This is a genomic window from Yersinia alsatica, assembly GCF_902170305.1.
Taxonomy (GTDB): Bacteria; Pseudomonadota; Gammaproteobacteria; order Enterobacterales; family Enterobacteriaceae; genus Yersinia; species Yersinia alsatica.
In genome coordinates, this window is record NZ_CABHWW010000009.1 from 171,443 (window position 1) to 229,113 (window position 57,671).

Sequence of the window (57,671 nt, forward strand, 5' to 3'; positions counted from 1 at the left end):
GTCCGGTTTGTCAGCAGGCAATGGTGCTAGTAAGTGATCACTTCCATTGCTCTCACTGCCATGGCAACTATCAACAGCAGGCCGATTGCCCGGACTGCGGCAAACCACTGCAAGTTCTGAAGGCTTGTGGTGCGGTTGACTATTTTTGCCAGCATGGTCACGGGCTGATTTCGAAAAGCCGTGTTCACTTTAGTTATTTGCCGACGGTTTGACCGGTCGGCAGAGTTGTTTGCTTAGCTGACAAAAGGTTTAGTGCTACTCAACGGCTTTACGCTGGCGCGGCTTCTTGGCCACATTTTTCTTTGCCACGTTAATCTGGGTGATTTCACTTTCCACCCAACCATCTTGCAGTCTGGTGGTGAGTTTATCGCCGGTATGCACCTGCTGGGTGGTCTTGAGTAACGTGCCTTCAGGAGTCTGCGTGACACTGTAGCCGCGGGCCAGTGTGGCTAACGGGCTGACGGCTTCCAATTGTGAGCAGGCAATACCAAAGCGTTGGCGATAACCGTTTAGCTGGCGCTCTAGGGCCTGGCGTAAACGATATTCTTGCTGTTGTACCCGCTGATTGTAGCGGTGAATCTGCCCTTGCGGTTGAACCTGAACCAAACGCTGCTGGAGCCGCTCGGTGCGCCGGCTTAATCGGCGAATTTGGGTTTGCGCACTCTCTTCCAACCGGCGTTGCAATTTTAGTAATAGCGTTTGTTGGCGAGCGAGACGCAAATGAGGATGTTGCTGCTGGAGCCGATGTTCAAGGCGGGTGAATTGCTGGCTACGTTGCGCCAGATAGTAATCCATCGCCATTTCCATTCGTTGCTGTTGCCCCTGAATCTGCCTGACCAACTCAATTTGGTTGCGGCTGACTAACTCTGCGGCGGCTGAAGGGGTTGGCGCACGTAAATCAGCGACAAAATCGGCAATAGTGACATCGGTTTCATGGCCGACGGCACTGACGATAGGAATGTGGCTGTTAAAGATGGCGCGGGCCACCCGCTCATCATTAAAGCTCCATAAGTCCTCTAACGAACCACCACCGCGGCCAACGATCAACACATCACATTCAGCGCGCAAATTAGCCAATTGGATAGCACGAACTATCTGCAAAGGAGCATCAGCGCCCTGTACGGCTGTTGGGTAGATAATAACCGGCAGTGATGGATCCCGGCGTTGTAAAACTTGCAAAACATCGTGGAGCGCTGCGCCGCTGGATGAGGTAATCACCCCGACCTGTTGGGCTGGGCTGGGTAGCGGTTGTTTATGACTCTGGTCAAAAAGCCCTTCTGCGGCTAGCTGTTGCTTAAGTTGTTCAAACTGCTGTTGCAGCAATCCGTCGCCAGCAGGTTGCATACTTTCTGCAATTAACTGGTAATCACCGCGTGGTTCATACAAGGTGATCGAGGCCCTGACCAACACTTGCTGGCCATTTTGCGGGCGAAACGTTGTCCGACGATTAGTGTTGCGAAACATCGCGCAGCGCACCTGAGCCCGGTCATCTTTTAAGGTGAAATACCAGTGACCAGAAGAGGGCTGAGAGAAATTAGAAATCTCGGCGGTGAGCCAAATTTGGCCCATTTCCATTTCCAACAGCTGTCGAACCGTCTGATTAAGGCGGCTAACAGTAAAAATTGATGACGCAGAAGTTTGTGACATGTGACCTGGATCAAGTTTTTAAACAAGCACTTAATTGACCGATATTACCTGCCTCAAACTGCTTGGCAAGAAAAATAATGAGAAAGTGCTGGAGGCAACCGATTACGCTCTGTATAATGCCACGGCAATATTTTATCTTTTTACATTCACCTTGGTGAGATATTGCCCATGCTACGTATCGCGAAAGAAGCTCTAACATTTGACGACGTTCTCCTGGTTCCAGCCCACTCCACAGTCTTGCCTAATACGGCAGAACTTGGTACCCAACTGACTGCAACTATCCGCCTGAATATCCCTATGCTGTCCGCAGCAATGGATACCGTAACCGAGTCTCGTCTGGCCATTGCGCTGGCACAAGAGGGCGGTTTAGGGTTCATCCACAAAAATATGTCCATCGAACGCCAGGCTGAAGAAGTCAGTCGGGTGAAAAAACACGAAAGTGGTGTTGTTACCGAGCCACAGACTGTGACGCCAACAACAACTCTTCGTCAGGTTAAAGAACTGACTGCTCGTAACGGTTTCGCCGGTTACCCGGTAGTGACCGAAGATTACGAACTGGTTGGGATCATTACTGGCCGTGATGTTCGCTTTGTTACTGATTTGGACCAACCCGTGACTGCGGTTATGACACCGAAAGAGCGCTTGGTAACCGTCAAGGAAGGCGAAGCCCGCGAAGTTGTCCTGCAAAAAATGCATGAAAAACGTGTCGAAAAAGCGTTGGTTGTTGATGACAGCTTCCATCTGCGCGGCATGATCACTGTAAAAGACTTCCAAAAAGCAGAACGTAAGCCTAATGCTTGTAAAGACGAGCATGGCCGCCTACGTGTTGGTGCTGCTGTTGGTGCCGGTGCTGGCAATGAAGAGCGTATTGACGCTCTGGTCGCTGCTGGCGTCGATGTTTTGTTGATCGACTCATCTCATGGTCACTCCGAAGGCGTTCTGCAACGCATCCGCGAAACTCGTGCTAAATATCCTAATCTGCAAATCGTTGGCGGTAACGTCGCTACCGGTGCTGGGGCTAAAGCCTTGGCTGATGCAGGGGTAAGCGCGGTTAAAGTGGGTATCGGCCCTGGTTCAATCTGTACCACTCGCATCGTGACTGGTGTGGGTGTTCCACAGATTACTGCCATTGCTGATGCGGTTGAAGCACTGGAAGGTACTGGGATTCCGGTTATTGCCGATGGCGGTATTCGTTTCTCTGGCGATATTGCTAAAGCCATTGCCGCGGGTGCTTCCTGTGTGATGGTCGGCTCTATGCTGGCGGGGACGGAAGAGTCTCCGGGTGAAATCGAGCTCTATCAAGGCCGTTCATTTAAATCTTATCGCGGTATGGGTTCTCTGGGGGCGATGTCCAAAGGTTCTTCAGATCGCTATTTCCAGACCGATAATGCTGCCGACAAATTGGTACCAGAAGGTATCGAAGGGCGTGTGGCATACAAAGGTCTGTTGAAAGAGATTGTGCATCAGCAAATGGGTGGCCTGCGTTCATGCATGGGCCTGACCGGTTGTGGCACCATTAATGAATTGCGCACCAAAGCTGAGTTTGTTCGCATCAGCGGTGCAGGTATTCAAGAAAGCCATGTGCATGATGTGACTATTACCAAAGAGTCACCAAACTATCGCATGGGCTAATTCCAGGGGCTTAAACCGGCGAATCTGGCTATCGTCCGCGGCTCGTATTGCTCATTGACTTGGTGTCAACTGCGCATACTGTGCTGCGGGCGCTAACCCGCTTCTTGGTTGCGCCGACTGGAATGCTTTCAATTATTTTATTAAAAACTTGTGGAACATGCCGCACATGACAAAAAATATTCATAAACATCGCATTCTTATTCTTGATTTCGGTTCGCAATACACCCAGTTAATCGCGCGCCGTGTTCGTGAAATCGGTGTCTATTGTGAGCTATGGGCGTGGGACGTGACCGAAGCCCAAATCCGTGAGTTTAATCCAAGCGGTATCATTCTTTCTGGTAGTCCTGAAAGCACCACCGAACAGGATAGCCCGCGCGCACCTGATTATGTCTTCACTGCAGGTGTGCCTGTGCTGGGTGTCTGTTACGGCATGCAGACTATGGCAGCCCAACTGGGTGGCAAGGTCGAAGGCTCAAATCATCGTGAATTCGGCTATGCGCAGGTTGAAATTAAAACAGATTGCGCACTGATTCGTGATATCAAAGATGCGATTAATCCAGCCGGTGAAGCCGTCTTGGATGTCTGGATGAGCCATGGTGACAAAGTCACCGCAATTCCATCTGGTTTTGTGACTGTAGCTAGCACCGATACTTGCCCGTTTGCCATTATGGCCAACGAAGAGCAGCATTTTTACGGTGTGCAGTTCCACCCAGAAGTGACCCATACCAAGCAAGGCCAACGTCTGCTGGAACGTTTTGTTCTGGATATCTGTGCTTGTGAAGCATTGTGGACGCCAGCGACCATTATTGAAGATGCCATTGTTCGTCTGCGTGAACAAATCGGTGACGACCATGTAATTCTTGGCCTGTCCGGTGGTGTTGACTCATCCGTGACGGCAATGTTGCTGCACCGCGCCATTGGCAAACGCCTGACTTGCGTGTTTGTTGATAACGGCCTGCTGCGTCTGAATGAAGCCGATCAAGTGCTGGAAATGTTCGGCGATAAATTCGGCCTGAATATTGTCCATGTTGCGGCAGAAGACCGTTTCCTTGCAGCGCTGGCGGGGGTTGATGAGCCAGAAGCAAAACGTAAAATCATTGGCCGTGTGTTTGTCGAGCTGTTCGACGAAGAAGCATGCAAGCAAGAGCAAGTGAAATGGTTGGCGCAAGGCACCATCTATCCAGACGTGATTGAATCTGCTGCATCTGCTACCGGCAAAGCTCATGTTATCAAATCTCACCACAATGTGGGCGGCTTGCCGAAAGAGATGAAACTTGGGCTGGTAGAGCCGTTGAAAGAGTTGTTTAAAGATGAAGTCCGTAAAATTGGTCTGGAACTGGGCTTGCCGTACGACATGTTGTACCGTCACCCATTCCCGGGCCCAGGTCTAGGTGTTCGTGTTCTGGGCGAAGTGAAGAAAGAGTATTGTGACTTGCTGCGCCGCGCTGATGCCATCTTTATTGAAGAGCTGCATAAAGCCGATTTGTACAACAAAGTCAGTCAAGCCTTTACTGTTTTCCTGCCAGTTCGTTCAGTTGGCGTAATGGGCGATGGTCGTAAATATGACTGGGTTGTGTCACTGCGTGCGGTTGAAACTATCGATTTTATGACCGCACATTGGGCGCATCTGCCATACGACTTCCTTGGCCGCGTTTCAAACCGCATCATCAATGAAGTGAATGGTATTTCTCGTGTCGTTTACGATATCAGTGGTAAGCCACCCGCGACCATTGAGTGGGAATAAATATCTTCTCTATTTGTTAAAATAGAGTCCGATAAATTTAGTGAAGCCTCCGATATTTCGGGGGCTTTTTTGTTTTATATCTTCATCAGAATAAAAAATGAATTGATTTTTAGTAAATTATTCTATTAACGAGATTGCCTGTGTGTGAATATGACAATGCAATTCATCACGTATCGGCCCATGCAAAAATAGCATGATTCTGCTTACTTCTTATTTAAAGGTGAAGCATGAATGTTAATAATAAGGTGAATAAGATATTTTATCTGCTAATTTTTATCTCATCCAATGCAATATCTGACAATTTTCACGATAATAATGTCTGTTTTTACTCTGGTGATAATTACCTTGAAAAAGCGGGGGCCAAGAAGTTTTGTGTACCCTATTATACAGAGGATGAGTGGTTATTTAGTCAGTGGAATAATAATATAGCCTCTATTAAAATTCCTTTTAATATGCAGGTTGATATCTTTAGTGATTTTTCATTTACAGGAAAATCGGCATCGCTTTATAACAGTGCCAACACTGCCGATTTGAAAGCGTTGGGCTTGATAGCAGATATCAGTTCTTATCGTGTATTACCCAAAAAACTCTACCCGGACAGTAAACGGCTAGTATTCAATTACAACTCTAATTTATTTCCAGAAAAATATTTCGGCTATAATTATTATCGTAGCCGTGGGCACAGTATTGTCCTGTCCCGAGAAAGCCAACCTACAGGTGCTGATGCTCAGAGTTCTTCTATATTTTATAGTCATACTGGGCAGATTATGACGGCATTTATCGGACAAGGATTTGATAGAAATATCTATTGCTTACACCCCGCAGATCTAAGGCAAGATATTGTAAGTGCGGATGTCGCCTTTACCTATTGTGATTTTGGCAATCCGGGGCAACGCTGGCTTCCCAAGAAGATAGACGGGAAAATTGTCTTGATTAATCAAGGGACAAATACGGCATTATCACTAAATGAGGAAGGGTTTTATGTTAATTTAAATATCAAGCCTGGGGCCGTAAATCACTTGCCGAGTCGAAGAAGGCAACCGTCTCAGCCTACTGTTGCAGTTAATCGAGATACAATATGGTTTGATGAAGAATTCATTGAAAAACTAAAGTTATATGCTGTGCGACCTTTTCTTCAATATAAAGAAACCCTAGAGTCCATAGATGAGTCTGGCTCTCGTGATATTATTGTTCATCATTTAGGTGAGTTAGATGATGTTAATATCTATTTGGGCGGAAATAAAAGAGGACAGAACATTTACTATAATGCTGAGACTCAGTATTTGATTGCTTATAACAAATCAAATGAGGAGATAAAACTTACCGAAGCATCCTGTCTTTCATTGCTAAATCAGGGGTTAGATCAGGATTCACCGATCGCCTTTACCTATAATCGCAGTAGTTACAGTGATAACTCAATTGAGTATCGCTGTGATAATGGTGTTGCCTATAATATGTCTACTCAACGATGGTATTTTATGGCTGATCAAGATTTTCACTACTTAGTTAATGGCGATGAAAATAAGGTTTTACATTTTTATATTAATGAAAAGCCGCAAAGGATGAATTTCCGTGGTGCCTTGACCGGGCCAAAACTAGGCGACCATATTGGTCAGGCTATTAACTTTGATGAGCGAAAAACACAAGGTGCCATATTTGTTAATAATCAAGCGTTGGGATATATCCTTGATATGGAAAAGGGAGTTTGTGAACTGAGCACCGCAGCCACTAACAGCGGCACTCACTGTGGGGGGAAGAATACCTCTTGGTCCTCAACTGATTATAACTTTTTAAATACCACTCTTCGGCGTTTCTATCTCCCTTGGTTATTGCCACAAATAGCCAATCAATTACAGAGAAAGGGTGAATCGGCATCTTTCCTGCAAAAAATCGAGACCCTGAAAGGCCTTTTTGCCGACAATACAAACCCACTTGCCGACAAAGCCGCATTACAGCAATCCAAAGATTTGTTAGTGGAATTTTTGCTCACGTATAACTCACGCGAATACAGCAAGCTCTGGCACCAAGCTGCATATCTCCTTAATCGTGTTGATGTATTAATCGAGTGGGGGAATAACTAGACGTTATAGTTACAAAATGTGACGCAAATCACGTTTTGGCTTTACCCTCCTATTGATGAGGTATAACCTTGACGAATCTTTACAACTCAACTAAATGTTTAACATCTTCATTTTATAATTCACATCGCCAATAAGGCGGGAAGTTCACTCATTTTTAGTCAAGATTGCCACTGCTGCGGCATTAGTCGCCCGGTAGTTTAGCGCGCAGTAACCCGCATCTGTTAACGCCATGCCTCTTAGCAGCATGTTCCTATAGGTAACGGATGAATACTACGCGCGTGCTCTTTTGTGGAGAAAAAACATGTCGGTCACACACTCTCCGATACCTCAGGTGCGCGGTATTTCACGCCGTCGTCTGCTGGGGTATGTCGGTGTCGGGCTAGTCACGAGCCTGATGAATCCTCTCTCTCTGGATGCTTTCGCAGCATCAACCCAAACCTCGCCACAGAATTTGGAAAAATTCATGTTGGTCTCCCGAGCACTGACCGGAAAACGTCAGCTCAATGCGCAAGTGGGTCAGCGTATCTATCAGGTTTTGCTCGGAAAAATCGGTGGTTTTGATCAGAAGCTGGCGCTATTGCAACCTTTGCCGGCCGGTGAACCTCACCAGTGGTCACCTCTGGAGCAGCAAATTGCCCGTCAGATCTTGCAAGGTTGGTATGTTGGTGTGATTGGTGACGGAACTGACGCCGCAGTAATCAGTTATGAAAATGCGTTGATGTTTGATGCGGTATCCGATGTGTTGGTTATTCGCTCTTATTGCCCGAATAAACCCGGATACTGGGCTGCAAAGCCTGATGTCGCCTTATAATTTTGGAGAATACATTTATGGCTGACACACTAAAGGCGGATATCGTCGTCATTGGCTCGGGCGTTGCAGGTGGCTTAGTCGCCCACCAATTAGCGATGGCAGGGAAGTCTGTTTTGATTTTAGAAGCGGGCCCGCGCCTTTCTCGCTGGGAAATTGTAGAAAATTTCCGCAATCAGCCTGATAAATCAGACAATATGGCTCCTTACCCTTCAACATCCTATGCCCCTCACCCAGAATCTAATCCTAATAATAACTATCTGATTCAAAAGGGCGAACATCCGTACGATGTGCAGTATATCCGTGCGGTTGGTGGCACCACCTGGCATTGGGCCGCATCGGCATGGCGTTTTTTGCCGAACGATTTCAAGCTAAAAACCGTGTATGGCGTGGGTCGCGACTGGCCGATTGAATATGCCGCACTGGAAAAGTGGTATTTCCGCGCCGAACAAGAGCTCGGTGTCTGGGGGCCGAGTGATGAAGACTTAGGCTCACCGCGCAGCGAACCTTATCCGATGGCCCCGTTGCCACTATCGTGGAATGAGCAGCGCATCAAAACCGTATTAAACAGCCACAGTTTTAATGGCAGTGATTTTAATGTGGTAACCGAACCGGTTGCTCGTAACAGCCGTCCTTACGATGGCCGCCCGACCTGTTGTGGCAATAATAATTGCATGCCAATTTGCCCGATCGGTGCCATGTACAACGGCATCACCCATGTAGAAAAGGCCGAGCGTGCCGGGGCTATCGTCCGTCCACAAGCAGTGGTCTATAAACTGGAAGTGAATGATCAGCAGCAAATTACCGCTGCACTGTTTAAGGATGCGCAAGGTAATGAACATCGCGCCGAAGGTCAGTATTTTGTGCTGGCGGCCAATGGCATTGAGATTCCAAAACTGATGCTGATGTCCACCAGTGATAAAAACCCACGCGGCGTGGGGAATAGCTCGGATATGGTGGGTCGTAATCTGATGGACCATCCGGGTACCGGTGTCACCTTTATGGCCAGTGAGCCGCTATGGCCGGGGCGTGGCCCGCAGGAAATGACCTCGTTGATTGGCTTTCGTGATGGGGCGTTTCGATCTGAATATGCGGCGAAAAAAATTCATCTGTCTAACTTGTCGCGCACTGATCAAGTCACTATCGAGTTACTTTCTCAAGGGGATTTGCAGCTCGGGCCGCAACTGGACGCTAAAATTCGGGATCGTGCGGCGCGGTTTGTGCAGTTCGATAGCTTCCACGAGATTTTGCCGCATGTAGAAAATCGTATTATCCCCAGTGCGACAGAGAAAGATGCTATCGGTATTCCCAAACCTGAATTTTACTATGCAATGGATGATTACGTTCGCAAAAGTGCGGTGCATACCCAGCAAGTTTATGCTGAGGCGGCAAGGTTAATGGGCGGCACTGAAGTTCAGTTCCACAATAATTTCGCCAACAATAATCATATTACCGGCACCACCATCATGGGTAATGATCCGAAAGATTCAGTGGTAGACAGTGATTGCCGCACCCATGACCATAAAAATTTATTTATCGCCAGCAGCAGTGTGATGCCAACTGTGGGGTCAGTGAACTGTACCTTGACGATTGCCGCGCTCTCTTTGCGCATCGCTGAAACATTAAAGGCCGAGGTGTAAGATGAAAAAACTAACCCTGGGTCACTCAGTGAAATTGCTGCTTCTTGCATTGGGATGTGCCGCCAGCGGGTATGCCAGCGCTGACGCTAACTTGATTGCGCGTGGTGAGTATCTGACCAAAGCCGCTGACTGCGTGGCCTGCCACACCACCAAAGACGGCAAACCTTTTGCCGGTGGATTGGCATTTAAAACCCCGATGGGAACACTGTATTCACCCAACATTACCCCGGATAAAGCAACCGGGATTGGTAGTTGGACCGATGAAGAGTTTTTGCGCGCATTGCATGAAGGGAAAGGGAAAAATGGTGAAAATCTCTATCCGGCATTTCCTTATACCTCCTACACCTTGCTAAAGGATGATGACGTCAAAGCGATCAAAGCTTATCTGTTTAGCTTGCCAGCAGTGCATCAGCCAAATCGTGAAAATGATATGCCGTTCCCATTCAATCAGCGCTGGGGATTATGGTTCTGGAATCTGGTGAACTTCGACGGGCAGCGCTTCGAACCTGATAGCAGCAAAGATGCACAATGGAATCAGGGCGCTTACTTTGTTGAGGCGCTAGGGCACTGCGGTGAATGTCATACGCCACGAAATATCACCATGGGCATGAAAGACAGCAAAGCCTATGCGGGTACTGAGATTGATGGTTGGACGGCATTCAATATTACCTCAGACCCTCATGCCGGGATTGGTGGCTGGAGCCAGGAGCAGATTGTGCAATATCTGCGTAGCGGCCATGTTGACGGCAAAGCTCAGGCTGCGGGGCCAATGGCGGAAGTGATTGAAAATAGTACTCGCCACTTAACCGATAGCGATCTGAATGCGATGGCAGTTTATCTGCGCACCTTGAAACCATTGAATCCAGATGATGAAACTAAGAGTCGTTCAGATTGGGGGCAGCCCGCAACCAGTGTTAATACTTTACGCGGCATGCCGTTCACAGCAGATAACAACACCGAGGGTGCGCGTTTGTATTTAGGGAATTGCGCTTCTTGCCATGGTTTTACCGGTGAGGGTGTACAGGATGGTTACTATCCTTCACTGATGAAGAATTCGGTGGTCGGGGCGTCGGCACCTAATAATCTGATTAATGTGATTCTCCACGGTGTATCGCGTAAAACGAATGATGGCGCAGTATTTATGCCTGGTTTTGCAAACACATTGACGGATGAACAGGTGGTGAGTTTGAGTAATTATTTGCTGCAGCAGTTTGGGCAACCGGCACTGAATATCAAAGCTGATGATGTCAAAACATTGCGCGGAGAGTAATTTCGCTCATTATTTATAAAAACATAAGGGAGCCTCAGCTCCCTTATGAGTTTTCGTTAATTACTCTTTTCAAGTTCGTTCGCCAGTTTATGAGCATTTATCTGCAAATTTGGTGTTACATTCTTCATACTATCAAAAAAATTAGGGAATTCTTTGCTAATTTTCACTGCCTGTTCATTATTGCAATGTAAGCTGTTGGATACGCAGTTTCGTAATTGCATGATCAGGTTTGACTTGTTTTCTGAGTTTAATATTATGTTGTTTAGTGAATGTGCTTTTTTATTTATTATGTCAGAGCTAAGTCTTTCTTCATTTAAATTAAAACGTACTCCTCCACCACAGGATATATAATGTATTTCATTTTCAACTCGTGTGTCATAGGTGAAAAGTCTCTTGTTCGATGGGATGGTGTCATAAGAAACATTAGAGTCAAAAATAAAGACCACCTTATCTATTTGACTATTGTCTGTATCTAACTGACTGAATCTAAATGATGTTGCATCGTTACTCATGAAGTTGGAAATTTGTGTTTTTTCCATATTTGCCTTGACGTAATATTGTTCCTCACCACTTTCTAATTTAACCGAGTTAAGCTGGATTACTTTTCTATCACCTAACCTCCCAACTGTGTCTTCTGGTTCGAATTGAGGAGTCAAAGAGTGACTGATTGAACTTATAATATGGTCTATTGCATGTTTTCTGCTTTCTAATATTTCACTGTGGTTGTTTTTTTCTGATGATACACTATTCAATTGAGTGATATGCGTTGTTGTAAGGTTCGGTATGTTTGATATAGGGCCCATAAATAGTCCTTTTAAAATTGACTGAATCACAAATCTATTGTATTGAATAAATTCAAATTTACTATTCAGGCTTTTATCTGGGTTTTATCCTATACAGATGTAAAATTATTTAATCTTTTCATTATGCCAATGCATTAAAATATAGTCACCGTCATTGCTTCTACCGGTGGCAATCGGTACCCAGCCGTTTTTTTGATAAAAAGCCAGTGCCTGCTGGTTTTTTGCTAAACATTTTAATGAACCATGAGTGGTAAATAGCTCTTGTGCCGCCTGCAATAATGCTTTTCCCGCCCCGCGATGCTGCATTTTCGGATCAACGAACAGATTATGCAGGAAACTCTCTTCCATAAATATGGAGGCAAAACCGAGGTGCTCATCACCGTCGATAGCGACCAAAATGGTCTCCCCAAGAGTGGTGCGGTCAAAATCTTCCAGACGAAAACGCTCCCCATCCAACCAGCTAAAAGTTGCCCGACGTGCTGCCAAATACAAGGTGCGTAAAAATGGGCGGTCACTCTCTTGATACGGTCGAATCTTGATACTCATGCTGTGGTTTGCCTACGTCTGTGAAATTGATCATTGGGATAACTAATACAGGATTGATCTTCTACCATCTGCCCGTGATAATAACAATTCTGACTCGGGGTGCCTGCCACAAACAGTGGCATGGCTGAGATATTACCCGTATTACCTGATCTGGATTATGCCAGCGTAGGGAAGTCGCGGTATCGCAGGGTACCGTCTTCTTGACCGCCGGTTAGGAGGAATATGTACGTTCAACCTGCCGTTTTTTCTTCAGTTGTTGCCACTCACACCGCACCATTGGCCATCTTGCCTGCTGATATATCTGCGGGGACGCATTCATGACGCGCATAAATGCACTCACCATTGCTGGAACTGACCCGAGTGGTGGCGCAGGTATTCAGGCGGATCTAAAAACCTTTTCAGCATTACAAGCTTACGGCACCACAGTGATCACCGCATTGGTGGCGCAAAATACCCGTGGCGTACAGTCGGTCTATCCCATCGAACCCGCGTTTGTTGCGGCTCAATTAGATTCGGTCCTCAGTGATGTGCGCATTGATAGCGCCAAAATAGGCATGCTGGCTAATGCGGATATTGTGGATATTGTTGCCACGCAACTGCGTCGCTACCCGATTCCATTTGTGGTGCTGGATACCGTGATGGTCGCCAAAAGCGGTGATCCACTGCTGGCACCAGAGGCAGTTGATGCCGTGCGTCGGCTGCTGCTACCTCAGGTTGCCTTGATTACCCCTAATTTGCCAGAAGCTGCGGCATTACTGGGTTGCCAGCCAGCACATGATGAGCAAGAGATGTGTGAACAAGGGCGAGCGCTGTTGGCTTTAGGTTGTCAGGGAGTGCTGATGAAAGGGGGCCATTTGAGTGGTGAAGATAGCCCAGACTGGCTGTTTACCCCCCACAGTGAACAGCGTTTTGTGACTCGTCGGGTTGCAACCCGGCATACCCACGGCACGGGCTGTACCTTATCGGCAGCACTGGCAGCATTACGGCCACGACACGCAGATTGGGCCGATACCGTGAATGCCGCCAAACATTACTTACAAGGGGCACTGGAGCAAGCCGATACCCTTGAGGTGGGGCAGGGGATTGGGCCGGTGCATCATTTTCATCAATGGTGGTAATATCCTTCATCCTTGACATTGCTGCGGTGTTAGCGGCGCTCATGCGCCCGAATCACTTACTCAAGTAAGCTCATCGGGACTTTTTCGCTTGCTGCCTTGCCGCAATGCCAATGATTTTGGATATATCCTGCGCCCTTGACACTGCTGCGGTGTTAGCGGCGCTCATGCGCCCGAATCACTGACTTGGTATTGGATGAGTGCTATTCCGCTTTCTGTGCCAGCAAATAGCGCTGTGTCATTGTAAACATGGCGATGGCACGTTGCAGATGATGAGCATCAAACCGGTTAAGCAGATAACTGTCAGCACCTTTACGTGGGCGAATGCGCAGTGACAGTTTTGGCTCGCCAGCTTCGTCCTTTATGAGGTCGAACTGATAGCTGCCAATATCTTTTTCATCTTCCCGCCAGGAAATTTGTACTGCGGGTAGGGGATTTTCTGCTGTTGGCTGCCTAATGGCAAAAAAGTAATCTCCCGCCCAAAAACCGGCGTAATCCCCGTCAGCTTGTAAATGTTTAGTCTTGAAAATGGGGGCGGCGACGAGCTGGTTAATAACATCGCCGGTGATTTCTTGATGTGCTTGCTGCCACAGTGGGGCATTATTTTCTAACTGCCAGCAGGCGGCCCCCAGATAGTCATTCAATGCGCGCCAATCATTATCCAACTGATGCCGCAATTCCTCCTCGAGAATATTGCGATATTGCTGCATACCACTGGGTTGATCGCCCAGAGTTTCGTAAGTGATTAACTCCATAGTGCGCGGTTTGCGGCGAAAACTCATCCACAGCACCATTTTGGGGATACGAAATTCAATCGATTGAATGCTCAGCCGATAGCGATCCCCCATGTTGACCACAAAACCATTAGCCGTTCCGCGTTTATTCTGATAATTCCGCACCACGACCACACTATTTAGCCCCATCCAACCAGTGACATAGTGTTCACTGTCAGAGTTGGCGACATCCAGGTCAATCACCATTTGGACGATTTTATCGCTCTCAAGTTTGTCCAGCGGATGGGCATCCTCGGCGGAGTAATACAGCTTCTCGGGGGCTTCGGGTAACTCAAGGGTTAACATGGTATGGCCTTTATCGGGAGTTTATAGCCGAGATATTCCTCGGCTCATTGATATCTGGTTTATAGCTTACCTTAAGCTGTCATACAGATTGCGCTATAACGAGAATTAGGATGAAAATTCGTGCTATGGATCAACTTTTTCGCCAGTTAGCGGTCCTAGACATGCAAACTAATATCACGCCTGCAAATTCATTGCACAGAGGCTAGTTCAAGGCCCGGCGAGTAGACTAATCAGATAATAAGGATTTTCGATAATGAAAGGTCATCACACCCTCCATTGTCTTGTTGCTGCAGCAATACTCAGTGCCAGCTCCTGGACTATGGCACAGCCGGCTACCTCAGTGGCATCAGCACCTGTTCAGACCGCACCAGCTAAACCTCTTCCGACCACCGCCGACCTTCTGCAACAGCCTGTTTATAAAAATAGTTGGCAAAAAATGGTGAAAAGCCAGAAAAATCTACCCGCATGGGCGCGTAAAGGGGTAGGGACGTCCGGGCCTTATGAGGTCATCAACTGGGAAGGGCAGCAATATAAAGTGGGGCGTATCTGTAAACCCCATGATTGCAGCAATAACTTTATGTGGGTGGCATTTAGTCGGGATAAAAAACAAAGCTGGCAGGCGTGGGGGATGCGAGTCTCTGTGGATGACAAGCCGCAAGCTCTCGATAACCCGAGCCAGTTTGCCACCCATCAGTGGCTGGGCCGCCCTGATGAGAAGGTGCAGGCCATGTTGAAACAGCAGCTACAACAAGATCCTAACTGGCACTAGTTAATCGTCGGAGCATGATAATTAACTGCCACTATCATGCTCCAATGATTGGAAGGAGGAGTCAGCCGACTCCGGCCTGATGCAAGTCATGCAGGTTGATCGCACCGACTAACTTCCCATCCAGATTCACCACTGGGGCCGCACTAATATGATGTTGGTGCAGGGCTTCCAGTGCTTCACCCGCGCGCCACTGTTCTGGCAACCGGTAGCCCGGTCGGGTAATTGCCCCGGTAAGAGGTTGCTGTAAAGTCCCCCCCTTGACTAACCAGCGGCGCAAGTCACCATCGGTGAATACTCCCACCACCCGTTGATTTGGATCGCATACAGCGACCAGCCCTAACCCGGTGCGGCTTAACTCCAGCATGGCTTCCATCACGCTGTCAGACTCATTGACCACCGGCAAACGATCACCGGTTCTCATTAAATGATGAACTCGGTTAAGCAACCGCGCACCCAAACTGCCACCGGGATGTGAACGGGCAAAATCTTCTGCATTGAAACCGCGATGGCGCATGAGTGCCATCGCCAGCGCATCCCCCATCATCAGGGTATTGACTGCACTGGATGTTGGCGCTAACCCCATTGGGCAGGCTTCGTGTTCAACACTGATATCCAACACACAGGCGGCACCGAGCGCTAATGGCGACTCTTTGCCCCCGGTAATTGCAATCACCGGAATGTGACTGTCGGCCAGCAAGGGCAGAATCAAATCCAGCTCTTTGGCGCGGCCTGAATAAGAGATAAAAATCAACACGTCCTGCGGGCCAATCATGCCCAAATCACCGTGCAATGCTTCGGCAGGATGAACGAAAAAGGCTGGGGTGCCGGTACTGGCCAGTGAGGCAGCGATTTTTTTGCCAATATGGCCGGATTTGCCGATACCGGAAACAACCGCTTTGCCAGTGCAGGCCAATAATAATTCACAGGCTCGGACAAAATTATCATCTAAACGGGATAACAAGCGCTGAGCTTCGGTTAGCTCAATTTCCAGGGTTTCACGGGCATAGGTAAGCAGTGGATTAGTCATCTTTATCAACCAGAATGATGTTAATGCCCATTTTCTGCAGTTCCTGCAAATATTCGTCGCTAATACCTTTATCGGTAATCAGGGTATCAACCATATTCAGCGCACAAACTACATTCGGGCTTTTACGGCCAAATTTGGAAGAGTCAACGAGCAGGATGATGCGACTGGCGGCGTGACACATTGCGGTACTGACATGATAAACTTCGTTAAACGTGGTGACACCAGCATTAAGATCAACACCATCCGCGCCGATAAACAGCTTATCAAAACTAAACTTATCAAAAGCAGACTCAGCCAGACTACCATGAAAAGAGGCTGAGCCTTTACGGTAAGTACCGCCTGGCATCAAAATGGTCTGATCGTTATCCAACTCGACCAATTCATTAACGATATGCAGGCTATTGGTCATCACCGTAATATTGTTGAATTTTGTCAGGTGCGGCACCATTTGCAGCACCGTACTGCCCGCATCAAAAACCAAACTATCACCGTCTTTAATCAATTTGCTGGCAGCTTTGGCGATCTGTTTTTTCTTTTCAGTATTAATATGCGTTTTACGATCAATGGGTTGCTCAACATCATCGCGATTTAATACGACCCCTCCGTAGGTGCGAATGACCGCCCCTTCATTTTCAAGGCTGGTTAAATCTTTGCGGATAGTGGTACCCGTAGTCGAAAAATGGGCGGCGAGTTGATCGACGGCCGTTTTACCGTGTTGCTGGAGATATTCCAGGATAGCGACTTGTCGCTGCTTTGGTTTCATAACGATTCCTGCTCAAGTATTTCCATTGCCTCTTTTTCAGGCATAACTTTCACATGAAAAAGAATAACTTTCATTGTGAAAATATCATGATTTCGGTTTAATCGCTAATGATAGTGCAGTTTGACATGCTGTATCCGTAGGGAAGATCACATCCGGGATTAAATCCTGCTGATGCAAACCGTGAAGGTGCGTTAATGTACGTGGACGAGCAAAAACACTGATTCCCCGCATGATCATGCTGTCACTGACGCGCATATTTTCATCAAAAGCCAGTGCCATCACCACTCTGGGTTTAAATCGACCACCAGAACGGCCAACGCCAACTGATTTACTGTGCTGGCATAACCGGTCAAAAGCGCGGTTAAACCGATTGATTTGCCACCAGCCGAGCAAAATTTGCAGTACCCAGGCAATAATAACAACGGTGATTAGTGCGGATGTTGGTGTCATATTTTGCCCCTTTTACTCTTCGCCCTTGGTGTTACAGTGGTGCTCGCTGTAACACCAAAAACCTTGAGTCAATATTTAAAACATCACTTGCCCACCAGTGATATTGATTGATTGGCCAGTACAGTAGGCCGCTTTATCACTGGCATAGAACAGCAGGGTGTTTAATACATCTTGGTAATCACAACCCCGTTTTAGTGGCACTTTATCGGTATAATACTTTTCAACTTCTTCTGGCATAATGCCCAATTTAGCTGCGTATTGCGGTAAAAGTGACTGGAACATCGGCGATTTTAACAGATTGCCTAACATCAGTGAATGCACGGTGATACCGTAATCTGCCAAATCCAGTGCCAATGACTGTGTCAGACCCACACCACCGAATTTCGCTGCACTGTAACCGGAGTTGTGTTTGCTGCCCACTTTACCTGATTTAGAATTGATTTGGATGATGCGACCGGCAATACCATCACGAATCATTAAACGGGAGAATTCACGAGCACATAAGAAATAGCCCACCAGATTTACTTGGAGTGAACGGTCGAAATCATCCAGAGGGAAGTCAGTGATCGGGGCCGCTTTGGCAATACCCGCGCTATAAACCAATAAATTGGTTTGGTGGAAGCTTTGATCGACGGCTTTTGCCAGCATCTGCACACTGTTTTCGTTGGTGGCATCCACCTGAAAACCTTGCGCGCTGCCAGCACCATACTTGGCATTAATCTGGTCGGCAACTAACTGCGCGTTATCTGAATTTAAGTCAGCAACCGCCACTTTATAACCTGATTCGGCCAGACCGTGGCACAAGAATGCGCCCAGAGTTTGCCCACCACCGATAACTACTGCTACTTGTGTCATATACACCTCCAATACCCTTGGTCATTGAAGCTGCAGCTGTGTAAGCCCCGAATCACTGGTGCGAGTCAGTGATCCAGAACTATTGCTATGCTGCGACTTCAATAACTTTGGGGATAAATTAATAAATAAATTAGCGAATAAATTTCAATGCACTGCCGACTGGAATATCACTGGGTGTCGGGCCAATAACATGAATGGAGCCGGGAAACTCAGGCTGCTCGTCACCATTGAAACGAATAGTGACGTGGCCCAGTTCTCGTAGGTTCTGGGTGGCAACTTCACCTACCGCGGTGATGACATAACGCTGTTGTGCCAGTTCCATAATGTTGCCTGCCTGTAATTCCCCATCGGTGGTGCTGTGCTGGTGGATAAAACAGAACTCTTCAATATCTTTAGGTGCCCCTTCGCGGAAGGTGATGAGCATGTCATCCAACAGCGCCTCGCGGGCGCTATCACCGATATTGATAATGGTTGTCTGATAAATAGTATTCATACGTACATCCTTAACCGTTGAATGTATTACCGAAAATCCTTGTTATGCTCTTGCCGATTGCCTAAGTCTTACTGATAAATAAAGGCTGATGCGGCCCAGGCAATCAATACTGTTGGAGCCCCTGTCAGGAAGCGGCCGACCAGTACGGATGGAACCCCAACCCGCACGGTATCTTGCTTCGCTTCGGCCAGAGACAGGCCCACCGGGATAAAGTCACATGCCGCCTGAGCATTAATCGCAAATAACGCTGGCAGGGCCAATTGTGGTGGGATATTCCCCAAACCAATTTGTACCCCAACCAATACGCCGATAACTTGCGCAATAACGGCCCCTGGGCCTAAGAACGGTGACAACAGCGGGAAGGAACAGATCAATGCCAAGAGCACTAACCCTATTGGGCTGCTAGCCAGCGGTGTTAAGCCGTGAGCAATAAAATCACCTAAACCGGAGGCCATGATGATGCCGATTAATGCTGACACGAAGGCCATAAACGGCAGGATAGTTTTCAGCACCGTATCAATAGTGTCGCGGCCTGACTGGAAGAAGACGGCAACCACAGAGCCCATGCCCATCCCAACTTTTGCCAGCAAACCATCACTTTGCTCAGTGATTTTCTTGCTGGTGTCGTAATCACGCCCCCCTTTAGCCGAGGTTGTCTCCGCCGCTTTTGGCTGGGTTTCAACCGGTTCTACTGCTGAAACGGCGGCTGTGGCATTGTCGGTTCCACTGATTTTCTGAATATTTTTTTCACGCACACCAGAGACATAAATATCTTCCAGTATGTATTGCGCCATTGGCCCAGATTGACCGGTTGAATGGATATTGACTGTCGGAATGCGGCGCTTTGGATAAAGACCACAACGTAAGGTTCCGCCGCAGTCGATGATAGCAACCGCTATCTCTGCTGCTGGTGGTTCACCTTCTTTAAATCCATCTACCGCTTCCCAGCCAGTCAGTTCACTGATGCGGTCAATAATGGCCGGGCGGGTACCGGCAGTGATGTAAACAATTTTTTTACCGGGGACGATTGGCAATACCAGTGGGCCACCCCAGCCGCCTTCGCCTTTTTCAATCCGGATAAATTCACTCATGATCTGCTCCACACAGTCTGCCGTTAACTGACATTAAAAGTTAACTGACCTATTAAAGTTGTACGGTACGATCCAGACGGATACCCATCTTGCGTTCGAAGATAGAGGTCGTCAGGTCAGTAACCCAGCCGCGGAAGAAGTTGGTGACCAACCCAACCAAGAAGTAGCTCACCGCCAGCGGACCTAATGGCAGGCCCAGAGTGGTTAAACCACTGGCTATACCGAGGAAGACGAACAACTCACCCGGGTTTATGTGTGGGAACAAACCATTCATTGAGTGACAGCTGTAAGAGGCGGCTGCGTAATAACTTGGTTTGTATTTTTCTGGCATAAAGCGTCCGAGACTTAGTGTCATCGGGTTACAGAATACAAAGGTACCGATCAGTGGCAGTAACAGATAACGAGAAACAGGGTTACCTGCGCAACGTTGAGCCAATCGTTCAATTCTGTCCTGACCGACAAACTTGATCAGGGCATTCATGATGACCAACAAACTAATTAATAAAGGTAAAATCCCGGTGACCATTCCAACAAAAACTTCTCCCCCTTTTTGGAAGAGTCCGATAAACCACTCGGCTCCATGGGTTATAAGTTCAATCATTCTTCTTCTCCTGTAATCGAGGTTATGGCTGTTTTTATGAATCCACTTATAACTATCTGTTATGAATGGAAATTTAAGATACCGCTTATTAAAGCGGTTGCAAAATGCTGAGGTATCAGAATGAACTCCATCATCTTGTCTGTCGCCATGTGCACTACCATAATCATTTTTTAGATCTATTTATCGCATATGGATCACACTTTGAAAGGTAAACCTTTCAAAGTGAAGTTTATAAATGAAAGAAAATTGAATTGAAATGAAAGTTTTTGGTGTGAAAGGGATACTAGCCCAAGACAGTATGGGAATAGAACGGGCGGCGGATGTAAGAAAATAGGTTAATAAAATCGAGAATAATCATGGGCTAACCACTGCTAGCCCATGTAGGGGATTAACCTAATAACTCGCAATTGGGGGGAAGACGGCACTGAATGGCATTAGGGATGACTGCAATGCGGAAATGTTTTCCTGAAAGCGGTTCACCATCCAGATTGAAGGTTATTTCATGTGGCGCAGTGATTTCGAGCCAAGGTAGCATTGTCTCAACCACATTTTTGTTTTTTTCACCACTAAACACGCTGGTGAGAAAGGCGGGCAGTAACTCTTCAGCAATCAGCAAACGTAATTGCAGCAGACCATCATTAATCAGCGCGTCGGGGCAGAGAGGTTGCCCGCCACCGGCTTGCCGACCATTACCAATCCCTATCACCAAAGCATCACCGGACCACTCGAAGCTAGGGCCACGGATTTCACAGCTATCGGCTTTAATCGTATCCATGCGCATCAGGCCATGAATAAAGTAAGAAGCACCGCCGAGCACCGCTTTGAGCTTGTCGGGAGTCTCGGTAGTGATGCGGGTACCAAAGCCACCGGTGGCCATATTGATGAAATAGTGTTCACCATTTACTTGCGCTAAATCGATGTCAACGGCCCGGCCTTTGACCGCCAATTGCAATGCATTCTCTATTTGCAGTGGGATATTACAACTGGTGGCAAAATCGTTGGCAGTGCCTAGTGGCAAAATACCCAAACTGGGGCGGTTAGCATCGGGCAATGCCATCAGCGCAGTCACCACTTCATTGATGGTGCCATCTCCGCCACCGGCAATAATAGTATCAACCTTCAAGGTGGTAGCTTCTTGCACATAACGTTTTGCATCACCCTGTTCCCAAGTGACACGAACATGAAGAGTTAAGCCTTCCTCACGCAAGTTTTTGACTGCATCGCGAACATCAAGATTACCGGACCCCTTACCGTTCAGAATGAGAAGGGTATGTGGCATTGACGTCATAACTTGCTCCAGATCATTTCTGCAATAAGGATAACAATAACCCATACCTGTTTAATTTACCTATCAGATTATTCAAGGAATAATGGGGAATATCATCGATAGTTAGGCTTAATAAAAATAGGTTTAATTTTTACTGGAATGTTTATTTGATTGGGATAATTATTATCTTCTGTAGGATAATTCGTGGTATCAGTTTTTTCTTATTATTAGTTAATGTCTTAATAAGAATCATTAATAACAACCAATTAATAAAAGTTAAGTATTATCAATGTATTAGAGGTAAAAAAGAAAAGGCCAGCCCAAGGGAGATTGGGCTAGCCAAGGAGGTGGTTCCTAGTCTTGCTTTAAAACTTTTTTAGTTCTTGATTGTACTCGAGCTATACTACCCCAGTGTAATTATAATTGATGTGATCCATTTCTAATATTTGCTAAAAATGCCATCTTGTCGATGGCATTATTTTTTATTGCTTTACGTTACGCTTTTTCATGGGGATTTCGGCTATTTGTCCCGTTGAGATTACGTATCAGTAAGCCATATTCTACATTAATGTCCGCTGGGATCGGCAAATACATGATATGCCCATTACCCGGTGCTATATCTGCTGGCTGACCTTTTTTATCCTGCATACTTTCGAGTGTAAACTGGATATTACCGCCTGGCGTCATCAATTCAACACTGTCACCGACTGAGAATTTATTTTTGACCACCACTTCAGCCAGGCCATCACGACGGACACCCGTGAACTCCCCAACAAATTGCTGGCGCTCTGACACCGAATAGCCATATTCGTAAGTTTGGTGTTCTTCATGCACATGGCGGCGTAGAAAGCCCTCGGTATAGCCACGGTGGGCTAGACCTTCCAGTGTGGTCAGTAAAGTTGGGTCGAAAGGTTTACCGGCGACAGCATCGTCGATAGCGCGGCGATATACTTGCGCAGTGCGGGCGCAGTAATAAAACGATTTAGTCCGGCCCTCAATTTTCAGCGAATGCACACCTAATTGGGTCAGTCGTTCCACATGCTGGATGGCGCGCAGATCCTTGGAGTTCATGATGTATGTGCCATGCTCATCTTCAGAAGCCGTCATATACTCACCGGGGCGCTGTGCTTCTTCAATCATAAATACTTTATCAGTGGGCGCGCCGATACCCAGTGTCGGTTCGACAGTTTTCACTGGAATAGGCTGGTGGATATGCACGATATTGCCAATATCGTCTTCTTTTCCTTCCTGAACGTTATATTCCCAGCGGCAGGCATTGGTGCATGTGCCCTGATTAGGATCACGTTTATTGATATAGCCGGAGAGCAGGCAACGGCCCGAGTAAGCCATGCACAATGCGCCGTGGACAAAGATTTCCAGCTCCATGTCAGGGACTTGAACTCGGATTTCAGCTATTTCTTCCAGTGATAATTCACGGGATAGAATCACTCGAGTTAAGCCCATCTGCTGCCAGAATTTTACGGTAGCCCAGTTGACGGCGTTGGCTTGCACTGACAGGTGGATATCCATCTGTGGAAAAGCCTCACGCACCATCATGATTAAGCCAGGATCGGACATAATGAGCGCATCCGGGCCCATATCAATCACCGGTTTTAAATCACGCAGAAAGGTTTTCAGCTTAGAGTTATGGGGCGCAATATTGACCACCACATAGAAGCGCTTGCCTAAAGCATGTGCTTCCTGAATCCCTAAGGCCAAATTCTCGTGATTGAATTCATTATTTCGCACTCGCAGGCTATAGCGCGGTTGACCGGCATAGACGGCATCTGCCCCATAGGCAAAGGCATAGCGCATGTTTTTCAGGGTACCGGCAGGTGATAATAATTCCGGTGTAAAAGGTGTATTTGATGCTGGTGTAGATGACGACATATAGTGGCTCTCAGTCTGAGTTCAAGTCAGAACCACGCCCGCAGGGGGTGGCTTTACCCCAAATAATTGCCGTTGCAGGTAGGCTGCTCGCCAGTAATCCTGCGACTTCAAGTATGAAGGGGATAAAAGCCGGGGATTGTAACCTCGTGCTTCTCGAAAATCAGCCATCGCACAATCTTTGTAAGGTTTAAATGATCTGGATCAATTTAAGCGATTTTTAGTGGTTTTTGCTGCGAGGAAGTTATCTGTTTATTGCATGAAAAGTGGTCGTAAAATGCGCGGTCACTTGCCCCGCGCATCAATTCTTAGGTAAAGAATATCGGTAAAAAATAGCTCTATCGAATCATTAAAAATTACAGCGTCAGATCTTTAATTGTCGTGGTCGGGCCATTTTTTGTCACAGAGGCAATACCATTTTTGGCGGCAGCTTCAGAACTGTAGGATTCGCTGATACCAATAACTTGATGATTTTTTGCTTTCAAGACGAAATAAGGTTCATTTTTCGTATTGTGCTTCAGTTCATACTGGCTTTCATGTGGGGAGTTACTTTGCACTGAGGTGATGCCATTCTCAGCCGAAGCTTTACTGGCATACATCTCACTGGAGAGAATAATTTCGCCATTGCTGGCTTTCAGATTGAAATGGTACTGCCCATTCTTTGCCTTTTTAATCTCATAGTGACCCATGGCCATAGTTTTGCTCCTATTGGTGGTGGTACCTCTAATGAGTGTAGTCAACGACCTATACTCCACCAACATAATGCAAATTTGGCGCAGATTAAATTACAGTAAACGGCAGATCTCTGCTTCCCAGCGATACCCCATACCATAAACCGCACGAATAAACGGTTTCTCGCCATCAAGAGCCTCCAACTTACGCCGCAGATTCTTGATATGGCTGTCGATAGTGCGGTCGGTCACCACGCGGTAATCGTCATACAGATTATTTAATAGCTGCTCACGGCTAAACACATGTCCTGGTTGGGTGGCCAGTATTTTCAGTAGACGAAACTCCGCCGGAGTCAGTTCCAGCAAATGGCCCTGATAGCTGGCTTGAAAGCGCGACTCATCAATCAATAGCGGTGCGCTATCACTTGGCTGCTCGCGTTGTTGCTGGCAGCGGCGCAGAATGGTTTTGACCCGCGCCACCACTTCCCGTGGGCTATAAGGTTTACAGATATAGTCATCAGCACCAATCTCCAGCCCCAATAAGCGGTCAATTTCTTCCGTTTTGGCCGTGACCATCATGATCGGCACATCAGAAAAACGACGAATCTCACGGCAAATGCTGATGCCGTCGGTACCGGGTAACATTAAATCCAGCAAAATGATCGATGGTGGTGCTTGGCGCACCGCGCCGACCACCTCGCTACCATGGGTCAACCATTGGGTGCGATAACCCGCAGCTTGCAGGTAATCAACCAATAACTGGCCGAGCTTAGGTTCATCTTCAACAATCAATACGTAACCAGACTGGCTGGCAGACTGAAGCGGCTCGTGCATTGCAATGAATTACCCTATGGGATTGAGTAGAGGAAATACTACCGTAATCCGCAGGCCACCCAAAGGTGAATGTTCAGCACTGATTTTACCGCCATGGGCCTCGACGATATTGTGGCAAATCGCCAAGCCCAGCCCAGAGCCACCACTGGCACGGTTACGCGAGCTTTCAGTGCGATAAAAACGTTCAAAAATACGCTGCAGTTGCTCGTCACTCAGGCCGGGTTTACTGTCTTGCCACACGAGCGTTAATGTCTCTTCTTGCTGCGCTGAAAGATGAAGCTTGGCAAAAATTTCTAGCTGCCCACCCTCATTGGTGTAGCGCAGGCTATTTTCCAGCAAATTGTGAAATAGCTGATTCAGCCGGTCAGGATCACCAAACATGATTGCGTGTTCAGGCATATGGGTGGTGATCAGCATATTTTTACTTTGGAAACGGCCACGAAAACTGGCAATCGCGATTTGCAGTAGCCGCACGGCATCCAACTGGGTTTTGCGGTAGGCGAGTGCGCCGCGGTCAGACATCGATAACTGGTGCAGGTCATTGACCAGCTTGGTCAGAATCCCAACCTCTGCTTGTAGCGAAATCAACGACTCAGGTGTTGGCTGGCGCACACCATCTTGCAGTGCTTCCAGCTCACCGCGCAATACCGCCAGTGGGGTGCGCAATTCATGGGAGACATCCGCCATAAAGTCACGTCGCATTTGCTCGTTTTTTTCCAGCGAGCTGGCAAGCTGGTTAAAATCCTGAGCCAGACGGCCCAGTTCATCACGGCTGCTAACGGCCACTCGAGCACTGAAATCACCGGCCGCCAGCCGATGGGTGCCTTCCACCAGGCGCTTGACTGGGGCTAACATTCCTCGCGATAAAATCCAGGTGACAGCTGCGGCCAATAAGGTCGATAGGCCGACAATTATCCAGCTGGTGCGGCGCTGTTGTTGATCAAAGTTAATGTCGGCATTGCGCGTCAGTTTTTCCGGTGGCGTGGACATCACCCAGCCAACTACCTGTTTATTCACGGTTATCGCCCGGCGGCTAGCTTCTTTCGGCAATTGACCGGTGTGCCCGACCAGAAGATTGTGGCGATTATCCACCACCCAGAATTGGGAGCGCCAACCGCGCGGCGGCATGCTGCGGCTATTATCATTACTTTGGTCTAACGAGCGCATTATCTGATAAACCACTTGATCATTGTTGCGCAGAAAATCCCAATTACCATAGTGCTGATACTGCACTTCGAGGGCATCCCCCAGCATATTGATCCGCTGCTCATTACTTTGCTTTATATAATCGATAAAACCGCGCTCGAAGCTGGCTCTGATGCCCCAATGCATAGTGATCAACACCAGCATGCAAGTGGCAAATATGGCCATAAACAGTTTTCCGGTGATGCCGATTCTCATTCTTTTTCCACCTGTTTATCGGTTGGCCGGTTGGCGCGTCAAATTGCGGTTAGTGCCAGTGTCAGGTGGCACTCGGTTAAAAATTAACGCTGGCAGGGCAATAATGATCGCCATACACAAGTAGCTGTAGAGGAACGCACTGTGCGTCGCTGGGGTATTTGTTACCACCTGATTGTGAGCAAATATGCCAAGCAGAATCCCGGCGGTGCTGACCCCCAGGCTCATGGACAGTTGCATAACCATTGATAGCAGACTGTTGCCGCTGCTGGCCAAGCGGTTCGGCAAATCTTTCAGGGTTAAGGTATTCATAGTGGAGAAGCGCAAGGCATTCAGCATTCCCTGGAAAAATAGCACTACCGGCAGCAGTAATGTCCAGCCCATCAAGGCCACCATCGGGAAGCTTAAACTGACCAGCGCGAGTAATAATGTGGCGCTGACCAGCACCCGCCGGTAACCGAATCGATTGACGACGCGCACGATAATTCGCTTCATACCCATACTGCCGATAATCATCGGGATCATCATTAGCCCGGCATGGAAAGGGGTAAATCCTAGCCCGATTTGCAGGAAGACCGGAGTCATAAACGGCAACATGCCACTGCCGATACGCGCGGTCATACTGGCTGTCAGGCCAAGAGCATAAGATTTATTTTTGAATAACCGCAGTGAAAACAGTGCCGAGCTGTTGCCTCTGGCATGCCACCAATAACCCACCAGCGCCGCAATACCACACAGCACCAAACCGACAATCGCCAGCGGTGGCAGCCCCAATCCCTTGTGACCATCTAATGCCAGTGTCAGGGTCGCCATGCCAATGGCCAGCATAATAAAGCCGCTGATATCAAAACGCCGGGTGCGCATGGTGTAATTTGGCATCAGAATTAGGGTTGCCAGTGCGCCAATCACGCCGACGGGTAAGTTAATCAGGAAAATCCAGTGCCAACTGGCATACTGCACCAGAAACCCGCCCAATGCCGGGCCGACCAGTGGCCCAATTTGACCGGGCAGTGTGACGAAGGCCATCGCCGACATATATTGCTCGCGTGGGACGATTTTCATGACGGTTAGGCGACCTACCGGCACCATCATTGCACCGCCGACTCCTTGGATCACGCGAGAAGAGATCAATTCATTCAAGGTTTCGGATTGCGCGCACATCAGTGAGCCGAGGGTAAATAAGATAATCGCCGAGAAGAAAATCCATTTCACGCCGATGCGATCAGCCAGCCAACCACTGGCGGGCAGCATCACTGCCACCGTCAATACATAAGAGACAATCACCGACTGCATGCGCAACGGATTCTCGCCCAGACTGGCTGCCATTGAGGGCAGGGCGGTGTTGACGATGGTGGTATCCAGCGTCTGCATGAAGAAGCCGAAGGCAACTATCCACAGTTGCCATCGTATACCCGTCATCTTTCAACCCGCCGATGCGTTGGCTGCATTGGTTCACCCGAATTACTTACCGGTGTAAGCTCATCGGGCTTCACTTTCTTGCCGCCTTCCTGCACGTTGAAATCTATTGGGTATACCATATTTATCATTCCAGTCTCATCAACGGCTGCTTACTAAAGCGGCTGCGGAGTCGGTCAAAATAGAGGTAAACCACCGGCGTGGTATACAAGGTGAGCAACTGGCTCATCACTAACCCGCCGACAATGGTTATCCCCAACGGTTGGCGTAATTCCGTGCCGTCGCCACTACCCAATACCAGCGGTAAAGCTCCGAATAATGCCGCCAGTGTGGTCATCATAATCGGCCTGAAACGCAATAGACTGGCTTGAAAAATAGCCTCGCGGGCACTGAGATTGCCATTGCGTTGTGCATTAAGGGCAAAATCCACCATCATAATGGCGTTCTTTTTCACAATACCAATCAATAACATAATGCCGATAAGGGCGATTAGACTAAAGGGCGCATTGAACAACTCCAGCGCCAGCAATGCCCCAACACCCGCAGAGGGCAGTGTTGATAGAATGGTCAGAGGATGAACATAACTTTCATACAAAATCCCCAGCACGATATACACCGTGGCAATCGCCGCCATAATCAGCCACAGCTGAGATTTCAAGGTTTCCTGGAACACCTGCGCGGTGCCGCTAAATGTGCCGCGCACACTGGCAGGAACCCCCAGTTCAGTCATGGCCCGCTCGACAGCATCGGTCGCCGCAGAAAGGCTGCCCCCTTCCGGTAAGTTAAATGAGATAGTCGACGAGGCAGATAAACCTTGGTGATTCACTGCCAATGGAGCATTGGCTGGCCGCCACTTGGCAAAATAGGACAGTGGAATTGATTGGCCTTCACTATTAATCACAAACATTTTGTCCAGCGAACTGACATCCTGCGTGTATTGAGGCGCGACTTCCATTACCACCTTGTATTGGTTTAGCGGCTGGTAAATGGTCGAGATCTGCCGTTGACCAAAGGCATTATTAAGCAGGGCGTTGGCGTCGGAGACATCAATACCCAGCCGTGCCATGGTTTCGCGATCATAAGTCAGGGCAACTTCGGAGCCTTTATCTTGTTGATCGGAGTTAACATCAGCCAGCTCGGGTAATTTTGCTAATGCAATCCGGACTTTGGGCTCCCATTCCCGCAGCGCTGCCAGATCGTCAGCCAACAACGTAAATTGATAACTGGCATTGGCTTGGCGGCCGCCGACTCGAATATCTTGTACCGGTGCCAAAAACAGACTGGCGCCCGGCTCTTTGGCTAATTTGGCGCGCAAGCGAGTGATTATTTGCTGGGCACTTTCGCGGCGTTCACTCAGTGGTTTGAGGGAGATAAACATTGAGCCGCTGTTGGTGCGAGAACCGCCAGTAAAACCGGTCACATTATCGACAGCGGGATCATCATGAACTATCTTCATGAAATCTTTCAGTTTCTGCTGCATCGCCTGGAACGAAATACTTTGGTCAGCTTGAATAAACCCCATCATGCGGCCGGTATCTTGTTCAGGGAAAAAGGTTTTCGGGATGCTGATATAGAGCCAGACATTCAGTGCAATAGTGGAAAGCAGCACGACCATTACCCAGCGTGCATGGCCCAACACCCAATTCAGTGAGCGACCATAACCTTGCTGAATACTGAGCAGCACTTTACCAAAGCCACGAATCCGCTGCTGCTGACCAACTGGCTGCGCGCGCAGTAAATGGGCGCACATCATCGGGGTTAGTGTCAGAGAAATGACCAGCGAAATACCAATCGCCACCGACAGGGTAACAGCAAACTCGCGGAATAAGCGGCCCGGTAACCCTTCCATCAACAGCAACGGAATAAACACCGCCACCAGAGAAATACTCATCGATAGCACGGTAAAACCGACTTCACGCACCCCCTGTAGCGCGGCAACCATCGGCTTCACTCCCGCCTCCAGATGGCGGGAAATATTCTCCAATACCACGATGGCATCGTCGACCACAAAACCAGTGGCGATGGTCAGCGCCATCAGCGACAGGTTATTGAGACTGAAGCCGCACAGGTACATGGCGGCAAAGGTACCGATCAGTGAAACCGGCACGGCAACCGCAGGGATCAGTGTGGCTCGGCCTGATCGCAGGAACAGGAACACCACCAGGATCACCAAGGCGACAGCAATGATCAGCGATTGCTCCACTTCATCCAGTGAGGCACGAATAGTGGGGGATCGATCTTGAGCAATACTCAATTGAATGGAGGCCGGGATCGAGGCCCGCAGCGCAGGGAGTTCCGCCCGAATCCTATCGACCGTGGCGATAATATTTGCCCCCGGCTCACGGCTAATCACCAGCAACACGGCGGGTTTGCCATCAGACATCCCGGCATTGCGGACATCCTGTACCGAGTCGATGACATTGGCGACATCCTGCAATCGTACCGCCGCGCCATTGTTGTAGTTAATCACCAGTGGGCGATAACCCTCGGCGGTTTTGATCTCATCATTGGCCTGAACTTGCCAGTGCTGTTGGCTGTCGTCAATTGAACCTTGTGGGCGACGAACGTTGGCAGCACTGATGGCTTGGCGGACGGCATCCAGTGACACGCCCTGATTGAACAGCGCACTAGGGTTTAACTCGACACGCACCGCTGGCAAGGAACTCCCGCCGACGGTGACATCACTGACCCCCTCGGTTTGGGCAATTTTCTGTGCCAGTTTGGTGGAGGCAAAGTCATACAATTGCCCCTGAGTGAAGGTATCTGAGGTCAGTGTCATTATCATGATCGGTGCATCAGACGGGTTCATCTTGCGATAGGTCGGGCGATTTGGCATCCCAGACGGCAGCAAGCTTTGGGCGGCATTAAGAGCGGCCTGCACGTCACGGGCTGCGCCGTTAATATCACGATTAAGATCAAATTGCAGAATGATCCGCGTACTGCCCAGTGAACTGGTCGAGGTCATTTCATTGACCCCGGCTATTCTTCCCAAGGCGCGTTCCAGTGGAGTTGCAATGGATGACGCCATGGTTTCTGGATCCGCACCGGGCATCGAGGCACTCACCGCAATCACTGGGTAATCCACCTGTGGCAGCGGCGATACCGGCAATAGACTAAAACCGATAATACCGCTGAGGGTGATGGCCAGTGTGAGCAGAATAGTGGCTACCGGGCGCTGGATGAACAGAGCAAAGAATTTCACTGTGGTTCCCTTCCATGTGGCAATTCAGGCAGGGGATCCGATGAATCAATGTCCTCATTATGGTGGCGACCTTTACCGTGAGTGTTGCGTGCCAGCTTATCGAATAACAGATAGATAACCGGCGTGGTAAACAGCGTCAGTACCTGACTGACGATCAGCCCGCCGACCATACAGACCCCCAGTGGCTGGCGTAGCTCGGCCCCGGTTCCGGTACTGAGCATCAAGGGCAGGGCACCAAACAGTGCTGCCAAGGTGGTCATCAGAATTGGACGGAAACGCAGCAAACAGGCTTGATAGATAGCATCATATGGCGTCATGCCCTGATCTCGCTCGGCGGCCAGCGCAAAGTCGATCATCATGATGGCATTCTTTTTCACGATACCAATCAACAAGATAATCCCGATGATGGCGATTACATCAAGCTCATTACCCGTCAGCATCAGTGCCAGCAAAGCTCCGACACCGGCAGTTGGCAGCGTTGACAAGATAGTGACCGGATGAATAAAGCTTTCATACAACACACCGAGCACGATATACATTGCCACGATAGCGGCGATAATCAGCCATAGCGTCCCGCCCAATGCCGCCTGAAACGCCAGTGTAGAGCCTTGGAAGCGCGTCATAATATCGGCGGGCAACTGGATGGCTTTCTCAGCTTGCGTCACCGCAGTGACGGCTTCACCCAGAGAATAGCCGTGCGCCAGGTTAAATGAGATGGTGGCTGACGGGAACTGATTCAAATGGTTGATAGATAGCGGCCCGAAACGCTCTTCAATGGTGGCGATGCTGCTTAATGGCACCCCTTTGCCATCACTGCCAGTCAGGCGGATATCATTGAATGCAGCCAGACCTGGTGTGGCTTTCACGTCATGTTCCAGCACCACCCGATATTGATTAGCTTGGGTGTAAATGGTGGAGATAAGCCGCTGACCAAAAGCGTTATATAGCGCGCTGTCGATAGCCGACATGGTGATCCCCAAGCGGCTGGCACTGTCACGATCGACATTAACAAACGCCACTAGTCCTTGATCCTGCCAGTCGCTGGTAACATCTTGGAAAGGTGCTTGCTGTTGCAACTCATTGATAAGCTTCGGAACCCAAGTGCTCAGTTCCTCCAGCGACGTCGCTTGCAGGGTAAATTGATATTGCGTACGGCTCAGTTGGGTATCAATGGTCAAATCTTGTACCGGCTGCAAATAGAGTTTGATCCCCGGAATACCGGCAACACTCTGCTGAAGGCGAGGAATAATTTCGGAGACACGATCCTCGCGGCTGCTTAACGGCTTAAGGTTAATCTGCAACCGGCCATTGTTAAGTGTGGCATTAGTGCCATCGACGCCAACAAATGAGGTCAGACTTTCGACCGCCGGATCTTTCAGAATAATGGCCGCGACCTGTTGCTGGCGTTCAGCCATATTACTGAAGGAAACTGATTGTGGTGCCTCCAGAGTGCCCTGAATCAGGCCATTGTCTTGCAATGGGAAAAAGCCTTTGGGGATCAGCAAGTAAAGGATCACCGTCAGCACCAAAGTACTGAGCGCCACACTCAATGTTAGCCATTGATGATTCAGCACTTTTTTCAGTGCTACCGCATAGTGGGCAATGACCCAATCAAAGAATTTCTCACTGGCACGGGACAGGCGGTTCTGTTTGCGCAGTGATTCATAGCTCAGCATGCGCGCGCACATCATCGGCGTTAGTGTTAAGGAAACCACGGCAGAAATCAGAATGGCTACCGCCAATGTGACCGCAAATTCACGGAACAGCCGGCCCACGATATCCCCCATAAATAGCAGCGGAATCAATACTGCAATTAATGAGAAAGTCAGTGAAATAATAGTAAATCCAATCTCACCGGCCCCTTTCAGCGCGGCATCCAGGGGTTTTTCACCTTTCTCGATATAGCGGGAGATATTCTCAATCACCACGATGGCATCATCGACCACAAAACCGGTAGCAATGGTCAATGCCATTAGCGTCAGGTTGTTGATTGAGAAGCCGAGAAAATACATGGCGGCAAAGGTTCCGACCAGTGATAGCGGCACCGCGATACTGGGGATAATCGTGGCTGCGGCGTTACGCAGGAACAGATAAATCACCATCACCACTAATGCAATCGCCAGCAGCAACTCAAACTGCACATCACTGACTGAGGCGCGGATGGTGGTGGTGCGGTCAGTCAGGACTTTGACATCAACCGATTTAGGCAGACTTTTGATCAGTTCTGGCAGCATCTCGCGGATACTGTCAGCGGTCTCTATCACGTTCACCCCTGGCTGGCGCTGGATATTCAGCACGATGGCCTGCTGAGTGTTGGCCCAGGCGGCCAGTTTGTTGTTTTCGGCACCTTGTTCAATGGTGGCGACATCCTGCAACCGGACTGGTGCCCCATTTTGGTAAGCCACGATCAGGTCGCGATAATCCTCAGCGGATTTCATCTGGTCATTGGCAGACAGTGTGACCGAGCGGGTCGGCCCATCCAGACTACCTTTGGCTGAGTTGACGTTGGCATTGCTGATGGCGGTGCGGATGGTTTCACTGTCCAGCCCTAATGCCGCGACTGCTGGGGCATTGAGTTTCACTCGCACCGCAGGGCGCTGGCCGCCAGAAATGGTGACCAGCCCGACCCCGGTGACTTGCGAGATTTTCTGCGCAATGCGGGTTTCAACCATATCTTCCACTTGCGTCATCGGAATTGCAGTGGAAGTGACTGCCAATGTCAGAATTGGCGGATCAGCCGGGTTAACTTTGCTGTAAATCGGCGGATAAGGCAGGTCAGTCGGCAACAGATTGGTGGCCGAGTTAATCGCCGCCTGCACCTCTTGCTCCGCCACATCTAATGGCAGAGTCAGTTGGAATTGCAGCGTAATAACCGACGCGCCGCCTGAGCTTTGCGACGCCATCTGTTTGAGGCCAGACATCTGGCCAAACTGACGTTCCAATGGCGCAGTAATGGACGATGTCACCACATCCGGGCTAGCGCCGGGATAGAGTGTCACTACCTGAATAGTCGGATAATCAACTTCCGGCAGGGCTGAAACCGGCAAAGCACGGTAACCAATAATCCCAGCCAATAGAATGGCGACCATAAATAATGTTGTGGCAACCGGGCGCAGAATAAATAGCCGTGATGGCCCGCCACCGGGGGTTGGAGGCATCACTTGCATTAGGATTTCTCCGCAGCACGGTTAGCGCCAGCCGCTGCATCCGTTGCGGGTTTCTTGCCGCCCCGATGGTGAGTGGCTTTCTCTGTCGTGGCCGATTGGTCTGCCGCATCAGTTGGGGCGGCATTTGCTGAACGCGGCGTGACGACCTCAACCTGTAAACCTTCCGTCAGACGATCAATACCGTCGGTAACCACACGCTGACCGGCATTCAGACCGGCGCTGATAACCACTTGTTTACTGTCCTGAATCCCGGTAGTCACCAGATGTTTGCTGACTTTATTCTCGTCATTTAAGGTCCAGACAAAGCTCCCTTCATTGCCCATCTGTACCGCAGCGGTAGGCACCACGACGGCATTTTGCAGTAAATCCACTTTGATACGGGCATTAACAAACTGATTCGGGAACAGCACATCATCTTCATTGGCGAAGCGGGCTTTCAGCTTAATGGTGCCGGTCGTGGTATCAATTTGGTTATCAATACTGAGCAGGTGACCTTGGGCTAGCATCTGTTTATTGGTGCGATCCCAAGCTTCAACTGGCACTGTTGTCTGGTTTTTTTCTGCATTTCTTTGAGCTTGCATGATATCCGGGATATCACTTTCCGGCAGGGTAAAGACCACATCAACCGGATGTGTTTGGGTGATCACCACAATCGGCGCAGTCGTACCGCTGGTAATATAATTACCAACATCGACTTGTTTTAGACCGACTTTACCGGAGATTGGCGCAGTTATGCGGCTATAAGTCAGTTGCAGCTTGGCACTATCAATCGCGCCTTGATCCGCTTTCACACTGCCTTCGCTCTGGCGTACTAATGAGGCCTGAGTATCAAGATCTTGTTGCGAAATCAGGCCGGTTTTAGCCAGTTTTTGATAGCGAGCCAGATCACGGCGAGCATTGTCGAGGGTGGCTTGGTCTTTGGCCAGTTGTCCTTGAGCTTGAGTCAGCAGGACTTCGTAAGGGCGCGGATCGATTTCCACCAGTAAGTCACCAGCATTGACCTGCTGGCCTTCGGTAAAGTGAATCGCCATCAGCTGACCATCAACCCGGCTGGTTACGGTGACCGTGTTGGCGGCAATCACCGTACCCAAACCGGTGAGATAACGCGGTACGGTTTGCTCGGTTGCTGTTGCTGCTTGTACCGGGGACATCGGCATATTACGGCGGCCACCTGCCCGTCCAGAGCCGCTGCCTCCAGCCGCTTGTTGCGCCCCGGGAGCGTTGGTTTCAGGGGTAGCATTGAAGTGACGCCAGACAAACACAGCAACAATAATAACCAGCACTATTCCCGCCAAGGTGAGTAACCGGGAAGTGCGTTTGGATTGAGCTTTCATTATGTCGAAGAGTCCCTTTTGATGTTCTGATTATTTGCACACGGGCGCAATAAGTAAGTTTTTGGATATGTTACTAGTTTAGCGGGGATTTACTGGAACAAAATGGAGGAAATATGAAAATAGTGTCAGGGTATGTGGGGAAAGTTTTTTAATTTTAGGGGATAAGAGGGGGATGGATCTGGTTTGGTTGATATTGGTTCAGGTGATCGGGTTTGGTTGTCGGGTATGGAGCTTAGTTTCGGTTGATATTGGTTTAGTGATCTGATTCGGTTGACATAAGATTAGCGACAACCTTACCTCCGATGCCTCAACCGCCAAAGGGGTCACAAGCGCGTGACCCCTTGTGGAATCCCCGCGCTTGCGCACGTATCGCTAGCCCACTGCGTGGGTGGCCCTCGACTCATCATTTCGCTGACGGTACGGTGTGATTCGCATCCCTGCTCAAGCACACCTCAACCCGCCGTCCATGGCGGGTTGCCCTGGCTACACTCTTCACTCGGCTGCTCAAATGTGCTTTAAAAAATTAAAGTCAAAACCATGGTTTTGATTTTGAATTTCTCTTTTGACGTTGAGCGCAATCGGGAATATTGCCGACAAGGATGGAGGGTAGAGTGAGCCGCCATGGACGGCGGCGAAAAGCGCGCTCGGGCAAGGATGCCCGTCGCGCTGGCTCGTGAAGCCCGAAAGACGCAGGAGGTTTACCCGTAGGGCAATATTTCGCGCAAGGCGCGGGTGTTGGGCCGCCGCCTTGCGGCCCGACTCGGTTGAGGCTACGGAGAACAGGTATTCACTAAATGAATATCAACCGAAACCAGATCCATTTTTATATAAACAAAACCGGATCACCGGAATCAATATCAACCGAAACCAGATCCATTTTTATATAAACAAAACCAGCTCACCTGAACCAATATCAACTTTTAACGAAAAAGCGTCTGCGCCCACCGCGCTAACCCTGCCGTCACGGAACCAAAATCATTACCGCCGACTAATGGAATCCCCGGCAACTGCTGCTGCAAGGCTGCTCGCAATAATGGGGAACGCGCGCTGCCGCCAGTCAGATAAATCACATCTGGCGTGATATGGCTGGTTGCCAGTGCCAGACTGACTTGCTCCTGAATCCGTTGCAGTGGCTGGGAAATCGATTCGGCCAGTTGCTGTTGGCTGATGGTTTGCCCCAACTCTGGCTGAACAAAATCCAGTACCGTGGCGACTTGCGCTTGCTCAGACAGCGCAATTTTGCTCTCTTCTGCGGCGCGCACCAGACGGTAGCTCAGGCGCTGCTGATACACTTTTAACAGGCGCTCAACTTGCTGCGGATTTGCGGCGTCGCGAATCAAATCACGCAGGAAACGCCCATTGACGGTGCTATAGAAGTCGCTCTGCGCCGGAACATCGTTGGTGGCAACCGCATTCCAGTAAGGCAATGACGGCATGGCAATGCCTTTTTCGGTCTCGCTGCCCAGTCCAAACAGTGGCATCAGTTGCTTAAAGGCTAACATAATATCCAGATCATTACCCCCGACGCGGCAGCCACTGTGACCCAACAGACTTTGTTGACGATCGGCCATACCTTGCCATTTTGGCCCCATCAGCAGCACTGAGCAGTCGGTAGTCCCCCCGCCGATATCCACCACCAGCACGGTTTTCTCTGTCGTTAATGTGGCTTCAAAGTCTAGCCCCGCAGCGACCGGCTCAAACTGGAAGGCGATATCACGAAAACCGGCACGTTGCGCGGCACGCAGTAAGATACCTTCAGCTTGTCGGTTGGCCTCTTCACCACCGGAACCCTGAAAGTTAACTGGGCGGCCAATGACAGTTTGGCTGATTTCTGCTGCCAACACGGATTCTGCCTGACGTTTAATATGGAACATCATGGCACAGACCAAGTCTTCAAACAGCGCCAACTGCTGAGGTTTCAAGCCATTAGCACCCAAAAAAGATTTAGGAGATTTAACAAAGTAAACTTCTTCGGGGTCTTCGATATATTGGGCTAATGCCGATAAGCCGAACATCAGGCTATCGGCAGACACCGGAATATCTTCTTCGCGATTGAACGCCATGGCCCGGCGTAATAGTTGCTGGTTTTCGTCACTGCCTGTTGGCACTTGCCAATAGCGGTGCAGGCACTCACTTACGGCTTCACGAGTGGGCGCACACAGCATGGATGGCAAATAGACGTCATTATTTTCCAGCGTCAGCAATTCGGGAGCATTATCCCGCATCACGGCAACCGAGCAGTTTGCTGTGCCGTAGTCAAATCCAATGAACATAATTGCTCCCCAGGCCAAATAAAAGGGGCCGACTTTACCCTAGAGTGAGCAGCGGAGCAATCGTCTCGGATTACTTGATAGCGAAATAGCCACTATTGAGTACTTCGGACAACGGTTGAGTACGACCAATAGTTTCGCCATCGGCTAAATCAACACCAATCGCAATCAACTTATTGAGGGTGGGAGGTAATTCTGCCGGGCCCGCCAGTGTGGCAATATTGGCCCGCTGTGCTGTGCCATTGATGATGGATACCAGCACTTCATCCATTTGATTGATATGAATATGAGCAATTAACTCACTGTTAAATTTGAGGTAATTAATAGTGTGCTCCGCCAGTAACTCAAAATCATTGAGATTATGACCAAACTCTTTAACTATTAATTTGCAGCCCAATTGTTGCAGTTTGGCGAGAAAATTCCCAATTGCAAACGGATATTGCAGCAAGGTGGACTCATCGACCATCCAATATAAACTTTGCGCTGGCAGCACAGTATTTTGGACTAAGGCAAGAAGTGACTGGCGGAAATCTTCTTTAAGCAGAGCCACTTCGGACAGCGGAATAGCCAGTGCCAGCCCTTTGTGATTAATCGCCTCGGCTTGTTCCACTAGCAGTTGCTCGCATACCCAATTGTCGACTTTGGCCCGCAAATTATACAGCAATGCGGCTTCCTCAAATGCAGACTGACTGACAATGATGCTCTGCGGCTGGTTAACCTCATAGCTGACCTGATAGAAGCATACCGACAGCGGCGTTTTAGGGGGCGCGGTTGGCGTGAGCTGTAGCGACAATTGGTTCTTGCTAAGAATATCTTCGATATCTTCTCTACTGAGCAGCTCGTGTTGCCGGGCCAGTAGCTGCTTTTGCCGTGGCTGATAGAGATAAACCTGCCCACGGCCACTGTGTTTGGCGGTGTAGCAGGCAATATCAGCCTGCGCCATAATTTCACTGCGCTGGCTGTTGCTGCTGCTAATTTGAGTCACTCCGGCACTGGCGCCTATACGATACAGCTTATTTTCCCAGTAGAAATGATAGCCATTGATCATGGATACCAGACTTTGAGTAATAGCTTTGGCGTGGGGGAGGGTGCAATTAAGCATTAGTAAGCCGAATTCATCACCACCCAGACGTGCAACACAATCACTGTTACGTAAATTCTGGCGCATTAACTGGCTGAGCTCTTTCAGCAAAGCATCCCCTGCTGGGTGCCCAGCCGAGTCATTAACTGCTTTAAAATAGTCCAAATCCAGGAAAGCCAGCGCATGCTGCTGGTTTTGGTCGACACTTTTCTGGATCGCCATTTTCAATTTATTTTCAAAATTGGCCCGGTTTGGCAAACCGGTCAGATTGTCATGTGACGCGCTATGGCTGAGTTTGCGCATCATGGCACGCGACTCGCCGACATCCTGGAAGACTAAAACGGCACCGACAATGCCCCCTTCCAGCGTTTTCAGCGGCGCTACCGACTCTTGAATGTCATAATACTGCCCATCACGATGATGCAATACCATCGACTCATTCAGTGAAGAGTAAGGGCGGTGGGTCAGACAATGCTCTATCGGATTGTCAATTTCTGGCCCATCCACGCCATTGGTCAGCTTGATAATCTGGTTGATGGGCTGGCCTAGCGCGATGGTATTGGCCCAACCGGTCATTTTCTCCGCGACCGGATTCATAAAGGTAATTTTCATTTCCTGATCGGTACACACCACGGCCTCACCGATGGAATCGAGCGTAATATGCAGCCGCTCCTTCTCTTCGTGCAGGGCTTCCGTCAGGTTTCTGATTTCAGTCATATCCAAGGTGGTGCCAATCACGCGCTGAATATTGCCATTTTTATCGCACACGATATTGGCCTGATTACGCAGGTGGACAATATCGCCGTTCGGCAAAAGTAGGCGAAACTCCAGCCGGTAGGGCTGGCGTTGATTGAGTGCGGCATTGTATTCATTGACGACATAATTGAAATCTTCTGGATGAATATATTGCTGCCAGATAGCCTCAGTCACCGGAGTATTCAGCGGAACATGGTAGAGTTCATACATCCGCTTATCCCAGCTGATCTGCTGTTTTTTCATATCTAATTCCCAGATACCAATGCCGCCCGCTTCATTGGCCAGGGTGATACGTTCCATCAAGCGCCGGTTGATGATTTCAGTCTTTTTCAGGTCATTGATATCTTCGACCTGAGAGATGTAATAGAGCGGCTGCTGCTCGTGATCCCGCACCACACTCACTACTAACAGCGCCCAGACTATCTCGCCATCACTGCGGATATAGCGCTTCTCCATCGAGTAGCTGGGGATACGGTCGTGATACAAATCATCCAGCAATTTCAGGTCGGCGGAGAGATCTTCCGGATGGGTAATCTGTTGGAAATTCAGAGTCAGTAAGGTTTCCTGACTGTAATCCAACAGTTTGCACAGCGCCTTATTTACCTGCATCCACTTGCCTTCCGGCGAGACCAGCGCCATGCCAATCGCCGAGTATTCCATGGCATTACGAAAGCGGTTTTCACTTTCAACGATATGCTCTTTTTCCATCCGGAACGAGTGCATCACCATGGCCATGGCATGTGGCGGAATAAGCACCATCAATAGCGGAATAAAAGAGAATGCCTGTACCGACATTTTGGGATCAGCCGGCAATGTAAATAGGTTGAAATTGATCATCATCGCAATCAGCAATGTGGCCAGAAAACAGACAGTAAAGGTTTCAAAACGGGGCAGTCGAATAGAGGTCCAGATCAAGGCCATAATCACGAAAGTGAAGGGGAATGGGAGATAAATCAAACCGATATAACAAGCGGTTAAGGATAATATCATCATCCACATCATATCGAATAGCGCTTTGGTTTTAGTCGCGATATTGAAGTAACCGCGGCGGTAAAGCAGGCCGACCGGCCCTAACGCCAGCATGCCGATGGCTTCGGACATAAACCATACTGTCAGTACTTGGGTGAAGTTCCCATTATGGGGCGACAAGTACCAGGCTGCCGCCAAACCACTCAATAGAGGGACAATAATGACGGTGCAAACCGAGAACTTGAGCCAACTGAACAGATTATTAAGCGGGTCTTTGGGTTGTAGAAGTTTGCGCAGTAACCATGCCCCCACCGCCGATTCTGCAAGATTGATAAATGTGAGTGGCAGCGGGAACCAACTGACGCCATATAAGATAAAATTAGCAGCAACAATGCAGATTCCTGCGGCCAATAATTGTAGCGACCAGTAGCGTATAGGATGGTGGAATAAAGCCACCATCAATACGGCGGTCGGGAACCATAAAGGGGCTAGATTTTCTGATTGTTCAGAGAGTCGGATACAAAAAATTGCGAGCAAAAACACTACTATACTAGTGATAGTAATGTGCAGAAGGGGCTTATTATCAGGTGTCGGTTTTTCAGCTGCGCTGAGATCCATATAACGCCTTATTTTGCTCGCAAGTATTTTGATTGTGATAGAAAAATCCACCACATAGCAATATACCGTTTTTAAAATACGGTCATATTCAATAGTTTAGTATAGATGAGCATTGACGAGTGATATTCGGCTGCTCAATGCTTAATTAATTATTTTCTATTATCATCATTATTAGACTAAGAATATGGTGGCGAGTCCCAGAAAGATGAAAAAGCCGCCAGTATCAGTGATTGCTGTGATCATGACACTGGAACCGATAGCCGGGTCTCGGCCTAGACGTGCCATTGTCATCGGGATAATGACCCCCATCAGCGCCGCCATTAGCAAATTAAGAATCATTGCCAATGTCATAACGCCCCCCATAGCAGGGTCGCCATAGAGCAGATAAGTGACCACGCCCATAATGCCGCCCCAAACCAAACCATTAATCAGCGCCACACCTAATTCTCTGAACATCAAGAATGTGATGTTACCTTGCTGGATATGATGCAAGGCCAAGGCACGCACAATCATGGTGATGGTCTGATTCCCGGTGTTACCGCCAATGCCGGCTACAATGGGCATTAAGGCGGCCAGAGCCACTAATTGCGAGATGGTATCCTCAAATAAACCAATAACCCTGGAGGCGACAAAAGCGGTACAAAGATTGATGGCCAGCCATGACCAACGGGTCCGCACGGCACGACCTACCGGGGAGAACACATCCTCTTCCGGGCTTAAGCCCCCCATCCGTCTTAAGGTGGTATCGCTCTCTTCATTGACCACGTCAACAATTTCTTCGATGGTCAAACGGCCCATCAGTTTGCCTTTGGCATCAATGACTGCCGCACTGATTAAGTCATAACGTTCAAAAGCCCCAGCGGCATCTTCTGCTTTCTGTTCCGGCTGGAATGTTATTGGGTTGCTCTCCATCACCTGAAATACTTTAGTATCCAGTGAGTTGAGGAGAATAGCCGTCAATGGAAGTTCGCCGAGTAAGGTATTTTTACGGTCAACGACGAAGATTTTATCTGTGGCATCGGGAATATTTTTTCGATAGCGTAAATAGCGGTGTACCGTTCCCAGCGAGACATCAGCACGAACTGTCACTAATTCGAAATCCATCATCTGACCGACGGTATCCCGGCCATACTGGATAACTTCCCGTACGCGAGCCCGCTGATCCGGATCCAATGAAGTGAGCAAACGGCCCATCAAGTTACGCGGCAAGTATTCAGCCAGATAAGCCTGTTCATCGACATGCAAGGTGCGCATGGCCTTTAACAGGTCTTTATCGCTCATCTCTTTGATCAGCGTGTCCCACACCGTCTCAGAGACTTCGACCAGCGTTTGACCGCGTTTTTCGTTTTTGACTAACCGCCACAATGCCAGACGTTCATCATTGGGCAAGGCTTCCAGCAAGTCGGCAAGGTCAGCTGCGTGCAAGTCATCAAGCAGACTCTTGATTTCAATTTTTTTTTCTAGCAGATCCTCATCACTGATGGTTTCCTTTTCACCCTGACGGCCAAGAATACCGTCAACTAAGGCTTTATCATTCAGTAATAGGGTAAGTATTCGGTTGCGTATTTCAGCCAGTTTTTTAGCGTTGTTTTTAGCTTTACTTTTTACCATGGCGGAAAGTGGCACAGGAGTTATTGGCACTGGCATAGTGTGTCCTTGATTCGAAATATACCCTTCATCTTTCAAGTCGCAGGTGTGTGGCTACAGTCAATGACTCGGCCCTTCTCTAAGTCTCACCTCGGCAAACCGCAAAATATGCTGAGTATTTGCGTTGGAGGTGGCTAAGGGCGCTGAACACGACTTTTATGGGCTGAGATCAGTCTCATGCGGGCCCGCAGGCTCGCCTTCTACAGTCTGCTCAAGCTGCTGTGATTGCCGACGCTCCTGATGGTGGGACATAGACGCAATCCCCGCATACAATAAACGGCCAAATAGAATGAGAAAACTCACCAGCAAGATGATTTTTGTTAGCTGTGTTGATGGCCTTCTTTTCATAATCTCCTTGCCCTTCGTCCTTGGTGCTGCAGCGGTGTTAGCTGCTCTCACTCACCCGAATCACTGACTGGAGTCAGCTCATCGGGATTTGTTCGCTTGCTGCCTTGCTGCAATCCCAATGACTTTGGGCAAGCCCTTCGTCTTTGGCGCAGTGGCGGTGTTGGCTGCTTTCACTTACTCGAATCACTGACTGGAGTCAGCTCATCGGGATTTGCTCGCTTGCTGCCTTGCTGCAACCTCAATGACTTTGGGCAAGCCCTTCGTCTTTGGCGCAGTGGCGGTGCTAGCTGCTTTCACTCACCCGAATCACTGACTGGAGTCAGCTTATCGGGATTTGTTCTCATTATGCTTTCGGCGCGTCGGCTTCAGTATCTTCCGCTGCTTCTTCTTCAATAATCAGTTTCCAGCCAACCACATCGTCCCAATATGCCTGCTCGCGCTCAAAATCCAGTTGCACCAGATTATTTTGCGCCAGATAACCGGCAGGGAAACGCAGTGTCCAGTGACCATCATCAGTTATCAGTCGCAGACTTTCTGGCGTAGTCGTCGATTGGCGCTGATTGTTCAGTAAAGTACTCAAACGTAATAGCTGAATTAACGGCAAATAGTACTTTTTCTTGAATAAATTCAGACGCGGCAACTCATCGAGCTTAATCCCTTTACGGTGCATTCTCACCAAGGTTGCCAGCAATAATTGCTGCTCTTGATTAAAGCCCGGCAAGTTAGTGTTTTGCAGAATATAAGCCGAATGACGGTGCATCCCGCTGTGATTAATGCTCAGGCCAACTTCATGCAGCATCGCCGCCCATCTTAACAATGCTTCCAACTGCGGTTGTACCAGCTTGGAGTTCTGCGCCAACCATTGAGTGTAAAGCTGCTCGGTGGTTTCCAACACTCGGCGTGCCTGTTCCCGGTCAATGTTATAGTGCTCGGCCAGACTTTTGGCTGTGCGCTGACGGATATCCTGGTGGCGGAAACGGCCTTCCATTTCATACAGAACGCCCTCACGCAGCGCACCATCGGATAAACGTAACTCTTTGACAGCTAAGGCATCGAATACACCACACAAGATAGCCAGCCCCGGCACAAATACCGACTGACGATCTTCTGATAACCCCGGCAGACTCAGTGCGGAGAAATGTTTGAATTGCAGCACTTGATCAACCAGCATCTCAAGGCGTTCTGGCGTGATCAAACCATCTTTCTCGCCCATCTCCACCAACACTTCATAGGTGGCCTTGATAGTGCCGGATGCGCCAAGCGCATATTGCCAACCTTGAATCCGATATTGCCACGCCAGATTTTCCAGCTTTTGGGCCGCAGCCAAGCGCGCGCGCTTGAAATTCACTTTACTGATTTCGCCATGCGGGAAGAACTGTTGAGCAAAGCTGACACAGCCCATGCGGCGGCTTTCTACCAGCAATGGCTCAAAATCCTCGCCAATAACCAACTCGGTTGAACCGCCACCGATATCAATCACCAGCTTGCGGCCTTTCTCCGGCTGAGTATGTTCGACGCCCATAAAAATCAGACGTGCCTCTTCCTGACCGGAAATGATTTCAATCGGGTAGGGAATCACTTCGGCTGCGCGCTTGAGGAAGGTTTCCGCGTTAGCGGCTTGTCGCAATGAATGAGTACCGACGATGCAGACGTTATCGGGTGAGAAACCCTGCAAACGCTCAGCAAACAGTGCCAGACAAGCCAGCCCCCGCTCAATAGCTTCTTCGCTGAGCATATTATTGCTATCCAGACCATCAGCCAGATGCACGCGCTGCTTCAGGCGCCCCAAAACCTGCAAAGCACCGTTGACGACGCGGGCAATTACCATATGGAAACTGTTTGAACCCAAGTCGATAGCTGCAATTTCTTGCGGTTTTGTGGTAGTCGAATTGTTGGTTAGCGGCATAGTTTTAGCCTTACTGCTCTGGTTGTTCCAGCGCTTTTAAATAATCATAGATGGCAATCTGTGCACGTACTTTGCGCCTGTTTCCACGCGGTACATAACGATTACTCAGTTCTTTATCAATATAACGGGCTTTTACCGTGTCGTTGAACAGCAGCTCTAAAATATCCAGCACCCGCTGTTTTAGTCTCGGGTCCAGCAATGAGACGGCGACCTCAATACGATAATCAATGTTACGTGTCATCCAGTCAGCGGAAGAGAGATACACCAGCTTGTCACCTTTATTCTCAAAGACGTAAACCCGGTCATGCTCGAGGAAGCGGTCTACAATACTGGTGACTTGTATATTATCGCTGATCCCCGGCATATTTGGGATTAACGAACACATCCCTCTGACTAAAAGGCGTATTTTCACCCCTGCACTGGAGGCGCTATATAACCTATCTACCAGACCTTTATCCACTAAATTATTTATCTTCAGGGTAATCCCGGCACTTTCACCGGCCTGAGCATGAATAATTTCCTGATCAATCAATTGATACAGCATTAAGCGTGAGTTCTGTGGTGACACCATCAGATTATCGAACTTGACCGGGCGGTAAGGATTCTCAATAAAGTTAAACACCCGACGCACTTCATTCGTAATACGCGCATCTGCGGTTAATAAAGAATAGTCGGTATAAAGACGCGCCGTTTTTTCGTTAAAGTTACCGGTGCCGATATGGGCATAGCGCACAATCTCTTCGCCCTCAAGACGGGAGATTAGGAATAACTTGGCGTGAATTTTCAAACCCGGAGCAGAGAAAATAACGTGTACGCCAGCAGCGGTCAGACTTTTCGCCCAATGAATATTGGCCTCTTCATCAAAGCGCGCTTGTAATTCCACCACCACCGTCACTTTCTTGCCATTATGGGCGGCATGGATCATCGATTCGATAATGCGCGAATCTTTTGCGACGCGATAAATATTGATTTTAATCGCCAATACGCTCGGATCGAATGATGCCTGGCGCAGTAATTCTAATACGTGCTCGAAGGTGTGATACGGATAATAGAGCAGCACATCTTGTTCCCGAATGGCATCAAAGCCATTGCGGAACTTATCAAACCAAATATGGCGCAGACGCGGCATGGGCCGATTAACCAGATTACTTTTGCCGACGTTCGGGAAGTTAATAAAGTCTTTAAAATTGTGATACCGACCACCGGCAATGACTGAGTCATCATTAGAAATACCCAGCTTGCCGCGCAGCAATTCCACCATCTCATCGGGCATATCACGTTGATAAACAAAGCGCACCGGTTCTGCCGTCAGGCGCTGTTTCAAGCTCGATGACATCAATTCCAGCAAGCTGGATTCCATTTCAGTGACCAAATCATATTCGGCATCACGGGTCATCTTCATGGAATAAGCATTCAGCGCATCATAATCAAAGAAGCCTTTGAATATCTCATCCAGGCAATATCTCAATATATTATCAAGTAATATCATTGGTTTGCGGCGACGAGGAGCTTCTGGTGGCAAATTAACGAAACGCGGAACTTTATCGGAAGGAATTTCTAGCAGTGCATAGGCGATTTCCTGACCACGGATAATCTCCACCGCCAGATAGGTATAATCGTCTTTAAGGAATTGCACCAAATTGGTGTCGTGGTTAATCAGAATCGGCGTGATGTGTTGGCGCAGATGCTGCTTAAAATATTGTTTTAGCCAGATTTGCTGATTTTCGGAAATTTGCCGCTCATTAATCAGGAAGATTTGATTACGCGCCATTTCCAGTAATAAATCATTATATAGCCCGTCAAATTCTTGATCAGCTTTCACCACTTTGCTTTGAATTTTCTTCAGCAAGTGACGGGAAGTTACGGCGGAGCCTTGCTCTTCACTAATCAGAATGCGCCGTTTTAGATCAGCAAAACGGACTTTATAGAACTCATCAAGATTATTGGAGTAAATACCAAGGAACCGCATCCGCTCAATGAGTGGATTGCTCTTATCCGCAGCTTCCTGCAATACCCGCTCATTAAAAGATAACCAACTGAGTTCTTTTTCGGTGTAGAGCTTTTCCTGACCCATTGCAACTCCAGTAAGATTATTGTGGGAGTATTTAGTGTCCACAATCATTATTGCGAAAGATTGACAAGAAAGTCCAACAGATATCATTAGTTAACTTTATTCGCCACCGTGGCAAACATCGTCAGGCCGCCATCAGCAACATTGTCATGCAAACGCCACAAAACTGACATAAGATACTCGGTCATCTTAGGGTATAGATGGGCGATTAGATTAATAACATAGACTGGATATAGCGTAAGGGCATGGGGCAATCGAAGATTATGCAGCAAGCGGGCGTAGTGAGACCATCAGGGAGAGATAAGCGCCGGGCTGTCATTGAACGTCTGGTGCGCATGATAGTAACAAGCAGCGGCTTGTTGGTTTTGCTGACCTTAATGCTGATTTTCGTTTATTTATTGTACGCCGTTCTGCCTCTGTTTAAGCCCGCCGCCATCAATTTATCCCCATCCTTTGCTGTAGATCGTAGCGCGCCCACCATTGCTCTGGGGATTGATGCCTCGGGGCAGATGGGGTATCGCCTGGATGCACAAGGCAAAGGCTATTTTATTCGCCTCGAAGCTCAGGGGGAATCTCCTGCCGGGAGCTTAATTAGTGCGCAACAGTTAGCGCCTGCGCCAGTGTCAATCAGCCGCGCGGTGGGTGGGCAGCCTTTGTATGGTGTTGGCCTGAGTAATGGCCGTTTTCTTCTGCTGCAACCCGATTTTTCCGCCACACCGCCAGTTTGGCAATTTCCGCTAGGTGAACAACCGCGCTTTATGGATTTGAAAGGCCAGCGTCTGAATCAATTGGCGGTGGCTGAGCCGCAACCACGGCAATTTGCCATCGCGGCGGTTACTGATGATGGCCGCTTGATGACCGGGACGTTTAGCGCGCAAGGCCAGCAAGTCAGCGAACAGATGGATGTGCCCAAGGCCATCAATCAACTGTTATTAACGCCAGACGGGCGTTTGCTTTATCTCCTCTCCGGTCAGCAACTGTATATCTATCAATTCGGCCCTGGGCTGACACTGCGTGAAGTCGTCCCTTTGCTTGATGACAAATCTCGCGCCACCGGGCCACTGAGCCTCTCTTTATTGGCGGGTGGGAAATCGCTACTGGTGCAATCCTCTGATGGGCAATTAACCCAATGGTTTGATGTGCCAAAAGAGCCAGACAATCAATACCATTTGACGCGTATTCGCAACTTTACCCCCCAAGGTAAGGGCTTACTAACGACTGAAAACGCACGTCGGGTATTTGCTTCAGTATCACCCCCAGGTGAATTGTCACTGTTCTCCAGTATTCAGTCAGCACCACTGCTGCAACATAAACTGGCGCAGGGAGTAACCCATGCAGCGTTCTCTCCTTGGGGGGATCACTTGCTGGTGGAGAATGCCGCCGGTTGGTCAGCTTATCCCATCGATAATCGCTACCCTGACATCAGCAGGCGCAGTCTATGGCAGCGGGTATGGTACGAAAATTATCCCGAACCGGCCTATGTCTGGCAGTCAAGCTCAGCAGAAGAGAGTTATCAAGCCAAATTCAGCCTGATACCGATTATCTTCGGTACCTTAAAAGCAGCAGGTTACGCCATGTTATTCGCCGTGCCACTGGCACTGGCAGGGGCAATTTATACGGCTTATTTCATGTCGGCGGGCTTGCGTCGCGTGGTTAAACCGGCCATTGAGATGATGGGCGCATTCCCGACGGTGGTTATCGGTTTGATTGCCGGTATTTGGCTGGCTCCGGTAATTGAACATTATCTGACTGGCATTCTATTGCTGCCGCCATTATTGGCGCTGACTATTTTATTGTGCGGTTGGGGCAGTGCCCGCTTGTCGGCAAAAACACAGCGACAGTGGCCTGCGGGCTGGGATGTGATGGTATTACTGCCCGTCATCCTGCTAACCGGGTGGTTGGCATTGTGGCTAGGGCCACTGTTGGCGGTATCGGTGCTGGGGATGCCATTGCATGAATGGTTGGGGGATAACTATGACCAGCGCAATGCTTTAGTGGTGGGTATCGCCATGGGATTTGCTCTGATTCCGGTGATTTTCTCGCTAGCCGAAGATGCTTTATTCAGTGTGCCATCGTCGCTAAGTCAGGGCTCGTTGGCGCTGGGGGCCACCCCTTGGCAGACCGTGATTCGTGTCGTGCTGCCTTCAGCTTACGCCGGTATTTTCTCTGCACTGATGATCGGTTTTGGCCGTGCCGTGGGCGAGACCATGATTGTACTGATGGCGACCGGGAACACACCTATCATTGATGGCAGTATTTTCCAGGGGTTACGGGCGATGGCCGCCAACATTGCTATTGAGATGCCGGAAGCAGTGATGGGGAGTGGGCATTATCGGGTGCTGTTCTTGACGGCATTGGTTCTGTTTTGTTTCACGTTCTTAGTCAATACGCTCGCCGAATCCATTCGCCTGCGGTTGCGTGAACGCTATCAGACGGAGCAGATTGCGTGATGACAGCCGCTGTAAAGTCCAGCTTTACCAAAAAATGGTTTGCATCGGGTTCGCCATGGATCTGGCTGACGGCTGGCGCTGTCAGTATCAGTCTGTTGGCCTTGCTCGGTGTAATCTTATTATTAGCCGGGCAAGGGATGCGCTATTTTTGGCCTAGCCCGGTTTACCTGTTTGAACTTAAGCAAACTGCTGCTGGCCCGGTGAGAGTCATTGGCGAGATTTATCAACAGCAGTCACTGTCACGTCAACAATTAGAGCAGGCTGGAGTGACTTTGCCGCCAGAGGCGGGTGACACAGTGACTCGCTATCTGATTAAAACCGGTAATCGCGAGGTGCAAGGGCAAGACTTTCACCGGTTACTAGACAGCGATATTCAGCAGCGCAGCCAACCTAAAGACTTGCTGGTATTGGATCGTCAGCACAATGGCACGGCTTATGGCTTCTTGGCCGGGATGCTGGATAACGGCCAGCCGTTGGTGGGCAATGACTTAGCCCAAGAGCTGCAAAAGCGAATTCCGGTGATACAGGCGCTGGTCCGGCAAGCCAAAGATATTCAATTCCGCCAGATGAACATGCTCAATCAACAATTTGAGGCATTGCGGCTTGAGAAAAAGCGCCTGCAAATGACTGGCGACTTTGACAGCAAATCACAGGACCGTTTTGATGCCGAGTGGGGGGAGTTGCAGCGCAGCCATCAGGTAATGATGACGAAATTGCGTGGCCTACAAACCGACCAAAACCGCTACACTCTGCTGTTACGGGATATGAATGGGCAAGTGCATCCACTTTCACTCAGCCAGATCAACCTCGCTTGGTATCCCAATGATATGAGTTTCGGGCAGAAACTACGTCATTGGGCAGCGCAAACCCATAAGTTTCTGACTGATAATCCACGTAATGCCAATACGGAGGGCGGCGTATTCCCCGCCATTTTCGGCACGGTATTAATGGTGATATTGATGTCTATCGTGGTCATGCCGTTGGGGGTGATTGCCGCAGTATATTTACATGAATATGCGGGCAAAAACTGGCTGACTCGCATGATTCGTATTTCCGTGGTGAATCTGGCTGGTGTGCCCTCCATTGTTTATGGGGTATTTGGCCTCGGCTTTTTCGTCTATTTTATCGGCGGCTCGCTGGATAAACTGTTTTATCCTGAAGCGCTACCTAACCCGACATTCGGCACGCCGGGCGTGCTATGGGCGGCATTAACGCTGGCTTTATTGACATTGCCAGTGGTGATTGTGGCGACAGAAGAAGGGCTATCCCGAATTCCGGCCAGTTTGCGCCAAGGATCGCAGGCTTTAGGGGCCAGCAAAGCCGAAACCTTGTGGCATATTGTGTTGCCGATGGCCGCTCCAGCTATGATTACCGGGCTGATTCTGGCGGTAGCGCGCGCCGCAGGAGAAACTGCACCGCTGATGCTGGTTGGGGTGGTAAAATCGGCACCGTTATTGCCGGTCGACGGGGTGTTTCCATTCCTGCATTTAGAACGCAAATTTATGCATTTAAGCTTCCAGATTTACGATATGGCTTTCCAAAGCCCCAATGTGGAAGCTGCACGGCCATTGGTGTTTGCCACCGCGCTACTGCTGGTTATCATTGTGGTTGGACTTAATTTAGCGGCGATCGGTATTCGTCATCATCTACGTGAAAAATACCGAGGTTTGATGCTGTGACTGAACTTTTTAACCCGCAGGACGAAATATGGGACTTTTGACGCCGGATTCACTGCCGCTGCTTGATGTACAGCAATTGACTCACGAGCAAACTGCACTGGCGGTAGAAAAGCTCAATTTATTCTATGGTGACAAACAGGTACTGCATGATATTTCATTTAATGTGCCGAAACATCGTGTTACTGCACTGATTGGCCCTTCCGGTTGTGGCAAGTCGACATTATTGCGCTGCTTTAATCGAATGAACGATTTATTGGATAACTGCCATCTTGAGGGTGAAATTCGTCTTGGTGGCGAAGTTATCACGGATAAAACTACCGATGTTGCCGCATTGCGCCGGCGAGTGGGCATGGTATTCCAGCGGCCTAATCCATTCCCCAAATCAATCTATGAGAATGTGGTATATGGCCTGCGTTTGCAGGGCATCCGTGACCGGCGAGTGCTGGATGATGCTGTCGAGCGCTCCTTGCGGGCCGGGGCTTTGTGGCATGAAGTCAAAGACCGGCTGCGTGAAAATGCATTTCGCCTCTCTAGTGGTCAGCAGCAGCGCTTAGTGATAGCCCGAGCCATAGCCATTGAGCCAGAAGTGCTGTTATTGGATGAACCAACCTCGGCACTGGACCCTATTTCAACTCTAACCATAGAAGAGCTGATAACCACATTAAAGCAGCAATACACCGTGGTCTTGGTGACTCATAACATGCAGCAAGCGGCGCGTGTTTCAGACTATACCGCCTTTATCCATCAAGGGGGGCTAGTGGAATATAACGATACCGATGCCTTGTTTACTTCGCCACATCAGCGGCGGACTGAGGATTATATTACCGGGCGTTACGGCTAATACCCTGCATCTTTCAAGCCGCAGGTGTGTTGGCTGCTTTCGCTTACCCGAATCACTGACTTATGTCAGCTCATCGGGATTCACTCTTTTGCCGCCTTCCTGCAACTCGAAATCTATTGGGTATGTGTAGCTGCCATCTTTCAAGCCGCAGGTGTGTTGGCTGCTTTCGTTTACCCGAATCACTGACTTATGTCAGCTCATCGGGATTCACTCTGTTGTGTGATATAGCAGGCCAGTAAAATACTTTTCTAAGGTTTTCACTTTATTTATCTAACGCGATTTAAGTTTACACTTTCATGTGCCGCCCGTTATATGGGTGACTATTGAATGGAAGTGTTAAGTGAAAGAATTACTGATAACTCAGCCTGATTTTATGGAATCATTTCGCTGTGCGAGTACAGCATGTCGAGAGCATTGCTGCAAAAACCAGCATGTCATACTTGATAGAAACCGTTATCAGAAATATATCAAAAGCCCCTTTTCCGATATTAAACGCATCGCTGTTACCGAAATTTCTGTCACACAGACTAGCTTGGCGGCTTGGGCCAATATAACCCCTGATCGTCAGGGGAATTGCCCTTTCCTCGACGAGCAACAGCTATGCCAGATTTATAAACATATCGGTGCGAATGCATTGAGTAATAACTGTGCTTCTTACCCTCAGGTTGATCATGTTTATAAGAATCAAAAAATCAAAAGCATGTCACTTTCCTGCCCAGAAGTGACTCGACAGGTATTATTTTCGCCTAATGCATTAACACTGCGTTTTTCTACCATCAACCAATATGACTATTATAAAGCGCCCGATATCGTGACTGAGGAGCGGTTGGTCAATCGAGCTTGCGCTGCGATTACTGCTGCCTGCTCGCACGAGTCTATTGAAGAAAACCTGTGGGCAATAAGTCATTTTTTGCAGACTCATCAAATCAGTCATGATGCGAGCAAAAATAAAATGGTCGAAATAGATCATCTGCGAGCAGAATTAATCGCGACGGTTGAGTCGGGGAAAGCGGCTTTGGCATTTATGGAGGTAGATTTTGACCCGCTAATTCGTCATGAACTCGTGGGTTATTTGCGCGATTTTATAACACAATTACCTGATGTTCGTGGGAAGAAGGTGCTTGCAACCTATATTTATACCTTGCTGGATACCCTTACCAATAAACTAACTGACCATAATCTAAAATATCTATGCCAACAACAAATATGGTCTTCGGCTATAGATCATAATTTAGTCTTTCGTCATTACTTTCTCTACCGCATTCATCATGATCAATTGGCAATGGGTAGCATGTCGGCAACAACGATGTTTAATCTGCAACTTATTGATTATTTTTATTTAAAACTATTGATAAGCGCTCATATCGCTAAAAATGGTCAGCTTATTGAAGATGATGTGATTGATATTGTTTATTCCTATCATGCTTGCCGCGAGTCAACAGATAGGGCAAACCAACAACTTATACAGCAACTAACTGCCTTGGCGATGAGAGAGGATTTCTCGATATTATCTTTATTGATATAATAGAGAATGCGGGCTGAAAAATTTAATTTAACCGAGTAGTTAAGTTAACTCGGCAATGTGTCGTTTGTTATCTGTAAATTAGTCGTGATAATAGGACTCTATCTCGTGAAAAAATTACAGATTATTCAGCCCGACTTTGTTAAAAAATTCAGTTGCGTCGGATCAGCTTGTCGTGACCATTGCTGCAACGGCTGGAATATCAGCATAGATAAAAATACCTATCGAAAATATAAAAATAGCCAAAATCAAACGATCAGAAATATAGCAATCAAGAATATTTCAGTTACGCGTACTAACACCGCTGATTGGGCTAAAATACGTCTCAAGGACGATGGTAACTGCCCCTATCTTGATAAAACAAGATTATGTGAGGTGCATAAGCGACTGGGTGGCGAAGCATTGAGCCAAACTTGTGCAACTTATCCGCGTAGTCACCATCAGTACCAATCTGAAAAATTCGATACACTGACGTTGTCCTGCCCGGAAGTGACCCGGCTTGTTTTGTTTAATCCTAATGCCTTTAGCTTGCATCATGAGGCAGTAAACCAGAAACATTATTTCAATGAGAGAGTAATTAATTCTGAAGGGCAGATGATTAACTATTGTTGCAATCAACTGATACTTACACCTAACGAAAACATCGAAGAAAATATTTATGCTATTAATATTTTCATCCATTGTTGTCAGGATATCGATAAAAGCCTGGAAGATAAAATACCAACAATATCGGCATTGTATGAGTCTGTTCTTGACAAGTTAATTTCTGGCGAAATACACAATGAAATGACCCGCATTCCTTTTAATGCCAATGCACGATGGCATTTCTTGATGATATTTCAACGGCGTACAGTTAAAGCCTTGCAAAATCGGGGGCAGAAAACCCTGTTTAATTATATGGCATTTCTGATTCATCATTTAATGAATGAGGTTGATGTTAATCAGTTGGAAGAGCGGATGAAGCAGTTGAGTTCTGCCTGGAGTGATAAAGTTATGCCTTTATTTAATCAACACCCACATATTTTGCGTAATTTATTCCAATATAATTTCTACCATAATCAGTTTGCACTGAACGATACGGATAATCTAGTCGGGGATTTTTACAAATACACCATTGATTTCTTTATTATTAAATCGGTTATCAGCGCCTTTGTTATATATAATGATTCATTGAGTGAAGACGATATTATTAACATTGTATACGCATACAATATTTTCAGTATCCACAGTGCTGGTGCGAAAAAACTTTTGTTATCAAATATAGACGCAGTTAATGTAAATGATAATATTACATTACTGAATTTGTTAAATTAACTCAATTTATAGACATTGGGGCCATATGGCCCCAATTGACTAAGCACTCTTTATCGATGGCGTTTTATATTTAGCCAAATATTGTGGCTGGAAAATGCACATACGAATTGCAGTACGGTATTCACCATTGATAAAGAACTCTTGTTTTAGCTCACCTTCCAATTCAAAGCCTAATTTGCTGTAGATATGGATCGCTTTTTTATTCTCTTTATCGACGATCAAATAGAGTTTATACAAATTCAGTACGGAAAAACCGTACTCCATCGCGAGTCTTGCGGCTGAGCCAGCATAACCTTTACCTTGATGGGCAGGGTCGATAATAATCTGAAACTCGGCGCGGCGGTGAATATGGTTAATTTCGACCAGTTCGACCAAACCCACTTTGACTCCCAGACCTTCAATAATAAAGCGGCGCTCGCTCTGATCATGAATATGCTTATCATAGAGATCAGATAGCTCGACAAAGGCCTCGTAAGGTTCTTCAAACCAGTAGCGCATCACACTGGCATTATTATCTAACTGATGGACAAACGGCAGATCATCCCGCTCCAGTGGGCGTAACCGGACGCTGCTATTGGTAGACATACTTATTCCTTATAGGGCGACAGCGGCTGCTGCCTTGATAATTATAACCTTATACCCTTCGTACTTGAAGTTACAGGTGTGTTAGCCGCACATCACTCACTTATGTAAACTCATCGGGATTCTTTCCCTCACCGCCTTCCTGTAATTCCAATGACGTTGGGGATGACAAAAGAATAAGTAAAAAGGCGCTCACCGTGGAAGGGGAGCGCCTTTAGCTAATCTATTTTAGTCGAATTATTCTGCCGCATACCCTTGTGTGGGTAAGCGCTTGCCATCAAGCCAAGCTGCATTATCTTGCATCACTAAGCGGCCATCAGTAAACCAACTGACGACGAGCGGATAAATGCTGTGTTCCTGAGCTTGCACTCTTTCAACGACATCCTCTTCGGTGTCTTCACTGAAAACCGGGACTTTGGCTTGCAGAATAACCGGGCCGCCATCCAGCTCTTCAGTAACAAAATGCACTGAAGTACCATGCTCTTGATCACCGTTTTCCAATGCTTGCCGATGAGTGTGCAAACCGGGATACTTCGGCAATAGGGAAGGGTGAATATTCAGCATCCGTCCAGCATAATGCTGAACAAATTCAGGGCTGAGAATCCGCATATAACCCGCCAGCACCAGTAAATCCGGCTGATATTGGTCAATAGCTTGCGCTAATGCCAAATCAAAACTGGCGCGGTCAGAGAATGCTTGAGCATCCAGCGCGTGAGCTGGAATCGCGGCTTGCGTCGCGCGTTCCAAACCATAAGCCTGCGGATTATTACTGAATACCGCACAAATGGTTGCTGAAATGCGCCCTTGCTGCTGGGCATCTATCAGGGCTTGCAGATTGCTTCCTTGGCCGGAGACCAAAACCACTATTTTTTTCATATACCCTTCGTACTTGAAGCGGCAGGGTTGTTAGCTACGCTTACTCACCCGAATCACTTACCTGAGTAAGCTCATCGGGATTCATTCGCTTGCTGCCTACCTGTCGCTCCAATTACTTTGGGTATCCCTGAGTTTGAAGCGGCAGGGTTGTTAGCTACGCTTACTCACCCGAATCACTTACCTGAGTAAGCTCATCGGGATTCATTCGCTTGCTGCCTACCTGTCGCTCCAATTACTTTGGGTATCCCTGAGTTTGAAGCGGCAGGGTTGTTAGCTACGCTTACTCACCCGAATCACTTACCTGAGTAAGCTCATCGGGATTCATTCGCTTGCTGCCTACCTGTCGCTCCAATTACTTTGGGTATCCCTAGATTTGAAGCGGCAGGGTTGTTAGCTACGTTCATTCACCCGAATCACATGCCTGAGTAAGCTCATCGGGATTTATTCGCGATGCGAAAATCTTAAATGGCTGAATGATTAATCGCTGATGTTACGGGTTAATCACCACTTGCTCTGCACCTTCGTCGGCGGCGGCAATCACACCGATTTTCCAGGCTTTTTCACCGGATGCGGTCAGTAACTCAACTGCTTTATCGGCCAAATCAGCGGGAAGGGCGACCACCATGCCAACGCCGCAGTTAAATGTGCGGTACATTTCGTGGCGGCTGACATTACCGGCTTGCTGCAACCAGCTAAATACCGCAGGCCACTGCCAGCTAGCTTCATCGATAACGGCTTGAGTACCTTGTGGCAATACCCGCGGGATATTTTCCCAGAAGCCGCCACCGGTCAAGTGAGCAATGGCATGAATATCAAGTTGCTCAATCAGGCTAAGAATAGATTTTACGTAGATCTTGGTCGGTTCCAGCAGATGGTCGGCCAGAGATTTACCTTCCAACTGAGTCTGCTCTGGATGGGTATTGCTGACTTCCAGAATTTTACGCACCAGCGAATAACCATTGGAGTGCGGGCCGCTGGCACCTAAAGCCACCAGAGCATCGCCGGGGGCAACTTTGCTGCCATCAATGATTTCGGATTTTTCGACTACGCCGACACAGAAGCCCGCAACATCATAATCTTCACCGTGGTACATCCCTGGCATTTCGGCTGTTTCGCCGCCCACCAGTGCACAACCTGACTGTTTGCATCCT

The 57,671-nt window shown here is 48.4% G+C and carries 44 protein-coding genes and 1 riboswitch (2 of these 45 running past the window's edge); of the genes, 14 read left to right on the forward strand and 30 right to left on the reverse strand.

The window, feature by feature from the left end; translation table 11 throughout:
• Window positions 1-212, forward strand: the 3' portion of a protein-coding gene (locus FTA96_RS05530) for a zinc ribbon domain-containing protein (protein ID WP_050108005.1). It extends 13 nt beyond the left edge of the window; the window shows 212 of its 225 coding nt (coding positions 14-225); its start codon lies off the left edge, out of view; its stop codon occupies window positions 210-212.
• Between the two features lie 43 nt (window positions 213-255).
• Here the strand turns inward: FTA96_RS05530 and xseA are convergent, their stop codons facing one another.
• Window positions 256-1,647 carry an exodeoxyribonuclease VII large subunit gene (gene xseA / locus FTA96_RS05535; RefSeq protein WP_050146886.1) on the reverse strand — a complete coding sequence of 464 codons (1,392 nt, stop codon included), beginning with the start codon at window positions 1,645-1,647 and terminating at the stop codon, window positions 256-258.
• A 168-nt stretch (window positions 1,648-1,815) separates the two neighbouring features.
• On the opposite strand from xseA, the gene guaB reads away from it, so the two are divergent.
• The 6 genes from guaB (at window position 1,816) to FTA96_RS05570 (ending at window position 10,822) form a co-directional block, all read left to right on the forward strand.
• Window positions 1,816-3,279, forward strand: coding sequence for an IMP dehydrogenase (guaB, locus tag FTA96_RS05545; RefSeq protein WP_050101379.1), 1,464 nt, complete (start codon window positions 1,816-1,818; stop codon window positions 3,277-3,279).
• A gap of 166 nt (window positions 3,280-3,445) precedes the next feature.
• A complete protein-coding gene (guaA, locus tag FTA96_RS05550) occupies window positions 3,446-5,023 on the forward strand; it encodes a glutamine-hydrolyzing GMP synthase (protein ID WP_050108002.1) in 1,578 nt (525 codons plus the stop codon).
• Between the two features lie 227 nt (window positions 5,024-5,250).
• A complete protein-coding gene (locus FTA96_RS05555) occupies window positions 5,251-7,104 on the forward strand; it encodes a hypothetical protein (protein WP_134956851.1) in 1,854 nt (617 codons plus the stop codon).
• Window positions 7,105-7,405: 301 nt separating this feature from the next.
• Window positions 7,406-7,915 (forward strand): sugar dehydrogenase complex small subunit, encoded by a 510-nt coding sequence (locus FTA96_RS05560; RefSeq protein ID WP_050107998.1) that lies wholly within the window; start codon window positions 7,406-7,408, stop codon window positions 7,913-7,915.
• Window positions 7,916-7,932: 17 nt separating this feature from the next.
• Window positions 7,933-9,552, forward strand: coding sequence for a GMC family oxidoreductase (locus FTA96_RS05565; RefSeq protein ID WP_050135114.1), 1,620 nt, complete (start codon window positions 7,933-7,935; stop codon window positions 9,550-9,552).
• 1 nt (window position 9,553) lies between these two features.
• Complete coding sequence (locus FTA96_RS05570) at window positions 9,554-10,822, forward strand: cytochrome c (protein WP_186372853.1); 1,269 nt, start codon at window positions 9,554-9,556, stop codon at window positions 10,820-10,822.
• A gap of 56 nt (window positions 10,823-10,878) precedes the next feature.
• On the opposite strand, the gene FTA96_RS05575 is transcribed toward FTA96_RS05570, so the two are convergent.
• Window positions 10,879-11,625: a hypothetical protein gene (locus tag FTA96_RS05575; RefSeq protein ID WP_145573316.1), complete on the reverse strand. Its 747-nt coding sequence runs from the start codon at window positions 11,623-11,625 to the stop codon at window positions 10,879-10,881.
• Between the two features lie 105 nt (window positions 11,626-11,730).
• Window positions 11,731-12,171, reverse strand: a complete 441-nt coding sequence (locus FTA96_RS05580; protein ID WP_050107991.1) for a GNAT family N-acetyltransferase — start codon at window positions 12,169-12,171, stop codon at window positions 11,731-11,733.
• Window positions 12,172-12,256: 85 nt separating this feature from the next.
• Window positions 12,257-12,360, forward strand: a riboswitch (TPP riboswitch).
• A gap of 128 nt (window positions 12,361-12,488) precedes the next feature.
• Here FTA96_RS05580 and thiD point away from each other — a divergent pair.
• Window positions 12,489-13,289 (forward strand): bifunctional hydroxymethylpyrimidine kinase/phosphomethylpyrimidine kinase, encoded by an 801-nt coding sequence (gene thiD / locus FTA96_RS05585; protein ID WP_050122935.1) that lies wholly within the window; start codon window positions 12,489-12,491, stop codon window positions 13,287-13,289.
• Between the two features lie 200 nt (window positions 13,290-13,489).
• Here thiD and FTA96_RS05590 read toward each other — a convergent pair whose 3' ends face one another.
• Entirely contained in the window at window positions 13,490-14,365 is an 876-nt protein-coding gene (locus tag FTA96_RS05590) for a hypothetical protein (protein WP_050107988.1), read from the reverse strand.
• A 253-nt stretch (window positions 14,366-14,618) separates the two neighbouring features.
• On the opposite strand from FTA96_RS05590, the gene FTA96_RS05595 reads away from it, so the two are divergent.
• Complete coding sequence (locus FTA96_RS05595) at window positions 14,619-15,134, forward strand: inhibitor of vertebrate lysozyme family protein (RefSeq protein ID WP_050107987.1); 516 nt, start codon at window positions 14,619-14,621, stop codon at window positions 15,132-15,134.
• Between the two features lie 61 nt (window positions 15,135-15,195).
• Here FTA96_RS05595 and gutQ read toward each other — a convergent pair whose 3' ends face one another.
• The 23 genes from gutQ to ppk1 all read right to left on the reverse strand — a co-directional run bounded on the left by gutQ (window position 15,196) and on the right by ppk1 (window position 47,259).
• Window positions 15,196-16,161 carry an arabinose-5-phosphate isomerase GutQ gene (gutQ, locus tag FTA96_RS05600; protein WP_050317987.1) on the reverse strand — a complete coding sequence of 322 codons (966 nt, stop codon included), beginning with the start codon at window positions 16,159-16,161 and terminating at the stop codon, window positions 15,196-15,198.
• The gene (gene srlR / locus FTA96_RS05605; RefSeq protein WP_050107983.1) at window positions 16,154-16,924 is read right to left on the reverse strand and encodes a glucitol operon DNA-binding transcriptional repressor SrlR; all 771 of its coding nucleotides are present in this window, start codon (window positions 16,922-16,924) and stop codon (window positions 16,154-16,156) included. Before srlR ends, gutQ begins: the two co-directional genes overlap by 8 nt.
• A gap of 84 nt (window positions 16,925-17,008) precedes the next feature.
• On the reverse strand, window positions 17,009-17,374 hold the full coding sequence (gutM, locus tag FTA96_RS05610) for a transcriptional regulator GutM (RefSeq protein WP_050107981.1): 366 nt from the start codon (window positions 17,372-17,374) through the stop codon (window positions 17,009-17,011).
• A gap of 75 nt (window positions 17,375-17,449) precedes the next feature.
• Entirely contained in the window at window positions 17,450-18,229 is a 780-nt protein-coding gene (gene srlD, locus FTA96_RS05615; RefSeq protein WP_145573318.1) for a sorbitol-6-phosphate dehydrogenase, read from the reverse strand.
• A gap of 130 nt (window positions 18,230-18,359) precedes the next feature.
• Window positions 18,360-18,722, reverse strand: coding sequence for a PTS glucitol/sorbitol transporter subunit IIA (srlB, locus tag FTA96_RS05620; protein ID WP_050122928.1), 363 nt, complete (start codon window positions 18,720-18,722; stop codon window positions 18,360-18,362).
• Window positions 18,723-18,790: 68 nt separating this feature from the next.
• Complete coding sequence (srlE, locus tag FTA96_RS05625) at window positions 18,791-19,813, reverse strand: PTS glucitol/sorbitol transporter subunit IIB (protein WP_050107977.1); 1,023 nt, start codon at window positions 19,811-19,813, stop codon at window positions 18,791-18,793.
• Window positions 19,814-19,865: 52 nt separating this feature from the next.
• On the reverse strand, window positions 19,866-20,414 hold the full coding sequence (gene srlA / locus FTA96_RS05630) for a PTS glucitol/sorbitol transporter subunit IIC (protein WP_032910718.1): 549 nt from the start codon (window positions 20,412-20,414) through the stop codon (window positions 19,866-19,868).
• 388 nt (window positions 20,415-20,802) lie between these two features.
• Entirely contained in the window at window positions 20,803-21,693 is an 891-nt protein-coding gene (gene yegS / locus FTA96_RS05635; protein WP_072078622.1) for a lipid kinase YegS, read from the reverse strand.
• A gap of 483 nt (window positions 21,694-22,176) precedes the next feature.
• Window positions 22,177-23,571 (reverse strand): prephenate-dependent tRNA uridine(34) hydroxylase TrhP, encoded by a 1,395-nt coding sequence (trhP, locus tag FTA96_RS05640; protein ID WP_145573320.1) that lies wholly within the window; start codon window positions 23,569-23,571, stop codon window positions 22,177-22,179.
• 353 nt (window positions 23,572-23,924) lie between these two features.
• Entirely contained in the window at window positions 23,925-24,263 is a 339-nt protein-coding gene (locus tag FTA96_RS05645; RefSeq protein WP_050107970.1) for a YegP family protein, read from the reverse strand.
• A 90-nt stretch (window positions 24,264-24,353) separates the two neighbouring features.
• Window positions 24,354-25,073, reverse strand: coding sequence for an envelope stress response regulator BaeR (baeR, locus tag FTA96_RS05650; RefSeq protein ID WP_050107968.1), 720 nt, complete (start codon window positions 25,071-25,073; stop codon window positions 24,354-24,356).
• A gap of 9 nt (window positions 25,074-25,082) precedes the next feature.
• Window positions 25,083-26,474, reverse strand: coding sequence for an envelope stress sensor histidine kinase BaeS (gene baeS / locus FTA96_RS05655; RefSeq protein WP_050107966.1), 1,392 nt, complete (start codon window positions 26,472-26,474; stop codon window positions 25,083-25,085).
• A 15-nt stretch (window positions 26,475-26,489) separates the two neighbouring features.
• Window positions 26,490-27,890: an MFS transporter gene (gene mdtD, locus FTA96_RS05660; protein ID WP_050107964.1), complete on the reverse strand. Its 1,401-nt coding sequence runs from the start codon at window positions 27,888-27,890 to the stop codon at window positions 26,490-26,492.
• The gene (locus tag FTA96_RS23660) at window positions 27,887-28,018 is read right to left on the reverse strand and encodes a hypothetical protein (RefSeq protein ID WP_261172618.1); all 132 of its coding nucleotides are present in this window, start codon (window positions 28,016-28,018) and stop codon (window positions 27,887-27,889) included. Before FTA96_RS23660 ends, mdtD begins: the two co-directional genes overlap by 4 nt.
• Window positions 28,015-31,089, reverse strand: coding sequence for a multidrug efflux RND transporter permease subunit MdtC (gene mdtC / locus FTA96_RS05665; protein ID WP_145573322.1), 3,075 nt, complete (start codon window positions 31,087-31,089; stop codon window positions 28,015-28,017). The genes FTA96_RS23660 and mdtC overlap by 4 nt, the downstream gene beginning before the upstream one ends.
• Window positions 31,086-34,256 (reverse strand): MdtB/MuxB family multidrug efflux RND transporter permease subunit, encoded by a 3,171-nt coding sequence (locus tag FTA96_RS05670; protein ID WP_145573324.1) that lies wholly within the window; start codon window positions 34,254-34,256, stop codon window positions 31,086-31,088. Before FTA96_RS05670 ends, mdtC begins: the two co-directional genes overlap by 4 nt.
• Window positions 34,256-35,590: an MdtA/MuxA family multidrug efflux RND transporter periplasmic adaptor subunit gene (locus tag FTA96_RS05675; protein ID WP_145573326.1), complete on the reverse strand. Its 1,335-nt coding sequence runs from the start codon at window positions 35,588-35,590 to the stop codon at window positions 34,256-34,258. Before FTA96_RS05675 ends, FTA96_RS05670 begins: the two co-directional genes overlap by 1 nt.
• Window positions 35,591-36,510: 920 nt before the next feature.
• On the reverse strand, window positions 36,511-37,863 hold the full coding sequence (gene yegD / locus FTA96_RS05685; protein ID WP_050136572.1) for a molecular chaperone: 1,353 nt from the start codon (window positions 37,861-37,863) through the stop codon (window positions 36,511-36,513).
• Between the two features lie 70 nt (window positions 37,864-37,933).
• Window positions 37,934-41,284 carry a diguanylate cyclase gene (locus FTA96_RS05690; protein WP_050152513.1) on the reverse strand — a complete coding sequence of 1,117 codons (3,351 nt, stop codon included), beginning with the start codon at window positions 41,282-41,284 and terminating at the stop codon, window positions 37,934-37,936.
• A 171-nt stretch (window positions 41,285-41,455) separates the two neighbouring features.
• Window positions 41,456-42,931, reverse strand: a complete 1,476-nt coding sequence (mgtE, locus tag FTA96_RS05695; RefSeq protein ID WP_050111263.1) for a magnesium transporter — start codon at window positions 42,929-42,931, stop codon at window positions 41,456-41,458.
• 156 nt (window positions 42,932-43,087) lie between these two features.
• Window positions 43,088-43,279 carry a YfgG family protein gene (locus FTA96_RS05700; RefSeq protein WP_050111262.1) on the reverse strand — a complete coding sequence of 64 codons (192 nt, stop codon included), beginning with the start codon at window positions 43,277-43,279 and terminating at the stop codon, window positions 43,088-43,090.
• A 343-nt stretch (window positions 43,280-43,622) separates the two neighbouring features.
• Window positions 43,623-45,185, reverse strand: a complete 1,563-nt coding sequence (gene ppx / locus FTA96_RS05705; RefSeq protein WP_050111118.1) for an exopolyphosphatase — start codon at window positions 45,183-45,185, stop codon at window positions 43,623-43,625.
• Window positions 45,186-45,195: 10 nt separating this feature from the next.
• Window positions 45,196-47,259 (reverse strand): polyphosphate kinase 1, encoded by a 2,064-nt coding sequence (gene ppk1, locus FTA96_RS05710; protein WP_050111116.1) that lies wholly within the window; start codon window positions 47,257-47,259, stop codon window positions 45,196-45,198.
• Between the two features lie 260 nt (window positions 47,260-47,519).
• Between ppk1 and FTA96_RS05715 the strand changes: the two genes are divergently transcribed.
• The 5 genes from FTA96_RS05715 to fliB (FTA96_RS05735) all read left to right on the forward strand — a co-directional run bounded on the left by FTA96_RS05715 (window position 47,520) and on the right by fliB (FTA96_RS05735) (window position 55,062).
• Entirely contained in the window at window positions 47,520-49,706 is a 2,187-nt protein-coding gene (locus FTA96_RS05715) for an ABC transporter permease subunit (RefSeq protein WP_186372856.1), read from the forward strand.
• Window positions 49,706-51,385: a phosphate ABC transporter permease PstA gene (gene pstA, locus FTA96_RS05720; RefSeq protein WP_050122915.1), complete on the forward strand. Its 1,680-nt coding sequence runs from the start codon at window positions 49,706-49,708 to the stop codon at window positions 51,383-51,385. Before FTA96_RS05715 ends, pstA begins: the two co-directional genes overlap by 1 nt.
• A gap of 28 nt (window positions 51,386-51,413) precedes the next feature.
• The gene (pstB, locus tag FTA96_RS05725) at window positions 51,414-52,226 is read left to right on the forward strand and encodes a phosphate ABC transporter ATP-binding protein PstB (protein ID WP_145573330.1); all 813 of its coding nucleotides are present in this window, start codon (window positions 51,414-51,416) and stop codon (window positions 52,224-52,226) included.
• A 340-nt stretch (window positions 52,227-52,566) separates the two neighbouring features.
• Window positions 52,567-53,751, forward strand: coding sequence for a flagellin lysine-N-methylase (gene fliB, locus FTA96_RS05730; RefSeq protein WP_145573332.1), 1,185 nt, complete (start codon window positions 52,567-52,569; stop codon window positions 53,749-53,751).
• A 105-nt stretch (window positions 53,752-53,856) separates the two neighbouring features.
• A complete protein-coding gene (gene fliB, locus FTA96_RS05735; protein WP_050122913.1) occupies window positions 53,857-55,062 on the forward strand; it encodes a flagellin lysine-N-methylase in 1,206 nt (401 codons plus the stop codon).
• A 39-nt stretch (window positions 55,063-55,101) separates the two neighbouring features.
• Here the strand turns inward: fliB (FTA96_RS05735) and speG are convergent, their stop codons facing one another.
• The 3 genes from speG to purM all read right to left on the reverse strand — a co-directional run.
• Complete coding sequence (gene speG, locus FTA96_RS05740) at window positions 55,102-55,647, reverse strand: spermidine N1-acetyltransferase (RefSeq protein WP_050111104.1); 546 nt, start codon at window positions 55,645-55,647, stop codon at window positions 55,102-55,104.
• A gap of 234 nt (window positions 55,648-55,881) precedes the next feature.
• On the reverse strand, window positions 55,882-56,520 hold the full coding sequence (gene purN, locus FTA96_RS05745) for a phosphoribosylglycinamide formyltransferase (RefSeq protein ID WP_050111101.1): 639 nt from the start codon (window positions 56,518-56,520) through the stop codon (window positions 55,882-55,884).
• A 490-nt stretch (window positions 56,521-57,010) separates the two neighbouring features.
• Window positions 57,011-57,671: the 3' portion of a phosphoribosylformylglycinamidine cyclo-ligase gene (gene purM, locus FTA96_RS05750; RefSeq protein ID WP_050111099.1), read on the reverse strand. 383 nt of this gene lie beyond the right edge of the window; 661 of the gene's 1,044 nt are visible here — the last part of the coding sequence; the start codon falls outside the window, past its right edge; its stop codon occupies window positions 57,011-57,013.

Bases quoted from the DNA above. Each gene is read 5' to 3' on its own strand.
- xseA (WP_050146886.1), bottom strand. From the start codon at position 1,647: ATGTCACAAACTTCTGCGTCATCAATTTTTACTGTTAGCCGCCTTAAT.
- guaB (WP_050101379.1), top strand. From the start codon at position 1,816: ATGCTACGTATCGCGAAAGAAGCTCTAACATTTGACGACGTTCTCCTG.
- guaA (WP_050108002.1), top strand. From the start codon at position 3,446: ATGACAAAAAATATTCATAAACATCGCATTCTTATTCTTGATTTCGGT.
- FTA96_RS05555 (WP_134956851.1), top strand. From the start codon at position 5,251: ATGAATGTTAATAATAAGGTGAATAAGATATTTTATCTGCTAATTTTT.
- FTA96_RS05560 (WP_050107998.1), top strand. From the start codon at position 7,406: ATGTCGGTCACACACTCTCCGATACCTCAGGTGCGCGGTATTTCACGC.
- FTA96_RS05565 (WP_050135114.1), top strand. From the start codon at position 7,933: ATGGCTGACACACTAAAGGCGGATATCGTCGTCATTGGCTCGGGCGTT.
- FTA96_RS05570 (WP_186372853.1), top strand. From the start codon at position 9,554: ATGAAAAAACTAACCCTGGGTCACTCAGTGAAATTGCTGCTTCTTGCA.
- FTA96_RS05575 (WP_145573316.1), bottom strand. From the start codon at position 11,625: ATGGGCCCTATATCAAACATACCGAACCTTACAACAACGCATATCACT.
- FTA96_RS05580 (WP_050107991.1), bottom strand. From the start codon at position 12,171: ATGAGTATCAAGATTCGACCGTATCAAGAGAGTGACCGCCCATTTTTA.
- thiD (WP_050122935.1), top strand. From the start codon at position 12,489: ATGACGCGCATAAATGCACTCACCATTGCTGGAACTGACCCGAGTGGT.
- FTA96_RS05590 (WP_050107988.1), bottom strand. From the start codon at position 14,365: ATGTTAACCCTTGAGTTACCCGAAGCCCCCGAGAAGCTGTATTACTCC.
- FTA96_RS05595 (WP_050107987.1), top strand. From the start codon at position 14,619: ATGAAAGGTCATCACACCCTCCATTGTCTTGTTGCTGCAGCAATACTC.
- gutQ (WP_050317987.1), bottom strand. From the start codon at position 16,161: ATGACTAATCCACTGCTTACCTATGCCCGTGAAACCCTGGAAATTGAG.
- srlR (WP_050107983.1), bottom strand. From the start codon at position 16,924: ATGAAACCAAAGCAGCGACAAGTCGCTATCCTGGAATATCTCCAGCAA.
- gutM (WP_050107981.1), bottom strand. From the start codon at position 17,374: ATGACACCAACATCCGCACTAATCACCGTTGTTATTATTGCCTGGGTA.
- srlD (WP_145573318.1), bottom strand. From the start codon at position 18,229: ATGACACAAGTAGCAGTAGTTATCGGTGGTGGGCAAACTCTGGGCGCA.
- srlB (WP_050122928.1), bottom strand. From the start codon at position 18,722: ATGAATACTATTTATCAGACAACCATTATCAATATCGGTGATAGCGCC.
- srlE (WP_050107977.1), bottom strand. From the start codon at position 19,813: ATGAGTGAATTTATCCGGATTGAAAAAGGCGAAGGCGGCTGGGGTGGC.
- srlA (WP_032910718.1), bottom strand. From the start codon at position 20,414: ATGATTGAACTTATAACCCATGGAGCCGAGTGGTTTATCGGACTCTTC.
- yegS (WP_072078622.1), bottom strand. From the start codon at position 21,693: ATGCCACATACCCTTCTCATTCTGAACGGTAAGGGGTCCGGTAATCTT.
- trhP (WP_145573320.1), bottom strand. From the start codon at position 23,571: ATGTCGTCATCTACACCAGCATCAAATACACCTTTTACACCGGAATTA.
- FTA96_RS05645 (WP_050107970.1), bottom strand. From the start codon at position 24,263: ATGGCCATGGGTCACTATGAGATTAAAAAGGCAAAGAATGGGCAGTAC.
- baeR (WP_050107968.1), bottom strand. From the start codon at position 25,073: ATGCACGAGCCGCTTCAGTCTGCCAGCCAGTCTGGTTACGTATTGATT.
- baeS (WP_050107966.1), bottom strand. From the start codon at position 26,474: ATGAGAATCGGCATCACCGGAAAACTGTTTATGGCCATATTTGCCACT.
- mdtD (WP_050107964.1), bottom strand. From the start codon at position 27,890: ATGACGGGTATACGATGGCAACTGTGGATAGTTGCCTTCGGCTTCTTC.
- FTA96_RS23660 (WP_261172618.1), bottom strand. From the start codon at position 28,018: ATGATAAATATGGTATACCCAATAGATTTCAACGTGCAGGAAGGCGGC.
- FTA96_RS05670 (WP_145573324.1), bottom strand. From the start codon at position 34,256: ATGCAAGTGATGCCTCCAACCCCCGGTGGCGGGCCATCACGGCTATTT.
- FTA96_RS05675 (WP_145573326.1), bottom strand. From the start codon at position 35,590: ATGAAAGCTCAATCCAAACGCACTTCCCGGTTACTCACCTTGGCGGGA.
- yegD (WP_050136572.1), bottom strand. From the start codon at position 37,863: ATGTTCATTGGATTTGACTACGGCACAGCAAACTGCTCGGTTGCCGTG.
- FTA96_RS05690 (WP_050152513.1), bottom strand. From the start codon at position 41,284: ATGGATCTCAGCGCAGCTGAAAAACCGACACCTGATAATAAGCCCCTT.
- mgtE (WP_050111263.1), bottom strand. From the start codon at position 42,931: ATGCCAGTGCCAATAACTCCTGTGCCACTTTCCGCCATGGTAAAAAGT.
- FTA96_RS05700 (WP_050111262.1), bottom strand. From the start codon at position 43,279: ATGAAAAGAAGGCCATCAACACAGCTAACAAAAATCATCTTGCTGGTG.
- ppx (WP_050111118.1), bottom strand. From the start codon at position 45,185: ATGCCGCTAACCAACAATTCGACTACCACAAAACCGCAAGAAATTGCA.
- ppk1 (WP_050111116.1), bottom strand. From the start codon at position 47,259: ATGGGTCAGGAAAAGCTCTACACCGAAAAAGAACTCAGTTGGTTATCT.
- FTA96_RS05715 (WP_186372856.1), top strand. From the start codon at position 47,520: ATGCAGCAAGCGGGCGTAGTGAGACCATCAGGGAGAGATAAGCGCCGG.
- pstA (WP_050122915.1), top strand. From the start codon at position 49,706: ATGACAGCCGCTGTAAAGTCCAGCTTTACCAAAAAATGGTTTGCATCG.
- pstB (WP_145573330.1), top strand. From the start codon at position 51,414: ATGGGACTTTTGACGCCGGATTCACTGCCGCTGCTTGATGTACAGCAA.
- speG (WP_050111104.1), bottom strand. From the start codon at position 55,647: ATGTCTACCAATAGCAGCGTCCGGTTACGCCCACTGGAGCGGGATGAT.
- purN (WP_050111101.1), bottom strand. From the start codon at position 56,520: ATGAAAAAAATAGTGGTTTTGGTCTCCGGCCAAGGAAGCAATCTGCAA.